We start from the raw sequence: 43920 nt of genomic DNA on the forward strand, positions 1-43920 counted from the left end.
GGGTTGACCGCGGGCTGCTCGGGTCTGCGCTGGATCGTCGACCCGCTCGACGGCACGCTGAACTTCAGTCACGGTCTGAGCCGCTACGCCGTGAGCATCGCCGTCGCGGCGGACCGGGGCGACATCGGCGGGACCGACGGGCGCGGCACGGGTGCCGACGGCCGGGTGGTGGCCGCGACGATCCTTCAACCGGCCACCGGTGCCTGCCTGATACTCGGCGGCGACGAGGTGCGCGACGGCCGGGACGCCCCGGTGACGGTGGACCGGACGGCGTCGCCGGGGCACGCGCTCGTCGCGTTCGCGGTGCCCAACACGCCCGGTCCGCGCCGTCAGGCGTACCGGTTGTTGAGCCTGGTCGCGCCCCACATCGCCGACCTGCGCAACTCGGGCTCGACCGTCTGCGACCTGGCCGCCGTGGCGACCGGCGAACTGGACGCCTTCGTCAGTTTCGACCCCGCGCCGTGGGACATCGCCGCCGGCACCGCCCTGATCGAGGCGACCGGCGGCACGAGTCGACGCTGGCGCCGGGCCGGTCGCCGCGTCTTCGCCACCGGTGCACCGGCGGTGGTGGCGGCGCTTGCGGAGTGGCTCGGCCCGACCGGAGACGACCGTCCCGACGAGGAGGAGTGGCGAGATGACCAGCAGTCCTGAGTTCCGACTCGCGTTGGTGGGTGCCGGCCGGATGGGTCGGCACCACCTGCGCGCGCTGACCGGCAACCCGACGGTGGCGGTCACCGCGGTGGTCGATCCGGTGCCGGCGGCCCGGGCGGCGGTCGCCGACGCCGGGCTGCCGGCGTACCCCTCGGTCGAGGATCTGCTCGCCGAGACCACGCCCGACGGTCTGCTGGTGACGGCGCCGACCGGCCGGCACGGCGCGCTGATCGCCACCGCCGCCAAGGCCGGACTGCCGGTGCTGTGCGAGAAACCGGCCGGACTGACCGCCGACGACGCGCGGGAGGCGGGCCGGGTGGCGACCGCTGCCGGTATCCCGTTCCAGGTGGCCTACTGGCGCCGTTTCGTGCCCGCGCTGCGCGAGTTGCGGGACCGGATCGCCGCAGGTGAGCTGGGCGAGATCCTCTTCGTGGCGGCGTTGCAGTGGGACGGTGAACCGCCGGGGGCGGCCTTCCGCACCGGCAGCGGCGGCATCTTCGTCGACATGGGGGTGCACGAGTTCGACCAGATCCAGTGGTTGACCGGGCAGCGGGTGGTCCGGGTCTGCGGGCAGGCCGCCGGACCGGTCACCGACCCGGCGGTACGCGGGAGCGACGTGGACAGCGCCCAGGCGCTGCTGGGCCTCTCCGGCGGTGCCACCGCGCTCGTGTCGTTGGGACGGCATCACCGGGGCGGCGACATGGCGAGCGTGGAGGTCTTCGGCACCCGTGACCACGTACGCCTGACCTTTCTCGACCCGGCCGACGGGGACGCCACGATGTACGCCGCACTGGCCCGCCAGGCGGAGGACTTCGTGGACCTGGTGCGCACCGGACGCTCTACCGGGGCGGGGACGGCGGACGCGGCGGCGGTGCTCGACGCTGCGTACCAGGCCAGCGCGGCGACGTCCGTTTGCGGCGTGACAAAGCCCGATCGGTGACTGTTTTCATCATCTGCTGGCCGTGTTACTACTCCCTCCCGGCGGGGATTGCGAAATAGAGAAATCGCTCATCGGCGATATCCTGCAGGGGGAGAGAGAATTTATGCAATTCAATGTGCTCGGACCATTGACATTGGCTACCGAGGCTGGTCCGCTTCCGATCAACGGAGCAAAACCCCGCTCCCTGCTCTCCATCCTGCTGATGAACCCCGGCCGGATGGTAGCCACCGGTCGCCTCATCGACGGTATCTGGCCGACGTCCCCGCCCGCCTCCGCGCTGCACAACGTCCGCACGTACGTGCACCGGCTGCGGCAGCTCCTGCACCGGGTCGGGGACTCGGCCGACCGGCTGGTCCGCGACGGCACCGGCTACCACCTGCAGGTCGAGGAGGACGAACTCGACCTGCTGCGCTTTCAGCGATTCGTCGACCAGGGACACCGGGCGGCCCGGGAGGACCGCCTGGACAGCGCCGTCGACCTGCTCGGCAGAGCCCTCGACCAGTGGCACGGGCGACCGCTGGAGGATCTGCCGGACCTCGGCACCGACGTCGCCGCGTTCACCGTGGCACTCCAGGAACAACGCCGGGCGGCGGTGACCGAACTCATCGACGTACGGCTGCGACTCGGGCAGCCCGCAGCGGTCATCCCACAGTTGCGGCGGATGGTGGCCGAGGAGCCGCTCGACGAGCCCCGACAGGCCCAGCTCGTCGTCGCGCTCACGCTCGAAGGCCGCGTCGCCGAGGCGCTCGCCGCCTACCAGGAGGCGCGACGGGTGATCGTCGACGAGTTGGGTGTCGATCCGGGCGCCACCCTCCAGGGCGCCCTACAGGTCGCGCTCGACGCCGACTCGACCGAGGTCCGGCCGCCCGGCGGCTGGCCGGCGCTGGTCGGGGGCGGGACACCACCACCGCCGGCCGTCCCCGATCCGCCGGCCGGTCGACGGGCCCTGCCGATGAAGCCGCCCCGGCTGGTCGGCCGGGCCGCTGCGGCCCGCCAGTTGCGCGCCATCGCGGACACCGTCGGCACCGACGAGCACGCGGGCGTCGTGCTGGTCACCGGAGCGCCGGGCGTCGGCAAGTCCAGCTTCGCCGTGGCCAGTGGCTACGAGTTGGCCGACCTCTTCCCCGACGGGCAACTCTTCGTCAGCTTCGACCATGCCGCCGGTACGCCCCGGAGCACCGCCGACCTGATGCGGGAACTGCTCGTCGAACTCGGCGTCGCCCTGACCGACGTACCCGAGGACGTCCGCGAGCGCGCCGCGGTGCTGCGGTGCACGCTCGCCGATCGGCGCCTACTCCTGATCATCGACGACGTCGACTGCGCCCAGCAGGTCCGGCCCCTGCTCCCGGGCGCCGGCCGCAGTCTGGTGCTGATCACCAGTCGGCACCGCCTGCTCGACCTCGACGTGGGGTGGCGACTGAATCTCGGGTCACTGAGCCGGGGCGACGCGGTGCGGCTACTGGCGACCATCGCCGGTGAGCAGCGGGTACGCGAGCAGCCGGAGGTGTTCGGCCGGATCGCGGCGGCCTGCGACCAGTTGCCGTTGGCCTTGCGGATCGTGGGCAGCCGGATCGCCGCCCAGCCCGGCATCGCCCTGCCCAGCTTCGCCGAGCAGTTGGAACAGGAGGAGAACCGGCTGGAGGAACTCGCCGTCGGCGACATCTCGGTCCGGCACAGCCTCTCCGGCAGCTACCAGGCGCTCACCCCCCAGGCGCGGGCCGCGCTCAACGCACTGGCCATCAGCGACCTACTGATCACGCAGTCCAGTGCCGGCGACATCCTGCACCTGCCCGGACCGCAGGCCAACCGGGTGGTGGAGGACCTCGTCGCGCACAACCTGCTGGTGCCGGTCGACTCGGACGGCACCGGGCAGCGTTTCCACCTGCCCGTCCTATTGCGCATCTTCGCCCGGGAGTGCGCCACCCCGCGCGCTCAGCTCTCCCCGGTCGCCTGACCACTCGCCCGCCCGGTGCCCAGCGCATCGGCCAACATCTCGACGAACCGGGTCAGCACCTCGTCCTCCGGCAGGTGGTCGGGGTTGATCTCGGTGACCGTCAGCCCGGCGAAGCGCGGGCTGCGCACCAGCGTGGCGAGGGTGGTCGACGCCTCGGCCAGCGTGAGCCCGGTCGGTTCGGGCACGTCGGCCAGCGGGGTCTCGACGAAGTCGAGCACGTCGACGTCGAAGTGCACCACGAACGCCTCGGCGGCGGCCTCGGCGGCGGTGCACGCTCGCCGTGCCGCCGCGACCGGATCGGCGTGCACCTCGTCCGCCGGCACGTACGTGATGCCCAGCTCGGCCACCAGGTCGTACTCGTGGTCCCCCGGGGGTAGCGAGTCCCCGTACACGACCACCCGGTCGGGAGTCAGCAGCGGCACGGCACCACCGACGGCGGCGACCTCGGGCCGGGTGCCGGGCAACCCCAGCATGTGTGCCAGACCCATCGCGTCCATGTTCCCATTCGCCCTGGTCAACGGCGTGTACAGGTCCGGTCCGCCGTCCACGTAGACCAGCGCCACCGGTCGTCCCGCCCGGGCGTGCCCGGCCACCAGTCCCAGCGTCACCGTGCAGTCACCGCCGAGGACCAGCGGCAGTCGGGACCGGCGTACCGAGGTCTCGACCTGCTGCGCCACGTCCGTCGCGACCCGCGCCACCTCGGTCGCGTTCTGGCCGGTGCGACGTGCCGGGTCCGGTCGCCAGCGCGACGGCGGCACGTCACCGAGGTCGTCGACCTCGGCGGTACGTCGCAGCAACCGGACCAGGCCCGCGTCGCGCAGCGCGGCCGGTGCCTGCTCCACTCCGGGGGTGTGCGCCCCCGCGCTCGACGGTGCACCGATGACGTCCCACGTCGTGGTCATGACCTCATCATCACCCCGTCGGCGCGTCGACGCCGGGCACGACCGCGCTCGCGATAGCGCGGAACCGGCGATCCGGCAGGCCAGGACGGTGGTCCATGCCACCGACTTTCCCCTGCTTTAGTACATCTGGTGGCTCCCGTACGGACACCGACGCCGCTTATCCTCCCGAGGTCTAATCCCTCGGAGGCCGCGCACATGCAGCGAAGAAGAAGTACACGACTACTCACAATCCCGGGCGTACTGGTCACCGCCGCCGCGCTCACCCTCTCCAGTGGCACCGCCGCGTTCGCCGACCCGGTGCCCACGACGCCGTTCATCAGTGAGATCCACTACGACAACGTCGGCGCGGACGTCGGCGAGGCGATCGAGATCGAGGCGCCGGTCGGCTTCGACCTGAGCGGTTGGCAGATCGTCCTCTACAACGGCGCCAACGGTGCGCCGTACAACACCAGGACGCTCAGTGGGTCCGTCCCGGCGGCGGGTGTCGTCGTCGCGTCGTACCCGGCCGACGGCATCCAGAACGGCGCGCCCGACGGCGTCGCGCTGGTCAAGCCCGACGGCGGGGTGGCCGAGTTCCTCACCTACGAGGGCACCTTCACCGCGGTCGGCGGCCCGGCGAACGGCCGGACCGGCGTCGACATCGGCGTGGAGGAGACCGGTTCCACGCCGGTCGGCCACTCCCTCCAGAAGATCGACGGCACCTGGCGGCCCCCGGCCCCGAACAGCTTCGGGGTGCGCAACAGCGACTCCGGCCCGGGCCCCGATCCGGACCCGGATCCGCCGCTGGGCTGCACCATCACGGTCGACCGCACCATCGCCGAGGTCCAGGGCACCGGCAACGCGACTCCGCTGGCCGGCACCCGGGTCACCGTCGAGGGCATCGTCACCGCCGACCACCGCACTGGTGGCTACAACGGCGTGTACCTGCAGACGGCGGGCAGCGGCGGGGAGCGCACCGTCGCCGCCGGGACCGCCTCGGACGCGGTCTTCGTCTACCTGACCACGAACACCGCCAACCACCCGTCGGTCGCGATCGGCGACCGGGTCCGGGTCAGCGGCACCGCGAGCGAGTTCAACGGCCTCACCCAGCTCACCATCGGCGCCAAGAGCGATGTCCAGGTCTGCGAGCAGGGCGCACCGCTGCCCGCCCCGGTCCCGGTCGAGCTGCCGCTGAGCGACGACGCCCGCGAGTCGGTCGAGTCGATGCTGGTCGCCCCGGTCGGCTCGTACGCCGTCTCCGAGGTCTACAACACCAACCGGTTCGGCGAGGTCGTCCTCACCGCCGGTGACAAGCCCGCCGCCACCCCCACCGACAAGGCCCGCCCCGGCTCGGAGGCGGCCCGCCAGCTCGCCGCCGACAACAAGGCGCGCCGACTGCTGGTCGACGACGGCAAGACCACCAACCTGGCCAACGCCGGGCTGCTTCCGCCGTACGTCTCCCCGGCCGCCCCGCTGCGGGTCGGTGACTCGGTCGAGGCGTTCGGTCCGTCGGTGCTGTCGTACGCCTTCAACGAGTGGCGTCTGCAGCCGACCCGTCCGGTCGACGCCGACACCGTGCCGGCCGCCCGGACCACCTTCAAGTCCACCAACCCGCGTACCGCCGCTCCGGTCAACGTCGGCGGCGACCTGCGGGTGGCCAGCTTCAACGTGCTGAACTACTTCGTCCACTTCGGCGGAGACGCACGCGGTGCCGCGAACGAGGCGGCACTGGTCAAGCAGGAGGCGAAGATCGTCTCGGCGATCAGCGCGCTGGACGCCGACGTGGTCGCGTTGCAGGAGATCGAGAACTCGGTCCGGTTCAACGCCAACGACCCGCAGCAGGCGCTCAAGCGCCTGGTCGCCGCCCTGAACACCGAGGACGGCGCGGGCACCTGGGACTACGTCCGCACCCCGACGGAGCTGCCGGGCGCCGCCCAGCAGGACGTCATCACCACCGCGATCATCTTCAAGCCGGCCAAGACCCAGCCGAAGGGTCCGTCGCGTTCGGTGAACGACGAGTCGGTCTGGTTCAACGCCCGCGAGCCGCTGGCGCAGACCTTCACAGCCGGTCCGCTCGACTTCACCGTGGTCGTCAACCACTTCAAGTCCAAGAGCGGTGCCGGCAGCGGTGACAACGCCGACTCCGGGGACGGTCAGGGCGGCTGGAACGGTGACCGGGTCCGGCAGGCCACGGCACTGGCCACCTTCGTCGACCGGGTGAAGGCCGACAGCGGCACCGACAGCGTGCTGCTGCTGGGCGACTTCAACGCCTACACCCACGAGGACCCGATGCAGGTCCTCTACGACAAGCAGTACGCCAACCTCAACGACACCGGCAAGACGAGCTACGTCTTCGGTGGCGAGTCCGGCTCGCTGGACCACGCCCTGGCCTCGCCGTCGCTGGCGGACCGGGTCACCGGCGTGGACGTCTGGCAGACCAACGCGGTCGAGTCGTACGCCTTCCAGTACGACGGCCTGGCCTCGTTCTTCGCGCCGGACCCGTACCGGGCCAGCGACCACAACCCGCTGATCGTCGGGCTCAACACCGGGGCCAGCCCGGTGGACCTGCAACTGCTGACCATCAACGACTTCCACGGTCGGCTGGAGTCCCCGGCCACCGTGAACGGTCAGCCGGTCGGCGGTGCCGCCCAGCTCGCCGGTCTGGTCAACCAGCTGCGGGCGCAGAACCCGAACACCGCGTTCGTCTCCGCCGGTGACAACATCGGCGCGTCGACCTTCATCTCGGCGATCGACGACGACAACCCGACGATCGACTTCCTCAACCAGGCCGGTCTGACCGCCTCGGCGGTGGGCAACCACGAGTTCGACCAGGGCATGACCGACCTGACCGACCGGGTGATGGAGCGGGCCGACTTCCCGATCCTGGGCGCCAACGTGTACCGGGGCGACTCCCGGGCGCTGCCGGCGTACTCGGTCAGCACCATCGGCGGGGTCAAGGTCGGCTTCATCGGCGTGGTCACCGAGCAGACCGCGTCGCTGGTCAGCCCGGACGGCATCGCCGGCCTGACGTTCCGCGACCCGGCCGCCGAGGCCAACCTGGTCGCCGCCCAGCTCAAGGACGGCAACCCGGACAACGGCGAGGCGGACGTGGTGGTGCTGCTCACGCACGAGGGTGCCGCCACGGAGAACATCGACTCCCCCGAGGCCCTGGCGAACGACCCGGTCTTCGGCAAGTTCACCCGGGTCGACGCCACCATCGACGCCATCTTCAGCGGCCACACCCACCAGCCGTACGCCTTCGAGGTCCCGGTCCCGGGCACCGACAAGCTGCGTCCGGTGGTCCAGGCCGAGGACTACGGCAAGCGACTGGGCAAGGTCACGCTGACCTTCGACCCGCAGTCGAAGTCGGTCACCGCCGCTGACGCCTCGCTCGTCGACGTGCTCGGTGCGCCGCAGGACCCGGCGGTGGCCGACATCGTGGCCGCCGCGAAGGTCCGGGCGGAGGAGTTGGGTCAGCGCAAGCTCGGTGAGATCACCGCCGACATCCGGCGGGCCTACACCGGCGGCAACGAGGACCGGGGCAAGGAGTCGGCGCTGGGCAACTTCATCGCCGACGTGCAGCTCGCCGGCACCGCCGACGCCGGCCGGGGCGGGGCGCAGATCGCGTTCATGAACCCGGGTGGTCTGCGGGCCGACCTGCTGTACCGGACCGACGGCACGGTGAGCTACGCCGACGCCTTCTCGGTCCAGCCGTTCTCCAACGACGTGGTCACCAAGTCCTACACCGGCGCCGAGATCAAGCAGGTGCTGGAGCAGCAGTGGCAGCCGGCGGGCGCGTCCCGTCCGGTGCTGTGGCTGGGCGTGTCGAAGGGCTTCAGCTACACCTACGACCCGACCGCCGCGCAGGGCTCGCGGATCACCTCGATGCAGCTCAACGGCGCGCCGATCGACCCGGCCGCCACCTACCGGGTCACGGTGAACTCGTTCCTCGCCTCCGGTGGGGACAACTTCACCACCCTCGGTGGGGGCACCGACCGGGTCACCACCGGCGACAACGACCTCACCATGCTGACGAACTACCTCGCCGGCAACTCGCCGGTCACCGCGGACACCACGCCGCGCTCGACCGTCGGGCAGGGCGACCCGGAGTGGGACGTCACGGTGCAGGCCCGCACCCAGTGCGTCGGCACCAACGCGTACGTCTCGGTCAGCGCCCAGAACGCCGACGACGTCGCGCTCACCATCGAGCTGGTCACCCCGTACGGCTCGCGCACGGTCACCGATGTGGCTCCGGGCAAGGCCGCCTTCCAGGCGTTCAACACCCGGGCCAAGACGGTGGCGGCCGGTACGTCGACGGTCAAGGTCACCGGTACCGTCAACGGCCAGCCCGTCACCACTGAGGTCGAGGCACCGTTCCCCGCTCTCACCTGCGGTTAGTTCGCTCGCGGTGGCGGTGCCTGCGGGTGCCGCCACCGCACCATCCCCCGTTCGAAAGACATAAGCACCAAACGGAGCATCGAATGCACACAATGAACCACAAGCGCCTGATCGCGGCCGCTGCCGCCGGTGCGCTGCTGGCCGGGTCGGTGGCGCTGGCGTCGCCGGCCCTCGCCGAGCCGGTCGACAGCACCGACGTCCGCGTCACCGTCGACATCGAAGAGGTCAAGGAACCGGGCGTGCTCGCCCTCTCCGTCGCCGGCAACTCGGTGGCGCTGTCCGAGGACGGCTCGACCCTGCTGGTCCGTCAGTTCACCGGCACCCTGCCGACGGTCACCGTCACCGACACCCGGACCGCCGACGAGGTGCCCGAGGGCTCCGCCTGGGCGGTACTGGGCAGCGCGACCAACTTCGTCGGCAGCAGCGGCCAAGACCCGATCAGCGCCGGACACCTGGGCTGGAAGCCGCGCCTGATCGACGGCGGCGACAGCGGGCTGGTCAGCGAGGGCGAAGAGGTCGTCACCGTGCTGGACGAGCCGACCCAGCCGGGCAACAACGTCGGTCTCACCGACCAGGAGCTGCTGGTCTCCACGTTCGACTCGGGCGCGGTCGCCGGTGACGCGTACTCCGTCAACGCCGGCCTGTTCCTGCGTACCCCGGCCGACGTGGCCGCCGGGTCGTACACCTCGACGCTGACCCTCTCCCTGTTCGAGTAGTCCCCTGGTCGGGGAGCCGCCTCGGGCGGCTCCCCCGGCCGCACCCTACCGCCGAAGGATCCCGCCATGTTCCGAACCTCGCCGCCGCGAGCGCTGTCGCGGCTGCTCGCCGTGCTGGCCGTGGTGCTCGTCGCCACGCCGATCGCGCCGGCCGGTGCGATGGCGGAGCCGACCACCCCGACCGTCACCTGGGCGGTGCAGCCGGCCGACCGCAACGGCCCGGACGGGCGGCGGTGGATCGAGCACACCCTCGACCCCGGTCAGGTCATGACCGAGCACCTGGCGGTCCGCAACTTCAGCGACTCCTCCGTGGTCTTCTCCCTCAAGGCGGCCGACGGCTACCTCACCGACAAGGGCCGCTTCAACATGCTGCCCTCGAACGAGACGTCGGTGGACGGCGGCACCTGGATCGAGGTGCAGGAGCAGGTCACCGTCGGGGCCAAGCAGACGAAGGTGGTGCCGTTCACCATCACCGTGCCGGGCAACGCCACCCCGGGCGACCACCCGGCGGGTATCGCGGCGACCGTCACCAGCACCGGCGGCACGGTCGCCGTGGAGAGCCGGGTCGGCTTCCGGGTGATGATGCGCGCCAGCGGCACGGTCACCGCCGGCCTGGGTGTCGACGGGCTCACCGCCTCCTACACGCCCTCGTGGAACCCCTTCTCCGGCGGCACGGTCCAGGTCAGCTACACCGCCACCAACAACGGCAACGTCGCGGTGACCGGCGTCGGCGACGTGACCGTCCGCGAACTGTTCGGCCTGACCGGGCGGGAGACCCCGACCGAGGTCGACGAGATCCTGCCGGGTGGCCAGAAGTCGTTCGAGGCCCGGGTCGACGGGGTGTGGGGGTTGGGCCGGATGCGGACCACCGTCGACCTCACCCCCGCCGTGCTCGGCGGCGACGCGACCGACGCGGTGATCCGCCCCGCCTCGGCCAGCGTCACCACGTGGAGCGTCCCCTGGGCGCAGCTCGTGCTCCTGCTGGTCGTCGTCGCGCTCGTGGTCGTCGTGGTCATCGTCCGTCGGCGCCGTCGGCGGCGACTCGCGCAGATGCTCGCCAGCGCCCGCGAAGAGGGCCGGGCCGAGGGCCGCAAGGCCACCGTCGGCTGACCGGCCACCCGGCGTCCGCCTTGGCGGGGTGCCGGGTCAGCCGGTCGGCGGCGACTCCAGGTCGGTCGGCAGAAGCACCCGGAACTGCGTGTTCCCCGGCGTGCTCGTCACCCGGATGTCGCCGTGGTGCTTGTTGACCACGATCCGGTACGAGATGTCCAGCCCCAGCCCGGTGCCCTCGCCGACCGGCTTGGTGGTGAAGAACGGCTCGAAGATGCGCGGCCGGATCTCCGCCGCGATACCCGGTCCGGTGTCCACGATGTCGACGGCCAACTGGTCGTTGACCAGGGCGGTGCGGACGGTCAGCGTGCCGCTGTCGCGCATCGCGCCGAGGGCGTTGTCGATCAGGTTGCTCCACACCTGGTTCAGCTCGGCCGCGTACGCCGGGATGGCCGGCAGGCTCCGGTCGTACTCCCGGACCACCCGCACCCCGGCCGGGACCTTCGCCTTGAACATCACCAGCGTGGCGTCGAGCAGTTCGTGCACGTCCACCACCTGGTACGGCGCCCGGTCGAGCTGGGAGTACTGCTTGGCTGCGCCGACCAGCGTGGAGATCCGGATGGCCGCGTCGGCGATCTCCGCCATCAGCAGCTCGGTCTCCACCGCGTAGGTCAGCCAGCGCACCGCCGCCTCGACGTCCTCCGGCCCCACCGCCGTGCGGACCCGCTCCAGCCAGTCGACGTCCAGCCCGGCGCTGACCAGCGTCTCCGCCAACTGCCAGCCGGAGGTGAAGCCCTGCTCGTCGAACCAGTCGGTCAGCGCGTCCTCGGCGTCGCTGGCGGCCAGGGCGGAGAGCGGCGCGGCCTTCGCCACCCGTTCGACCGCCTCCTCCTGGAGGCCGACGAGGGCGTGCAGCCGTCGGCCGTCGATCCGACCGTCGGCGATCAACGCCAGTTTGTGCCGCATCGCGGCGATCCGCTCGCGCAGGCTCGATGTGGCGCGCACCGCCGCGCTCGCCGGATTGTTCAGCTCGTGGGTCAGCCCCGCCGACAGCGAACCGAGGGCCAGCAGCCGCTCCCGCTCACCGACCAGCGTCTGGGTGTCCCGCATGCCGATGAACATGCCGTCCAGCAGGTGCATCGCCATCGGGAACCAGGACCGCACCGCATGCGCGAACTGCTCCGCCGGGAGCACGAAGAACTCCGCGTCGGTCAGCGCCCACATGCTGTTGCGATACTGCCGGGCGTCGCCCACGTACGCCTGGGTGGCACCGCCGTACGCGCCGCGCTGCGAGGTGCGGCTGATCTCCACCTCGTCGCCGTGCACGGTGCGGCATAGCCGGACCGTGCCGTCGAGCAGGACGAAGAAGCATTCCGCCGGGTCGCTCTCGCCGTAGACCAGCTCACCGCCGGCCCGCCGCTCGACCCGCCCCTGACTGGCCAGGAACGCCAGCTGTTCGGCGTCCAGCGACTCGAACAGGAACAGTGTCCGCAGCTCGTCCTCGGTCAACCGCTGCGGCTCCGCGCCGGCTGTCGGTCCGTCGGTGGTCATTGCGCCTCCAGGTAACGGTGCACCAGGGATACCGCCATCGCGCCCTCGCCGACCGCCGAGGCCACCCGCTTCACCGACGCCGCGCGGACGTCACCGGCGGCGAAGACGCCCGGCAGGCTCGCCTCCAGGTGGTACGGGTCGCGGGGCAGCGACCAGCCGGGTGGCCGGCGTCCGCCGGTGACCAGGTCGGGCCCGGTGACCACGAAGCCCCGCTGGTCGCGGACCACCGTGCCGTCCAGCCAGCCGGTACGCGGTTCCGCGCCGATGAAGACGAACAGCCAGGAGGTGTCCACGTCCCGCTGCTCGCCGGTGCGGGTGTCGCGCAACGTCAGTCGTTGCAGGTGTTCGTCCCCTGCGGCGGCGGCCACCTCGGTGTGCGGGTGCACGATCACCTGCTCGATGCGGCCGAGTTGCTCGATCAGGTACTGCGACATCGAGGCGGTCAGGTCGGCGCCCCGGATCAGCAGGTGCACCCGCTGCGCGTACCGAGAGAAATAGACCGCCGCCTGCCCTGCGGAGTTGGCCCCGCCGACGATGTAGACGTCCGCGCCGACGCAGCTCGGTGCCTCGCTGGCGGCCGAGCCGTAGAAGACCCCCCGGCCGGTGAAGTCGTCCAGGCCGGGTGCCGCCAGCATCCGGTACGACACGCCCGTGGCCAGCACCACCGAGTGCGCGGCCAGGCACTGACCGTCACTGAACCGCAGCACCCGCGCCGAGCCTGCCTCGTCCAGTCCGACCACCTCGCGGGTGCTGAGCAGCTCGGCACCGAACTTGAGCGCCTGCCGACGGGCCCGGTCGGTGAGCTGCGCACCGGAGACGCCGTCGGGAAAGCCGAGGTAGTTCTCGATCCGGCTGCTCTGCCCGGCCTGCCCACCGGTGGCCAGCCTCTCCACCAGCACCGTCCGCAGCCCCTCGGACGCGCCGTACACCGCCGCGCCCAGCCCGGCCGGGCCGCCGCCGACCACGATCAGGTCGTAGAAGTCCGCCGTCGGGGTGACGTTCAGACCGATCAGCCCGGCCAACTCCGCCTCCGCCGGAGCCACCAGCGTCTTGCCGTCGCCGGTGACCACCAGCGGCACGTCGGCCTCGGTCACCCCCGCCGCCGCGAGCAGCCGCGCCCCCTCGGGGTCGTCGACCAGCAGCCAGCGGTACGGCACCAGGTTGCGGGCGAGGAAGTCACGGATCGCGAAGGACTCGGCAGACCACCGGTGCCCGACCACCCGGATCTCGGTCGCCGCCGCGATTGGGCTGGCCGACCAGGCGTCCAGGAGCGAGTCGACCACCGGATAGAGCTTTTCCTCCGGCGGGTGCCAGGGCTTGAGCAGGTAGTGGTCGAGGTCGACCAGGTTGATCGCGTCGATCGCCGCGCCGGTGTCGGCGTACGCGGTCAGCAGTACCCGGCGGGCTGCCGGGAACAGGTCCATCGCCGCTTCCAGGAACTCGATCCCGGTCATCTCCGGCATCCGGTAGTCGGCCAACAGCAACGCTACCTGTTCACCGCGCAGTTTGATCTCCCGCAGCGCCTCCAGCGCCTCCGGGCCGGCGTTGGCGCGCACCACCCGGTACCGGTCGCCGTAGCGACGCCGCAGATCCCGGGCGACGGCCCGCGAGACCGCCGGGTCGTCGTCGACGGAGAGAATCACCGGGTTCGCCATGGGCCAATGAAAGCACGGCGGTGTTCCACCTCGGTTGCCCGCGAAACGACCACTGACGGTGGACGCTCAGGCGTCGAGCGTCCCGTCCGTGACGCCCTGGACGCAGGGCAGGGGCTGTGGACCTGCCCCCGTGTTGCTGGCACGAGGAAGGTGCTACCGGAGTACGCTGACGGTATGACCACGGTGAAGAAGCTGTCGATCTCCGTCCCTCAGGATGTGGCAGAGACGTTGGAGCAGCAGGGCCCGGGCAAGGCGAGCGCCTACGTGACCGGGGCCGTGCGCGCCCAGAGGGCGTGGGAGCAGTTCCGTGACGAGCAGGTTCGCCGTGGGGTGGCGCTGACCTCGGAGGGCATGGCCGCCGCCCGCGCGCGCCGGTACGCGGTGCAGGCCGAGTGGCCTGCGGAGCGATTCGCGGCGGTCCGCGAGCGGGTCCGTCAGCACATGGAGCAGGATCAGGCCGGCGGGGACCAGTCGGCGTCGGCCGCGTGATCCCTGAGGACGACCTGCCCCCGGTCACGCTCGTGCTGGACCGCTCGGCGCTGCTGGCGTACGTAGCAGGGTCGATCCACGTTGTGGAGCCAGTGGGCGAGGTCATCACCGACCGGCAGCGTTTCGGTGTCACCGCCGTCACCGCCGCTGAGGCATTGAGGCTGGCGACCGTCTCGAAGGACCGGACAGACCTCCACACACTGCTGGCGATGGATGCCTGCGCGGTGCTGCCCACGTGGGGCGAGGACTGGTGGGAGCTGTCGTACTGGCTGGGGGTGACCAGTCGGGTCGACCTGGCAACGACGGTGCTGGCGTCGCTGGAGCACGGGGCGCAGATCCTGACCGGGGAGGGGCATCGCTACGGCGAGGGCCTGCCGATCAACCACATGCCGGATCAGTGACCGGGGCGCCAGCCCCGAGGCCAGCGTCACAGGCCACATTGATCTCCCGCAGCGCCTCCGGGCCGGTGTTCGCGCGCGCCACCCGATACCGGTCGCCGTAACGACGCCGCAGGTCCCGGACGACGGCCCGCGACACCGCCGGGTCGTCGTCGACGGAGAGAATCACCGGGTTCGCCATGGGCCAATGAAAGCACGGCGGTGTCGCACCTCGGTTGCCCGCGAAAAGCCCGCTTCGGCCGCGATCTCGGACTACCCCGGCCTCGGTCGACGTCAGTCCTCGTCGGTCGGGCTGGGGCGATTCTCGGCGATCCAGGCCCGGACGGCCTTGCCATCCCAGACGCGGCCCATCTTCAACGTCACGACCGGATCAGGGAATCCCTTACGGCCCACGATGATCGTGGCGCGCTGCTTGCTGATCCCACCAAGCAGATCACGGATCTCATCCAGCCCGAGCAGCTCCACAAACTGACGCTATGGCCTATAGGAGTTACACAAGGGGGAAGGGGGTGCAACATTGCCCTTGGGGGTTGTCTTTGTACAACCCCCGTGATGCCATGGATGCATGACACGATTCGTCTCGTTCAAGGAGTATCTGGCCGGCGTTGCTCTGACCCTCGCGCGAAGGCACAGACCGGCGTGGAACCACATCCTCAAACGAGTGACCTGTCGGTGCGGACGGGATCTCCCTTGCCGGGTGCGGCACCGGGTGCCGATCAACCGGGGCCACTGGCCAGGGGAAGCCTCGTGACGATGCACGGGCCGGTTCTGCCGATCTGGACCTGCGCGGGCTGCGGTGCCCCCTGGCCCTGCCGGACGCGCCGTCAGGAGTTGCAAGCCGAGTACGCCAACGCCCCGGTGTCCCTGGCGCTCTACCTGGGCTCGTGCATGCTGGCGGCCAGTCGGGACATGGGATGGGCTCCGGCCGGGCTGCTGCACCGAAGGTTCCTCGGGTGGCTGTCGTGACCACACCCTGCCCCGGCGATCTGCTCCGCGTCGGACGTGAGGCCAGCGTGCAGTTCCGACAGCCGATTCTGTTCCGCGTGATCCGGGTCCTGAACTGGACCACGTACGACGGATGGATCTGGTTGGAGGGGTACCAGCTCAACGGGCGAGGAGATGCGGTCGACCGCCGTGCCATCTTCGTCCAACCGGCCGGACTCCGGACCGCACCGGCACCCGTGGCGGTCCGGCGATCGGGGCGGAAGAGAGTTTCCTCCAAGCGCTGCGGCACGGCTCGCGCAGGGACAGCGGACCCGGGAACGCCGCCGTAGGCTTCCGCCATGCTGGCGTACCGGTCGGTGGACATGGGGTGGGGTCGGCTGGCGTACCGCAGCATCGAGGGCGGGCCGGGCACGGAGGCCGCGCCGCCGATGGTGCTGGTGCACGGCGGCGGGGGCGACGGGACCACCTGGGACGCGCTGGCACCGACGTTCGCCCGGCACCGCAGCGTCCACCTGCCCGATCTGCGGGGGATGGGACGCAGCGACCGGGTCGGGCCGTATTCGCTCACCGTGCTGCGTGATGACCTGCTGGCGTTTCTCGACCGGCTGGCCCTGGATCGGGTGGTCCTGGTCGGGCATTCGCTGGGTGCCGCCGTGGCACTGCTGGCCGCCGAGCGGGCACCGGAGCGGGTGCTCGCCCTGGTGCTTGAGGAGTGCCCGCCGCCGGTGCCGCTCGGGATCATCGTTCCCACCGACCTGCCGGACAGCGCGCCGCACTACGACCGGGAGGTACGTCCGTCGGTGCTGGCGGAGTTGAACGCTCCCGACCCGGCCCGCTGGTCGGCGTTGGCCCGCCTTCCGGTGCCCACGCTGGTGCTGGCCGGTGGGCCGGGCAGCCACCTGCCCCAGGAGCCGATGGCCCGGATGGCCGACAGCCTCCCCGCCGGCAGTCTGGTCACCATTCCGACCGGCCACCACGTACACGCGCAGGCACCCGACGCCTTCGTCACCGCCGTCGAGTCCTTCCTCGCCGACCCGCCCACGGCCTGACGCCGCCCCGTCCACGGCCCGCGCCGAGCCGTCAGGCGCGTAGTCCCCGGAGCAGGATCTCGACGTACCGGTCGCGGTCGGTGTCGCCGCTGACCGTGACCGCGTGCTGGAGGCCGCAGAACAGCGCCCGCAGGTCGTCGGCGGTGATCTCCGGGCGGATTGCACCGGCGGCGCGGGCGCGGTGCAGAAGTCGGTCCACCGCTACGGTCAGCGCCCGGCCCAGTTCCCTGGTCTCCGGGCGGGCGGGCTCCGGCTCGGCCAGGACGGCGGCGAGCGCCGGGTCACCGAGCTGGTGATCGAGTGCGACCCGGAGTAGCCGGGCCATCTCGGCGGCGATGTCCGGGCCGGCGGCGGCCTGTTCGGCCGCGTCGACGAGTTGGGTGAACCGGTCGGCGGCCAACGCCTCCAGCAGGGCCAGTCGGCTGGGGAAGTGCCGATAGACGGTGCCGACGCCGACCCCGGCCGCCTTGGCGATCGCGTTCATCGGCAACTCCACGTCACCGGCGGCCAGCCGTTCCCGGGCTGCGCGCAGCATCCGGGCACGTACCCGGGCCGAGTCCGCACGCAGGGGCTCGGCATTCGTCGGCGGGTCGGTGGACACAGCACGAGGATAATCCATCCGCACACCAGCGGATTACTTATCCGCTCCGTGCTACGGTCGACACCACCGCAGCGGATAGTTCATCCGCTGCGATCGACCGGAGGTGCCTCATGCCCGTTTCCTGGACGTTCGACGACATCCCCGACCAGCGCGGCCGTACGGCGGTCGTCACCGGGGCCAGCAGCGGTCTCGGCCTGGTCGCCGCCGGGCAGCTCGCCGCCCGGGGCGCGACGGTCGTCATGGCCGTACGCGACCCCGCCAAGGCCGATCAGGCCCGCGCCGGCATCGCCGGTGACCTGGTGGTACGCCGACTCGACCTGGCCGACCTCGACTCGGTCCGCGAGTTCGCCGCCGAGCTACGTGCCGAGGGCCGACAGGTCGACCTGCTGCTCAACAACGCCGGGATCGCCAAGTCGGGACACGAGCGGTCCGCCCAGGGGTACGAGAGCGTGTTCGCCACCAACCACCTGGGCCACTTCGCCCTGACCGGCCTGCTGCTCGACCTCTTCCGGCCGGATCGGGACCCGAGGGTGGTCACCGTGGGCTCCGGCTTCTATCGACTGCTGCGCGGCGGGCCCGACCTGGACGACCTGACCGGAGGATCGGCCGCCGCCGAGCCTGTGCCGTACATCCGGTCGAAGCAGGCCAACGCCCTGTTCGGCGTCGAACTCGACCGTCGACTGCGCCGCGCGGGGAGCCCGGTACGCAGCCTCCTCGCCCACCCCGGCATGGCCCGCACTCCGATGAACCGGCGGTACGACAACGCCGGGGAATGGGCGGTGACCCGGATCGGCGGTCTGCTGCTGGCCCGCAGCTCCGAGAGCGGCACTGTCCCGCTCCTCTACGCCGCCACCGCCCCGACCGCCGAGACCGGCGTCTTCCACGGCCCGCCGCTGTTCCGGTGGGGCAACCGGGTGCACGCCCGCCCGGTCGTCGCCCCCGCCGACGACCGGGCCCTGGCCGCACGGCTCTGGCAGGTCTCCGAGGAGGCGACCGGCGTGCGCTACCTCGACGACGTGTCGGCGTCCGCCGCCTAGCCGATGTCCTCGCCGTAGACGTGGTTCACCGTCATCGTCATGAGCACCCTGCGGTCGGCGACCATCACCGCCCGGTACTCGTCCCAGTCCGGATGCTCCCCGGCAGCAAGCCGGTAGTAGTCCACCAGGGCGTCGACCTCGGGTCCGTACGGGTCGTCGCCCGGTCCGGTCAGCGTCACCGTGCCGTCGGCGGTGGCCCAGGACAGGCCGTCGGCGCTGGTCACCTCCAGGGCGGCGCGCGGGTCCCGGCGCAGGTTCACCGTCTTGGCCCGCCCGTCGGTCATCGACACGTACAGGACGCCGGCGGACCGGTCGAAGTAGGGCATGACCGGGGAGAGTTGGGGGCGACCGTCCGCCCTGATCGTGGCCAGCACCCCGAGCCGACTCTCCGCCAGCAGGGCGCGCGGGTCGTAGGCCGCCGCCACGGCGGGGACCGGCGTGCCGGACTGTTCGTCGCGGTCGTGCATCGTCTGCTCCTTCGCAGTGGAATCCGATCCAGGTGGGTATCGTCGACCTTCACATCGATATCAAGGTCAAGGAGATTCGGCGTGCTGATCGGGGAACTCAGTCGGCGCACCGGAGTCAACCCGCACCAACTGCGCTACTACGAGAGTCAGGGACTGCTGGAGCCGGCCCGGGGCCACAACGGCTACCGGGAGTACGCCGACGAGGCGGTCACCACCGTGACCCAGATCAGGCGGCTGCTCGCCGCCGGGCTGTCCACCGACGACATCGCCTACCTGCTGCCCTGCGCCACCGGCGAGGGTCCTGACCTCGAACCCTGTCCCGAGTTGCTGGACGCGCTGCGCACGCGCCTTCGCGGTCTGGACGAGCGGATCGACGCGCTTACCCGCTCCCGCCAGGCCCTGCACACCTATCTGGTCGCCACCGAGCAGCGGTGACGCACCCGGTCAGGACGACGGGTCGGAGGTCTTCTCCAGGGCGGCGCGGAACACCACCGTGACGCTGAACGTGGTGCCGTCGACCTGGTACGCGTAGCACCCCGGCCCACCGACCATGGTGGTCGCGGGCAGGTCGTTCTCCGGACGGACCAGCAGGGCGTGGTGTCCGCCGTCGCGCGGATCTCCGAGGTAGGAGAACTCCGCACCGGCCGGGCCCGGCCCGTCGATCCGGGCCGCCCGCACCAGCACCGGCCCGGCATAGCCGGAGCCGATCCAGCGGACCTTCTTCGTGTACGTGCCGTCCTGTTGCCGGTCCATGGCGCGCAACTCCAGTACGCCGTTCCGGAAGTAGTCGGCGACCGGATAGAGCGGCCCGGGGCCGAGCACCCGGCTGGCCTGGTCGGGGTGGGGCCAGGGCTGTGGCTCGGTGACCGGGCAGGCGTCCCCGGGTGCCACGGTGGGCAGCCGCAGCGGCGGAGCGGCGAAATCCGTCGGGGTCGCCGTGGTGCCGACCTGCCCCGACGGGGCGCCCGACGGGCTCGGACTCGTCGTCCCGTCGCAGGCCGTCACCGTCGACAGTAGCGCGGCAACCAACACCCAGCCCATTCTCACCACCACCGCATTATCGACCGGGTGCGATGGACGCGCAGCCCCGCTCAGCCGAGGCGGGCGATCAGCCGCTCCCCTTCGGGCCAGGGGCCGAACCCGGCCGCACTGTCGAGGTGTCCGACCTCACCCGCGTCGACCAGTTCCGCGCCCCAGTCCTCGGCGTACTCGGTGAACTGGGCGAAGGTGGTGTACGGGTCGGTCCGGCTGGCGACCAGGACGGTCGGGAACGGCAACGGGGTGCGGGGCACGATCCAGGGCAGGTCCCCCGGCTCGTCCGGCTCGTACCCGTCGATGACCGGCGGGGTGACCAGCAGCGCGCCGACGATCGGTCCGGGGTGCCCGGCCGCCCACACGACGGTGCTGACGCATCCGGCGCTGTGCGCGACGAGCACGGCCGGCTCGGTCGAGGCGTGCACGGCCTCGTGCAGCGCCGCCACCCGGTCCCGCAGGACCAGCGGCGGGCCGGGCGGCTCGGGTGCCCATCGGTAGTCCGGGTGCCGGCCGGCGAGCCAGTTCATCCAGTGCTCGGGTCGCGGCGTTCCTCGTCCGGGCACGAGCAGGTGTCGGGTCACCCGGCCGACGGTAATCGCACGCACCCGTCCCGTCAGTCCTGTTTCGACGGACGGTCAGGCGGCTAACGCCGAGACGAACGGCGAAGACCGAGACAGACGCTCAGGCGGCGAGGGCCGAGACGGCTGCGGCCACGTAGAGGCATCCGCCGAGGCAGACCGCCGCACCGGCGATCGCCGGCATCCAGGCCGCCAAACCGGCCACCAGCGCACCTCGGCCGGCTCGCCCCGCGAGCAGCGCCTGCCCCCGGATGGTGAGTACGCCGACGCCGGTGAGGGTCAGCGCCATCCCGACGCCGAACCCGAGCACGATCACCACCGCGCCCACGGAGCGGCCGGTCAGCAGGCCGCTGACCAGGATCAGGAAGGCCGACGGCGAGGGCAGCAGCCCACCGGAGAGCCCGAGCGCGATCAGCCCGCGCCGGGACCACGGGTCGACCGGGACGTCGTGGTGATGGTGGTGGCCGTCGTCGCCGTGGTGGTGGTGATGGTGGTGGCCCCGCTTGGTGAGGTGACGTCGGATCAGGTGCGCGCCGACACCGATCACCACGATCCCGGCCACCACCTGGAGCACGGCGGTGATCGTCCTGGTGCCGAGGTCGGCCACGCCGCTCAACCCGGTCCAGACCAGCGCCAGCACCAGGACGGAGAAGGTGTGCATCACCGCGACGATGACGCCGAGCCGAAGCGCGTCCCGGTAGCGGCCGTGCGTACCGACCAGGTACGCGGCGGTGATGCTCTTGCCGTGTCCGGGTGCCACCGCGTGCGCGGCGCCGACACCGACCGCCACGACCAGGGCGACCCAGAACAGGGCCGCGTTGTCGAACAGGGCGATCAGGCGCTCGTCGAGCCCGTTGAGGTCGTTCATGCCGTACTCCGGTTACGTCGTCGGGTCAGGGCAACGAGCAGCGCACCGAGCCCACCGGCGGCGACCACGCCGACGGCCAGCGCGGCGGCCGGGGCGGATCCGCCGCCCGAGCGGGTGAAGTCGACGCGGTGGGTGCCGACCGCGCCGGTGAACAGTGCCTCGGCCGGTGTCGCCGACTCTGCGCGCAGCACCGTGCGGTACGCCTGGTTGAGGTCGGTGAGCGCGGTCACCGTGATGTCGAGCGCGGTGATCGGGGCCGGACACTCGAAGCGCAGCCGGGCTCCCTGGGCGAGCAGGGCGTCCAGCGGCTGGAGTTCCCCACGGCAGGGTCGGCCCTGCTGGCTGACGGTGATCCGCTCGCGCAGGTAGTCCTGGACGGCGGTGGAGTCGCGGAGCTTCTGCTCGCCGGTCACCTGGGTGGCGACCGGGCCGGTGCTGGGGTCCTCGAACGCGCCGAGCGACTGGCCGAGCGCGACCCAGTCGTCCTCGGCGGGTTGCCAGGACAGGTCGACCCGGGAACCGTCCACGGCGACCTGGGCCGTCGTGGGCGGCCCGAAGGGATGGGCGGCGGCGGGCACGCCGCCACCGGTGGTGACGGCCAGGGCCGCCGTGCCGGCGAGCAGCGCGCCCGTGATGTTGCGGTGATTCATGGTTCTCTCCGGAACGCGCCGGGCCGTGGGGGTCCGACCGCGCGTCCCCCACGGCCCACGGCGGTCATTCGAACAGGGACAGGGTCAACGTCGAGGTGTACGCACCGGCGGCGACATCCGCCGGCGTGCGCAGGAACAGGTCCGCGTCGACCGAGTACGCCCCACCAGCGACGGCTCCGGAGTCGAACGTCGAGACCAGCAGCTCCTGGTCGGTGAGGCCGACGTTGTTGCCCGGCTGCGTCGGCTCGTCCAGGACGGTCACGACCTCTTCGCCCTCGCTGACCAGGCCGGTGTCCCCACCGTCGACCAGCCGCGGCTTCCAGCCCAGGTGCCCGGCACCGATCGGCTCCTGACCATCGGCCCCGGTGAAGTCCGTGGCGCTGCCCAGCACCGCCCACGCCGCGCCCGAGGGCACCTCGTCGGCGGTCCGGGTGTCGGTCACCGTCACCGTCGGCAGACCACCGACGAACTGACGCACCAGCAGCGTCGACCCGTCCTCGGTCAACGCCACCGAGTCGCCCGCGATCGACATGGCCAGCACGCCCGGCTCGACGATCTCCTCGATGTCGACCGTCACCGACACGTCGCCGCTGGTGCCGGGCTCGGCCAGCGCCGGTGACGCGAGCGCCACCGACCCGGCCAGCAGCGTGCCGGCGGCGACCGCCGCGAGCAGCCGCTCACGATTCCATGTGTTCATCCGTTACTCCGTCGATCTGTTGCGGAACTGATGGCTTCGCCGGACGGTTTCGTCCAGGCGGGAGACGGTGGCGACGCCGGGGAGGACGCCGCCACCGCAGGGGAACTAGTCGCAGCTCGCCGCGTCGAACGGCACCTCGACCCGCATCGTGACCGGGTCGCCGCCGACCGTTCCGGTGACCTTCACCGTGGCGGTGCCGGCCGGTACGGACCTGGCCCGGCTGGTGAACGCCTGGCTGGCGGACTTGCCGGGGGCGACGTCGGAGACCTTCCGCGAGCCGTACGGCGTCACCAGCTCGACGTCCAGCGGACCGGCGTCGGTGTTGCGGGCGGTGACCGAGACGTGCGCGGTGGTGCCGACGCAGTGGGCGCGGGCCTGCACGTCGACCTTCCAACCGGTCACCGCGATGGCCGGGCTGGTGATCTTCTGGTTCTTGCTGGTCAGAAACACCTCGTACGCGCTGCCCGCGTTGGCGCTGGCCGGCACGGTCAGCGGGTAGCTGATCCGGCCCAGCTCGTCGGCGGTCACGGTGGCGATGCGGTCCTCGTCCCGGCCGGTGTCACCGGTGCTGCCGGCCGGGCGCAGGTGGACGGCGACCTTCTCGGCCGGGTCGTAGCCGTACGCGGAGACGGCGACCGTGCCCTTCACGTCGACCGTGGTCTTGTCGACCGAGACCTGCTGGCCGACCGTGTTCTGCGGGGTACGTAGCTCGTTGACGGTCCGGTCACCCTGGTCGTTCTTGCGGATCAGGAACCCGTCGTGGTGCTGCCCGTTGGCATAGCGCGACTCGTAGCGCAGCGTGCCCTGCTCGACATCGATGAGCTGGTAGAGCTGGGTGTTCTGGCTGGTGCTGGTCACCTCGGCACCGTTGCCGGTCCAGTTCTGCCCGTTGTTGAGCTGGTACATCTTGCCGCCGGAGACGGACACCGCGTAGACCGTGCCGTCGTGCACGGCGGCGGAGCGGCGGTTCGTGGCCACGTTGCCCCGGCCGTACGAGTGGTCGTGGCCCTGGAGCACCAGGTCGACGCCGTACTTCTCGAACAGCGGACCCCACTGGTTGCGGACCTGGGCGTTGTTGCGGCTGCCGGTGGTCGAGTAGACGGGGTGGTGGAAGGTCACCACCGTCCACTTGTTCGGGTTGTCCTTGAGAACCCCCTCCAGCCAGGCGGTCTGCGCGGCCATCAGGGTGGCGTTGCTCTGGTGGTTGGAGTCCAGGGCGATGAAGCGCACGCCCTGGTAGTCGAGGGAGTAGACGGTCTGCTTGAGCTCCGGGTTGCCCGGCCCGTTGTCCGGGTACGGGAACTGCGGTCGCCAGAACTGCGACAGGCCGCCGCTGTACTCGTGGTTACCCGGGACCGAGATGTTGTTGATCTGGCCGTCGATGAAGCCGCTGGCCTTGTACCACTGGCCCCACTGCTCCTCGCTGTTGGCGTGGTCGATGAGGTCACCGGCGTTGACGATCGCCTTGGCCTTCGGCCGGTCGGCGAACGCCTGCCGGAAGACCCGGGGCACGGCCGAGTCGATGTAGTTCTGGGCGTCGCCGTAGTAGATGAACGAGAACGGCGCGAAGTCGGCGGCGGCGGTGGTGAAGTCGATCCACTCGCTCCAGTTGCTGCCGTCGCCGACCCGGTAGGTGTACCGGGTGTTCGGCGTGAGGCCGGTGAACTCGACGGTGTGGTAGGTCGAGGCGTACCCGAGCGAGGTGTTGACCGCCGTGCTGGACAGCGCGGAGAGGCGGGTCACCGCGCCGGTGGGCGGTACGACGTCACCCAGGGCGCGGGGTGCTTCGAGGATCTCGGCGCGGGCCCACTCGGCCGGCGCCTCGGCCCGCCAAGTGACGCGCTGTGAGGTGGACGGTGTGGTGGTCGGCGTCAGGATGATGCGGTCGGGTACGGGCGAGGGCTTATGGATCTCGGCGGCGGGATGCTTGGCCGGCGGGGCGTCGCCGAAGGCGGCGGGGCTGATCGCCACACCACCGACGATCAGGGCAGCGGCACCGATCGCCACGATCTTGGTCCGGCGCGCACCGATGCGCCAGGGAGCCTTCTGGTCGGTCAAGACTCTGGTCACCCTTCAATGAGGAGGCGGACGGCGGCACCGGTGGTCGATCACCTGCCGGCACGCGCCGTCGTCATTCGCGCAGTCGTGCCCGACCGGACGGCAACAAGATCCTTTCGAGCGAGTGAACAGTCGCCCGTGATCCCGCCCTGACCAGCAACTGTTGGCCTGTCGGTCATCCGGTCGACACCGACGTACCGCCTGCGTTCAGGTCTTCTTCGTACGCTCGGCGGCGTTATGACCGATCAGCACACCGCCCCGCCGCCCCACCCCGACCGCACCGGCCGTCGACTGCGTGCCGGCGGCGCCCTGCTCTGCACTGCGGTCCTGCTCGGGGCCCTGGTCGGCAGTTCCGCCCCGGCCGCCGTGGTGGTCAAGGACGAACACTTCATCAGCGCGCAGACGCCGGGCGTCCTCGACATCGAGGGTGGCGAGTGCTTCGACGATCCGGTGCACCTGCCGGAGGCCGGCGGGGCGGTCGTCCGTTACCGGCCGTGCGCGCTGACGGCGGACAACCAGACGTACGGGTTCGTGCACGCCGACGACGACGCGGACTGGGCGCCGGCCGCGTTGGGCGAGTTCGCCTGGAGTGCCTGCCGGGACCTGTTCACCCGCACCTGGCCCGACGGGCAGGACCGGGACCTGCGCTTCTATCCGGTCCTGCCGACCGAGGAGACCTGGGCGGCCGGTGATCGAGACGTGATGTGCGTGGCCTACCGGCCCGGCGGCCGGTTGTCCGGCTCGATGCTGCCCATGTGGTGAGCGGAGACCGAGTCGAGCACCGCGTCCAGCGGGCGTGGCATCCGGTCGAGGTCGAGCGCCTGCACCATGAGCCGGGCGTACGCCTCCTTGCGGCCGGACCGGGTGCCGACGAACCGGTGCAGTTGGGCGGTCAACTCCCGTCCCTGCTGCGCCGGCTGTCGCTGGAACAGCCGGAAGGAACGCAGGTCCCCGACCGCGTCCAGGAACTCCTGCACCCCGTCGGTGCCGACGGCCCGGATCAACTCGTCCTCCAGATCCCGTACGCAGACGTGGAACCCGAGTTCGGCGATCCGGGCGGTGGAGGCGGCGGTGGCGATCCCGGCCCGGTCGAGCCCGCGCTGGACGAAGCCCTCCTCGGCAACGTCGTAGAGCCCGGCCAGCGGTAGGCCGCGCCCCTGCGGGCCGAGCAGGACCAGGTGGTGCCCGATGTTGGTGATACCACCCATCGGCAGCACTCGTACGCCCTCGGCGGCCAGGTCCCGACCGCGCCGGAGGGCGAGCGCCTGCACCGCCGCCTGGTCGCTGGCCCCCTCGACCAGGAGCACGGCGCGGGCGTCACCCAGGGCGTCGATCGGGATCCGCACCCCTCACCTCCTGGCCGGTCAGCACCATCATGCCGACCTGCCCCCGGGTGTCCCAGCGAGTTACCGCGGCGGCCGAGCGGTCAGGAGGCGAGTCGCCCGGTGGACGGGGTCGGCTCGGCGAGCCGGGTCGCCAGGTCGTCCAGCGAGAGCCCGAGCACCCGGGCCAGGGCGGCGACGGTGAAGTAGGCGGGCGAGGCGATCGCCCCGCGTTCGATCTTGCGCAGCGTGTCCAGCGAGATGCCGGCCTGGAGGGCGACGGCGGCGGCACTCCGACCGCCGCGCGCCTGCTGGAGCAGGCGCCCCAACGCCAGGCCGCGCGCCCGCTCGTCCTCGGTCATCGGGGTACGCACCATGGGCCTATAGTAATCCTGGTATTAAAATACCAGGGCCGGAGTGCACACCGCCCCGCCGGCACGAACGACGAAGAGGTAGAGATGGTCGAGTTGAAGACGCCGGACGAGATCGCCGTGATGCGCGAGGCCGGGCGGGTGGTGGCGACGGCGCTCGCCGCGACCCAGACGGCGGCCACGGTCGGCACGTCCCTGCGGGAGTTGGACGAGATCGCCGCCACGGTGATCAGCGAGTCCGGCGCGAAGCCCTCTTTCCTGCACTACCACCCCCGGTCGGCACCCAGCCCCTACCCGGCGGTCATCTGCACCTCGGTCAACGACGCCGTGGTGCACGGCATCCCCACGTCGTACCGGCTCGCCGAGGGGGACGTGCTGAGCGTCGACTGCGGCGCGTACATCGACGGGCTGCACGGCGACTCGGCGGTGACCTTCATCGTCGGCGCCGCCGACCCGGACGACCAGACGCTGGTCGACGAGACCCGCCGCGCCCTGCACGCCGGCATCGCCGCCGCCACGCCCGGCGCCCGGATGGGCGACATCGCCCACGCCATCGGCACCATCGGCCGGTCGCGGGGATTCGGCCTGATGGAGAACCACGGCGGCCACGGGATCGGCCGCGCCATGCACGAGGACCCGTTCGTGCCCAACGAGGGCAAGCCCGGCCGGGGTCTGCGGCTCAGGCCGGGGCTGGTCCTCGCGCTCGAACCGATGTTCCTCGCCGGTGGTGACGACAGGTACCGGGTGGACCGGGACGGCTGGACGCTGCGGTCCGCCGACGGCAGCCGGGCCGCGCACTGGGAGCACACCATCGCGATCACCGAGGACGGGCCGGTGATCCTCACCGCTCGCTGAGACCGGCACCCGCAGACACGTCAGGCGCTCGCCGCCTCCCCGGCGGCGAGGAACCTGGCCCGGTCGGCCTCGGTGTCGATGTCACCGCCGTCGGCCACGTCGGCGACCGGTACGACCCGGATCTGCTCGGCACGTTCGCGCAGGTAGGGACGGGCGCCCACGTCACCGACAGCCGAGGCGGCGACACCCGCCCAGTGCGCCCGGCCGAGCAGGACCGGGTGACCGCGACCGGTGTGGTAGCCCGCCATCGCGAGCACCTGCGGGGCGGCGAGACCGACGAGCCGGCGCACCGCCTCGGGGGTGACGCCCGGCATGTCGACCAGGAGCACCAGCGCGGCCACCGCCGAGGTAGGCGCCAGCGCGGCGAGACCGGCGCGCAGGGACGACCCCATCCCGCCGGCCCACTCCGGATTGACGGCCACCGTTGCTGCGGCCAGATCGGCGCGGGCGGCGACCGACTCCGCGTCGGCACCGAGCACCACGGTCACCGAATCGCAGCCACCGGCCGCCAGGGTGGCCACCGCACGTTCCACGAGCAGCCGGCCGTTCACCTCCACCAGCGCCTTGGGCCGCCCGTACCGGCGGCCCGCGCCGGCCGCGAGCACCAGCCCGGCGACCGGCGAGCCGGACCCGGCACGTGTCGAATCCACCCCTGGACGTTAACACCGGGCAGCCGAGAACTCAGCGCCACCATTGCACGGTGGACCGATTTTGAATAGTGCCGGCGACAGCCGCCGCAGCTCGATCGACCACCGCGAACCTCAAAGTTTCCTCAAACACGCTGGTCGACACCGATGCACATTAACCAACGCCTTTAGTTTTGCCTCATCCGATCGACGGATTCACGCCACCGAACGCCTGCCAGCAGGCGATACGTGGCCGCAGAGGACAGCGAAAATGAGGTGGGAGCCGCCCGAAAAACACCCGGATCGACGCACCGCGCAGCCGAATTCATACAGATGTAGGAGGTCTGATGCACCGTCGCCTTTTGGTGTCGACAACTGTCGCAACAATGTGTGCCGTAACCCTGTTTGCGCCGTCCTCGTCAGCGGAGAACGTGAACGCGAACTGCGGCAATCTTCCCGGCAACCGATCCGCCTCCGGGTGGACCGACTACGCACAACTCGGCAAGCAGCTCGCCCAGATCGAGGCGACCAGCAACGGCCGGGTCGCCGTGGACGTCATCGGCCAGTCCCACCGGGGCCGGGACATCTACACCGCCCGCGTCGGCACCGGTGACCGCGTACTGCTGATCACGAGCGAGATCCACGGCAACGAGAAGACCGGCACCGAGGCGCTGCTGCAGATGCTCAAGACCCTCGGGTCCAGCGGGAGCCCGCAGGCCAAGGCGATCCGGGACAACCTGACCATCGTCGCCGTTCCGAAGTTCAACCCCGACGGTGCGGAGCTGAACCGTCGGCAGAACGACTTCCCGTGGAACGAGGTGGTCGAGAAGTTCCCGCAGTTGGCCGGCACCAACGCGCCGTACTACTACAGCAACGGTGCGCAGGGCTTCGACGTCAACCGGGACTTCAGCGCGGACCTGACCGCCGAGCCCTCGCCCGCGACGCGGCCGTCCAACGAGACGCTGCCCGGCATGTACCTGACCAACGAGTCCCGGGCACTGCGTGACCTCTACGTCAACCTGCGCGACGAGTTCGGCAAGGTCCACGCCTACGTGGACCTACACCACATGGGCCCGTGCAACGAGAACATCGGGACCGACCAGTACGTCACGGTGGCGCTGGACTTCCCGCCGCTCGGCTCGGAGGCCGCCGGCAACCCGAGGTACGCCGACTGGCCGCTGCTCGACCAGGACGCCTCCCGCCGGCACACGCTGGCCGCTGCGCTCGGCATGATGCAGCACGCGGGCAACGGCTCCGGCACCGGCTCGCCGTTCTTCGGTGGGGTCAGCCAGTACGTCCACTACCAGGTCGCGGACGGCTACAGCTTCGACCGTGACTACGCCGGGCAGGCCCGGTCGGCGTTCGCCCTCATCGGCAGCGCGAGCGTCCTGTTCGAGGTACGCGGCCAGTCCCACGCCTGGGGCCAGAAGCAGAAGGGTCAGCTGACCAAGGCCGTCGAGGCCGGCATCTTCGGCATCGCCGAGCGGATGGCGGACCGGTCGGTCGACAACCTGAACGGTGACGACTTCTACGAGCTGCCGAAGTACTGGTAGGCAGCACCACAGGTGACCGGGCGCATCCGGTCACCGAGCGGGCCCCCTTCCCCGGGCGGGAAGGGGGCCCGTCGTCGTCGTGACGGTGGCCGGATCAGCCGATCGCGTACGCCCGGATGATCGTCACGTCGGTGTAGCCGCCGACGGTGTCGGTGACCCGCGCCCGCAACGAGACCGCGCCGGACGTCGGGTTGCCCACCTGGGCGGTCCACACGCCGTTGATCTTCTTGACCGACACCGAACGCCAGGTCTTGCCGCCGTCGAAGGACGCCTTGGCGGTGACCGTCTTCACCTTCGGGTTCTTGCCCAGCTTGGCGTCCGGACCGGCCTTGGGCCGGCTCAGCTTCAACTGGACGTTCGTGCTGCCGCCGGCCTTGGCCCGGTTGTGCAGGTCGAGGCCGGCGGGCAGCATGGTGAGCGCGTACACGGGCGCGGTCACCGAGGTGTTCGGCTTCGCCTTGAACCGGTACGTGACGCTGGTCTTCGGCGACAGCATCCCGGCCGGGAAGGTGATCTCCGGGTAGTACCGGCTCGCGTCGTTGGTGAGCGTGTACCAGCCACTCTTCTTGACCTTGTACTCCAGGCTGGTCATTTCCGACTCCCAGCCCCTGTCCTTCTTGGTCTTGACCGTCTTGCCACCGAACTTCAGCGTCGCCGTCGCCTTGTCGCCGCCCTCGACGCTGTCCCGGGGGAAGCCGGGGTCGGCGAACATGTCGTTCAGCACGTACGACAGCCAGCCGTAGTTGACCTGCGGCAGCCGGGTGGACGGTCCCCAGGCGGACCGGAAGAACCGCAGCGTGTACGACTTGCCCGCGCTGACCGTACGAGGGACGAAGTAGTGCCCGACGACCGGTGCCGATCCGTCCTTGGCTTCGGTGTAGGCGTGTACCCCGACGTCCCACTTGCCCGCCGAGAGGCGGATCTTCGTCCGGTACGGCTGATCGGTGCTGACCAGGCCGGCGTACATGTTGCTGCCGCAGGAACGGTCGATCGGCTGCACCCCCAGGCTGCTGTAGTTCCCCGCCGACGGGCCGCGTCGGGTCTCCACGTCCACCGTGGCGAGCGAGGACTGCTTGAAGGTCCGGGTCGGGGTGCTCGGGACACTGGTCGTGGTGTACATGACCGCGTAGTCAGGGGACGCTCCGGCGTGGTCGACCCAGGACCGCATCGCGGCGAAGGCCAGCCGTTTCGAGGAGTTCGGGACGACGTACAGCCCACCGCCGGGGTCCCACCCGTCGACCGAGTAGGTCGCGGACGCGGAGCGGGTGCAGATCTGCCCGTTGGTCAGGATCTCCCGCCCGGCCGTGTCGATCGCCGGGCTGAGGCCGAGCGAGACCCGCTTGCCCTTGCGGGCGTCCACCGTGGTCTTGCTGGCGCCGGAGACCTTGACCGTGCGGGCACCGAGGGTCGAGGTCTCCCCGGTGCGGATCGAGGCGAGCACCGCGTAGGTGCCCTTCGGCAGCTTCTTGGCCTTGTTGGACTTGACCGAACGGCGCTCGTTGGTGGCGAGGTTGACCACGGTCGTGGTGACGGTGACCTTCTTGCCGTTGCGGTCCAGCGTGGTGACGGTCAGCGTGTTGGTCGCCGCGACCGCAGGCGCGCCGGCACCGAGCAGCAGCGCCGGCACCAGTGCCGACGCGACGGCGGCCCGGGCCAGGACGCGGGCACGCGAGGACGATCCGGGGCCGGAGGCGGCCCCGATGCGAGATGAGAACAATCCAGGAACTCCCGTGAGTGGAAGCCGATCCCGCAGTACGACAAGGCGGGAAAGCTGATGCTAGATGACATCCGCCGCCCGTACCGTCCCGTCCACAGTCGCGTCAGGGCAGGCCGATCAGGTCGGCCATCCGGCGCATCTGGTGGTCGAAGTACTCGTCCCGTGCGGTGATCAGGCCGTCGAGCTGGCCGAAGAGTTCGAAGCTGACGGTGCCGAAGCAGTGGATCCAGCCGACGGAGCCTCGGGCCAGCAGGGTCTCGGGCAGTCCGGGGAAGAGGTGATCCCGCACGGCGGCGAGGTCGGCGTGCACCGGACCGGGCAGATCGTCCGGGCCGGGATCGGCCAGGACGCCGGTGGCGAAGCCGTCGAGCAGGATCCGGATCAGGGTGGTCGGGGTCCGGGACGCCGCCACGGTGGTCTCCTGCGGTGCGGCGTACCCGGGCACCGGACTACCGAACAGCAGGGCGTACTCGGCCGGGTGGGCCAGCGCCCAGCGGCGTACCGCGTGAGACACGGCGAGCCACCGGCCGCGCAGGTCGGTGCGGTCGGTGACCTCGGCGTCGGCCGCCTCGGCCGCGTCACCGAGGGCCTGGTAGCCGTCCAGGATCAGCGCGGTGAGCAGCTCGTCCCGGCTCGGGAAGTAGCGGTAGATCGCCGAGGAGACCATCCCCATGTCCCGGGCGACGGCACGCAGCGACAGGTTCGCCCCCTCCGCGGCGAGGTGGCGGCGGGCGATCGCCTTGATCTCGTTGATCATCTCGGCTCGGGCCCTGGCCCGGATGGCAGCGGCAGGCATACCGGAGAGTGTCGCACACATTCGAGAGCACTGCTCTTGACGAAAGGCGCCCTCGTGCATGAGCATTGGTCTCAACAGAGAGCACTGCTCTCAAACGAGGGGAGACTTCGATGGCCGTTCACCTGATCGTCGGCGCCGGCATGGTCGGCTCGACCACCGCGCGACTGCTCGCCACGCGTGGTGAGCAGGTCCGGATCGTCAGCCGGTCCGGGCGGGGCCCGATCCACGCCCGGGTCGAGCGAATCGTCGCCGACGCCACCGACGCCGACCGGCTCAGCGAGCTCGCGCAGGGCGTCACCGCCGTCTACAACTGCCTCAATCCCGCCTACCACCGCTGGCTCACCGACTGGCCGCCGATGGCCGACGCGCTGCTCACCGCCGCCGAGCGGTCCGGCGCGCCGCTGGTGATCGCCGGCTGCCTCTACGGGTACGGCGAGGTCAGCGGGCCGATGACCGAGCAGACCCCGCTCGCCGCCACGCACCCCAAGCTGCGGATGCGCGCCGACATGTGGCGCGACGCCCTCGCCGCCCAGCGTTCCGGTCGCCTCCGCGCGGTCACCGAGGTACGCGCCAGCGACTACCTCCAGGCACAGTCGATCCTCACCCTCTTCCTCGGTCAACCCCTGCTCGCCGGACGGCGCGCCGTCGTCCCCGCCCCGCTCGACGTACCGCACACCTGGACCTCGATCAACGACGTGGCGGCCATGCTGGTCACCGCCGCCACCGACGAGCGGGCCTGGAACCGTCCCTGGCACGTGCCGAGTGCGGCGCCGATGACGATCCGGCAGCTCGCCACCCGCTTCACCGAGCTGGCCGGAGTGCCCGCGCCGAGGCTCACCAGCGTTCCCGCGCCGGTCTTCCGGGCCGCCGGCCTGTTCGCCCCGATGCTGCGCGAGTTCCGGACCACGGCGTACCAGTTCACGCGGCCGTTCGTGCTCGACTCCTCAGCCGCCACCGCCGCGTTCGGCCTGCGCCCCCAGCCGATCGACGAGGGGCTGCGCGAGGCGATCGCGTTGCTGCGTGACGCACCGAGCAAGAGCGCCGCTGCCCCCCTCGCCGCTGCCTGACGACGACACCGGAGGTTCACCATGTCCACTCTCACCATCGCGCCCACCGTCGTCCTCGACAGCCGCAGCCGCAGCGTCCCCGGTCAGGTCGACAACCGCCTCGCGTACGCCGGCTTCGCCCTCGCCTACCTGCTCGGGCACGGTGCCGCCGCCGTGTCGTCCGGCAGCGACCCGCTGGTCGAACTACCCGGCTGGTTACCGATGGCCCTGCTCGCCACCGGTCTGGTGGGCGGCTCGGTCGCCGCCACCGTGGCCGCCGCCCGGGCCCAGCGAGGTGTCACCGGTCCCGAGGCCCTCACCGGCAGGCTGCTCGGTGCCGCCTGGGTCGTCGGTTTCACCGCGCTGTTCCTCGCCATCACCGGTCTGACCAGCGCCTTCGACCGGCCCGAGTTGCCGACCGTCCTCTGGCCCACCGGCTCGGCGTTCGTGGTCGGGCTGATCTACCTGGCCGAGGGAGCCGCCCGCCGTAACCTGCTGCACTATCTGCTCGGGAGCTGGCTCGCGTTGGTGGGCACGGCGGCGCTCTTCCTCGGTACGCCGGGCCCGTTCTGGGTCCTCGCCGTCGCCGGTGGTGGTGCGTACGTGCTCGCCACCGTCCTGGAGGGCCGTCGACTCGCCGCGCACCGATAGCTTGACCCCGCACACGGGAAACGGTGGTCCGAGGACCACCGTTTCTCGTTGCCGCCTACGTGGCCGAGGCCCTACCAAGGTTCACGAGACCGGCACCGTCTGCCGGGTCTCCGCGTCGCGGTCGACGCGCCTGCGGGCCCGCACGCTCTCGGTCTTGAATCGCAGGGCGGGACGTTCCACCAGGTGCCAGGAGGGTACGGCGAACACCAGGGTGCCGAGCAGGCTCAGCACGATGTAGCCGAACATCCCGAACTCGGCACCACCCACCAGGGCGAGGACCTGCTGCACCGGGAAGCCGTAGATGTAGAGGCCGTAGGTGTAGTCGTGCCGTCGGCTGACCCTGGACAGTCGCTTCGGCAGCGCCACTGCGGCGTACAGCACCAGGTAGGCGAAGGCCGGCAGGCCGACCGCGAAGAAGCCCCCCTTGAGCATCGAGCCGGTCAGCACGACACCGGCCACCAGCGCCCACACGCCGTTGACCGGGATGCGGTGCGCGTACAGACGGGCGGCCGTGCCGAGCAGGAACAGGAAGCCGAGCATCAGCGTCCAGTCGGCGGCGAAGGCACCGAGCAGCGGGAACGGCCCGATCGCGCCGTGCTGCGGCGGGCGTGAGGTGATGGTCGGCGCGTTGAGGAAGTCCCACAGGACCAGCGCGTAGCAGACGACCGTCAACAGCAGGACGGCACGCGGCGACCGGCGTAGCACTGCGGTCATCATCAGCAGGGCCACCACGCCGTAGAAGGCCAGGTCGTACCGGAGGGTCCAGAGCGAACCGTCGAACGCGCTCGGACCGCCGCCGAGCCGCCCGTACGGCGTGTCGGCCAGCAGGCCGGAGATCGGAAACTGCTCCATCGACGCGAGGACGTTCGTGGTGACGTAGTCGAACGGTCCCTCCGGGTGTCCCCAGAAGCCGTCGAGGTTGCCATTCTCGTAGAGGGCCACCAGCGGCGCGATGACGAAGGCCGTGACCAGCAGGCAGACCCACAGGCCGGGAAACACCCGCAGCAGGCGGGCGCGGATGTACTGCGGCAGGGACGAGCGCAACGCGCTGTCGGTGATGAGGAACCCGGAGATCAGGAAGAAGCCGTAGAGGGAGATCGTGCCGATGTCGCTCTGGCCCGCGAAGAGGCCCGTCCCGAGATTGCCCACACCGAATCCGATCGGCCCGGCATGGGCGATGATCACGCCGCACGCCATCGCCAGGCGCAGCGCGCCGAACGCGTTGTGCCGGGCCGAGTATCTGTCCTGCAGCGTCGGCGAGCGCCCTTCGTTGAACCACGCCTGCACGTGACGACTCCTTTGCGGATCAGATCCGAACGGAGGTCGAGTCGTCGTGCCGACCGCCGCAAGTGACCCATGCAGTATCGACATTTTTACGGCATTCATCACGACTTTGGCGATTTGTCCACTCTGCACGGGATGGCCAGGCGGCAGCGGACCCCACGACGGCCGCCAGCGGCGGCCGTGGCCGACTCGCACCACGACCGCCGCTGGGCAGATGTCCGAGCAGACCGTCGACAACCGTCCACAGTGCACCGACCCGGGCCGATGAACCGGCGCAGGCGCGGGTCACCTCTGGGCGGAGCCCCGAACGCGGCGTGGCGACCTCTGCGGCGCGTACCCGGATGCTGTCCGGAATCGGCCGGCTCGTGTCGTCTCCTCGGGTCACGAGGAGACGGCGAGATCGGAGGGTCGTCCTGTTGCACCCGGCCGGGTGCCGACCAGGTTCAGGACCGCCCGCGACGTTCGACTTCTCGTACGCGGGTCAGCATCACACCGCCGATACGGACAAGTAGGTCGAAATGCCCCAAGTAACCCGGAAGGCTGAATCCGCCATGCCGTCTCACGACAGGTGCCGCGCGGTGTGCCGGAGCAGGAAGTCGTCAAGTCGGGGCGCGAGACGGCGCGCGTACGTCGCGGTCAGATGGTGCGCGTCCCGATAGACGAGCACCCCGTCGACCACTGCGGGACAGCGCTCGCCCGGACAGATCGCGTCGTTGAGGTCGGCCAGATGCACCTGCGCCACGGCGGCCGCCGCCCGCTCCTGCGGTACGCCCCAGACGAGCGCGGGCTGGCGCGGCTGGGCGCAGGCGCTGAGCCGTTCCCGGTTGGCGGAGACGCACTCGGCCATGTCCACCCGGAACGCCGGAGTGGCTCGGATGACCACCAGCGGCACCCCCGCCCCGGTCAACTCGGACCAGGTCCGGGCGAGCGCCTCCGTCTGCGCGTCGGCCGTCGACGGGCCGGGTGCCGGAGTAGCGCCATCCACCAGCGGGATCTGGGTCACGCTGGAGGCGATCAGCAGCCGAGGTCGTCGCTCGCCGGTGAGCGCCGTCCGCAGTTCGCGGTTCCATTCCGTACAGCTCTCGTCGACCCGTCCGCCGACGACCGTCGGGGCGGTCATGAGCGAACAGGCGGTCTTGATGTAGGTGACCAGCCGCCAGCCACGTTCCGTCGCGACCTGCTGCAACGCCGGCACCCAGTGCGCCGCGTGCGAGTCGCCGGCAAGCGCGACCTCCACCAGCGAGTCACGGTCGCCGTAGACGCAGGTGCGCAGGCTCGACTCCTGCGCCTGCGTGATGCAGTCGTCCCGATAGACGTCGGGCAGGTCGTCGCGGGCGTGGAGCGGGTCGGGCGTGATCCGGGCGAACCGGTCCACCAGCGCCGGATCGCCGCCGGGCGACGCCAGGCCGGCACCGGCGAGCTGCGTGGGGCCCGGTGCGGCCGGTGGCCGTACCGCGAGGCTCAGGCCGACACCGGCCAGGACGGTCAGGCTGGTGGCGACCAGTCCCATCCGCAGGGTGCGGGCCGGGGAGAACTGCGCGTACCGGAACGGGTTCTCCACCAGGTAGTGGGTCAGCACCGCCGGGACCGCAGAGCAGAGGATCATCGCCAGGCCGGCGCCGGTCCCCAACGGGCCCCAGCGCGCCTCGGCGACGACCAGCAACGGCCAGTGCCAGAGATACCAGGAGTACGAGACGACTCCGACCGCCCGCATCGACCGCCTCTCCAGCAGCAGCGCGGGCCCGTACCGCCCGGCCCCGGGACCGGCCGCGATGATCGCCACCGCACCGAGGGTGGGCAGCAGCGCGAGGTGTCCCGGATAGGCCGCATCCGGCCCGATCAGCACCGCGCCGACGGCGATCATGGCCATGCCCGCCCAGCCGAGCGTGACCGCGGCCGGTCGGGGCAGCCGGGAGAGGTGGCCGCTCAGGATCGCCAGCGCACCGCCCAACGCCAGTTCCCACATCCGGGTGGTGGTGACGAGGTACGCCCGCGCCGGCTCGGTCTGGCTCAGGTGCACCGACCAGGCGAGCGACGGTAGGCCGACCAGGGCGATCGCGACGAGCACCGGCGCGGACGTCCGGTCGACGAAGAACCGTCGGCGGTGCCGACCACGGACGTCCACCGGCGATCGCGCCTCGACCGACTGCGCCCGTCGGCGACCGAGCGCCACGGCGGTCAGCAGGAGCAGCGGCCAGACCAGATAGAACTGCTCCTCGACAGCGAGCGACCAGAAGTGCTGGAGGATGCTCGGCGCCTCCTCCGACCGCAGGTAGTCGGTCGACTGCTCGACCAGCCGCCAGTTCATCGCGTAGGCCGCGCTGGCCAGGGCGTCCCGAGCGGTCTCGGACCACCGGATCGGCGGCAGGAAGAGGTACGTGAGCAGCATGCTCGCCACGACGACGACGCTGGCGGCGGGCAACAGTCGCTTGGCGCGCCGGACGTAGAACGCGGTGATGGAGATTCGGCCGGTCCGGCGCATCTCGTCGACGAGCAGGCCGGTGATCAGGAAGCCGGAGATCACGAAGAAGACGTCGACGGCGACGAAGAATCCCGGCAGCGCTGCCACTCCGGCATGCCCGACCAGCACCAGCACGAGCGCGAGACCGCGCAGCCCTTCGACGTCATCGCGGAACCGGCCCGTCAGGATCGTCCCGGCTCGTTCCCCTGTCCGTGTCATCTCCACCCCTCTCGGGGCGGAGCATAGAGGCAATAATGGGGCTTTTGACCGTTTTCAGGTACCCCTTCGACCCACATGCCCCACCAGTGGTTCCGCGTGGTGTCATGTGGTGTCAATTAGGCTTGGCCTGACACCACTCTGGCGCTATGGTGGTGTCATGAACCTGGAGCGATACGTCACGGAGCTGCGCGCACAGCTCGCGGCAACGGCGGAGACCGGCGATCCCGAGACACGAGCCGTTGCCGAACGGCTCAGTCTCACGCTCGATGCCGCGACCCGGTTGATGGTGCTCGAAGTGCTCAGCGACGCGGCGAGCGAGATCACCAGGGAGATCGCTCCGGGCTCGGTCGACGTGGTGTTCCGGGGACGCGATCCGCACCTGGTCGTGACTCCTCCGCCCGGCTCGGCGGAGGAGCACACCCCGGCCCCGGAGGATCCGCCCGCTCCCACACCGGATCCGCTCGACGACACCGTCACGTCCCGCACCACGCTCCGACTGCCCGACCGGCTGAAGGCCCGCGTCGAGCAGGCCGCGGCCGAGGAAGGGCTCTCGGTCAACTCCTGGCTCGTCCGGGCGATCGGCACCGCGCTCGAACCGAAGACCCGCCGTGCCGCGAAACGCGACACGCGAGGTGGCTCACGCTTCACCGGTTGGGCCCGCTAAGCCCCGCCGCACCCACTCTTCCTGTCGTCCCGCCGTCGGCGGGACCGATCCGGCGCGCCCTGTGGAGGTAGCACCATGCCCACCTACGACACCACCGGCCCGATCGACCTGGACGCCACACTCGGCGTCGGTCTGGTCGAACTGATCGCCTCGGACCGAGACGACGTCACCGTCGAGGTCGTACCCAGCCGGCCCGGCCGATCCGGCGACGTCTCGCTGGCCCGGGACGCCACGGTCTCGTTCGACGGTGGCCGGCTCCGGATCACCGTGCCGCGCCGGCTCAACCTCTTCGGTCAGAGCGACTCGGTGGACGTCCGGTGCGAGCTGCCCACCGGATCACGGGTGGCGGTCGAGAACGCCTACGGATCGGTCACCCTGCGCGGCAGGTTCGGCGACTCCCGCGTCATCGCGAAGTACGGCAACGTCAACGCCGACACCGTCGACGACCTCGTGCTCGAATCCCCGCACGGCACCATCGACGTCGCCCAGGTCACCGGCCGACTCGACGGCACGGTCGGCCACGGACTGGTGAACGTCCGGCGAGTCGGGGGCGAGGTCCGGCTGCGCGGCTCGCACGGCCCGATCGAGCTCGGCACCACCGGCGGATCGGTCACCGTGGCCACCTCCGGTGCGCTGACCATCGGCCGTGCCCTCGGCGACGTGACCGCGCGCAGTGCCCACGGCCCGGTCCGGATCCGCGAGGTGAGCGGCGGAAGCATCCGGATCGAGAACGGACACGCGGACGTGGAGGTCGGCGTACCGGCCGGGCTCGCCGCCTGGATCGACGCCTTCTCCGCGCACGGCCGCGTACGCAACGAACTCACCCCTGACGCCGACGCCGCGAACACCGGACGGCACGTGGAGTTGCGCCTGCGTGCCGACTACGCCGACGTCGTCATCCGCCGCGCCACCGACTCACCGGAACGGGAGGCCACCGCATGAGCAGCGCCATCACCGCCGTCGGGCTCCGTAAGACCTACGGCGACCGGACCGTCCTGGACGGCATCGACCTCACCGTCGAGGCCGGCACCGTGTTCGCCCTGCTGGGTCCGAACGGTGCCGGCAAGACCACCACCGTGCACATCCTCTCGACCCTCGTCGCCCCGGACGCCGGGACGGTCACCGTCGCCGGACACGACCTGGTAGGCGACCCCGACGGCGTACGCGCGGCGATCGGGCTGACCGGCCAGTTCGCCGCCGTGGACGGGCTGCTGACCGGGGAGGAGAACCTCCGGCTGATGGCGAGACTGCGGCACCTGGGCGCTCGCGCCGGCCGCCGTCGCGTGGACGAGTTGCTGGCCCGGTTCGATCTCGTCGAGGCCGCCCGGAAGCCTCTGCACACCTACTCGGGAGGCATGAAGCGACGGCTGGACCTGGCGATGACCCTGGTCGGCAGCCCAAAGGTGATCTTCCTCGACGAGCCGACGACCGGGCTCGACCCGCGCAGCCGGCAGACCATGTGGGAGATCGTCCGTGAACTGCTCGCCGACGGGGTGACCATCCTGCTCACCACCCAGTACCTCGAAGAGGCCGACCGGGTCGCCGATCGGGTCGCCGTCCTGCACGGCGGCCGGATGGTCGGCGAGGGCTCCCCGGCCGAGCTCAAGTCCCGCGTCGGCACCGAGGTCCTCGTGGTGCACGGGCCGGACGGCAAGGTCGTCCGGGAGATCCCCACCGACGGCACTGCCGACGGTCTCCGCCGGGCTCTGGCCGACATCGACGACGTCCGCTCCGGGAACGTCAGCGTGCGCGCCCCCAGCCTCGATGACGTGTTCTTCGCACTGACCACGACTCCGGCCGCCTCGACGAGGGAGCACCGATGAGCACCAGGACCACCGTCGCCGACTCGGTGACCATGCTCCACCGCAACCTGCTGCACATGATCCGCTATCCCGGGCTCACCGGGTTCGTCATCGGCATCCCGGTCGTCCTGCTGCTGTTGTTCGTCTACGTCCTCGGCAACACCCTCGGCGCCGGCCTACCGGCCGGCGGGACCGGCGGCGCGACCCGGACCTACCTCGCCTACGTCGTACCCGGCATCCTGCTCATCGGGGTCGCCGGCATCGCCTCCGGGGCCTCCATCGGCATCGCCCAGGACATGACCGAAGGCATCGTCGCCCGGTTCCGGTCCATGGCGATCTCGCGCGCCGCCGTACTCACCGGACACGTGCTCGGCAACACCGTGCAGGGCGTCCTCTGCCTCGCCGTGGTCCTCGGCGTCGCCGTGCTGATGGGCCTGCGGCCGACCGCCGGTCCCCTGGACTGGCTCGTCCTCACCGCGTTCCTCGCCCTGGTCTGCTTCGCGGTCTCCTGGGTGGCCATCGCCATGGGGATGAGCGCGAGCACGGTGGAGACCGCGAGCAACACCCCGATGATCTTCACCTTGCTGCCCTTCCTCGGCAGCGGCTTCGTCCCCACCGACTCCATGCCGGCGGGGGTGCGATGGTTCGCCGACTGGCAACCGTTCACGGCCTTCATCGAGACCACTCGCGCGTTGCTCGCCGGGGCGGATCCGGGGCGGGACGCCTGGCTGGCCCTCGTCTGGTGCGCCGTCATGATCGTCGTCGGCTACGCCTGGGCCCGCACCCTCTACCTGCGCAAGTCCGTCCGCTGATCGACACGGGCGGACCCGAGGATCTGGAACGCATGCCGTCGGGGCATGCGTTCCGGCCGTGGCGGACCGGCTGAGGGCGGCAGCTCACTGCCGTTCGGTGACGACCTCCTTGGAGCCCGGCACCACGTTGCGGGTGGCGCGCAGGCTGGTGATCGTCACGACCGTCAGCACACCGATGATGACCAGCAGGGACGCCAGCGTCGGGATCTCCGGCACACCCTCCCAGACGCCGTGCGCCCAGTGCAGGCCGAGCTTGACGCCGATGAAGGCCAGGATCACGGCCAGGCCGTAGCTGAGGTGGACCAGGCGGCTGAGTGCGGCGTGCAGCACGAAGTAGAGCGCCCGCAGGCCCAGCAGCGCGAAGGCGTTGGTGGCGAAGACCAGGTAGGGATCCTCGGTGATGCCGTAGACCGCCGGCACCGAGTCCACCGCGAAGACCGCATCCGTGGCGAAGACGGCCACCACCACCAGCGCCAGCGGAGTGAGAGCGCGGCGGCCGTCGACCCGCACGGTCATCTTGGTGCCGTGGTACTCGCGCACTACGGGCATGAACTTGCGCAGCAGTCGCACCGAGCGCATGTTGCCGATGTCGACCGACTGCTCGTGCCCGGTGAACGCGTCCCGCAGCAGCTTCGCGGCGGTGAACAACAGGATCAACGCGAAGATCAGGAACGCGAAGTCCAGCGTCTGCAACGCCGCCGCGCCCAACGCGATGAAGACGCTCCGCAGCACCAGCGCCCCGGCGATGCCGAACAGCAGCACCCGCTGCGCCAACTCGGTCGGCACCGCGAACGCCGCCAGCAGCAGCATGAAGACGAAGAGGTTGTCCACCGACAGCGACTTCTCGACCAGATAGCCGGTGAGGAAGTGGACGCCCTGCTCGGAGCCGAACTCGGACCACACCCAGGCACCGAAGATCAGCGGCAGCGCGATGTAGAAGGCCGACCAGCCCAACGCTTCCTTGAGCGACACCCGGTGCGGGCGATGGGTGACCGCGAAGTCGAGCACCAGCAGGGCCAGCACCCCGACGATGGTTACCGTCCAGAGCAACGGCGTGCCCACGGAGTGAAGTTCACCGGCTGAGTAAGACAATTCGGGCATGGGCCTTCCTCGAACACCGTGCATGTTCGAGGTCTCCTTCACCCACCGTTCGTGGGCAACCACCCGAGGCACACCCGGGGTGCGCCGTACTGACCGGTATGGTTCGTGGGAAGTACTCCCCTCGTACCGCCAAGGTTAGGACAGGCCGACCCCGGCCGCCAGGCGTCGGCGCGCGGCGCGTCGGCATGACGGCACCCCGCCCGCTCCACACGAGGTGGGCGACACCGGCCGGGGCGCGACCGTGGTGGAGATCACCGAGGGCGTCATCCCACGTCACCGACAGCGATCGCCCACCGGGGCGAACACGAACGCCGACGTCTTTCCACGCCGAGGCCGCACATCCGGCCGCCGATCGGTATGGCCTGGGCCACGCCGGGCGGATTGTCGGCGTACCCGGCATGCGTGCCGGGTAGCTACGGAACTTTGCACCGACCAGCGCCACCTGCGGAGGTGATCGGATGACCGGGACGTTGCAGCAGCTCGTCGACCGCAACGACCTCGAGATGATCCGTGGGTGGTTGGACAGCAGACCGCCGTACGAGATCGCCGACGAACTCGCCCGACTCGACGCGGTCGCCGCCGGGGTGCCGTTCCGGCTGCTCGACAAGGACCCGGCACTCGCCGTCTTCGAGGAACTGGACCCGGTGGACCAGCAGCGCATCCTGGTGGGGCTGCGCGACCAGGCGTTCCACGAGTTGGTCGAGGAGATGGACCCGGACGACCGGGCCCGCATGCTCACCGAGGCGCCGGCCAAGGTCGCCCGGCGCGTCCTGGCCGGGCTGTCGCCGCGCGAGCGACAGATGACCGCCGAGCTGCTCGGCTATCCGCCCGGCTCGGTCGGGCAGATCATGACGCCGGAGGCGGTCGCGCTGCCCCGGCAGGTGACTGCCGCCCAGGCGCTCGACGTGGTGCGGCGCAAGGGCGCCGAGGCAGAGACCGTGTACGTGTTGCCGGTGGTCGACCCGGGCCGCCGCCTGGTCGGCGTGGTGGAGTTGCGGGACCTGGTGCTGAGCGCCGCCGACGTGCCGGTAGCCGATCTGGTCGACACCCACGTCTTCCGGGCCCGCGCCACCGACCCCGCCGAGGAGGCCGCCCGCCTGATGCGGGAGACCAACACCATCGCCCTGCCGGTGGTGGACAGCGAGGACCGACTCGTCGGCCTGCTCACCATCGACGACGCGATGGAGATCATCGAGGCGGCGGACACCGAGGACGTGGCCCGTCAGGCCGGTACCGCGCCCTGGCCCGGTCACTACATGGCGGTGAGCGTATGGCGGTTGGCCCGCTCCCGGGCGCCCTGGTTGCTGCTGCTCATCGTCGCCTCGGTGCTCACCGTCAACGTGCTCCAGGCGTTCGAGGCCACGCTGTCGCAGGTGACCGCGCTGGCCCTGTTCATCCCGCTGCTCGTGGGCACCGGCGGGAACGCGGGTGCACAGGCCACCACCTCCGCCGTACGCGCTCTCGCGCTGGGCGAGTTGCGCGGCTCGGACCTGCCGGCGGTGATCTGGCGGGAGTCCCGGGTCGGTCTGCTGCTCGGCGCGTTGCTGGCAGCGGTCGGCCTGGTCGTCGGCGTGGTCGTGGTCGGCGGTGAGATCGCCCTGGTCGTCGGCGTCTCGCTGGTGATCATCTGCGCCTGGGCCGCCACCGTCGGCGCCACCATGCCGGTGCTGGCCAAGCGGCTCCGTATCGACCCGGCGGTCGTCTCCGCGCCGATGGTGACCACGCTCGTCGACGCCACCGGACTGATCATCTATTTCGGCGTCGCGCACGTCGTGCTGACGTTCTGACCTGACCCTGATCGCGCCGGCAGCCGTGCACCCGACGGGCCGGTCGTAGGCCCGTCGGGTGCGTGGTGGTGGCTCAGCGTTGCAGGGTGATCAGCGTTGCAGGGTGAGTAGTCCGGGGCGGTAGGGCAGGAGGCCGTAGTCGCCGCCGGAGTTGGGTGAGCGGCCTTGGTAGAGGAACTGGAGGT

At 71.0% G+C, this 43920-nt stretch carries 44 protein-coding genes (1 of these 44 cut by a window edge); 23 read left to right on the forward strand and 21 right to left on the reverse strand.

Translation table 11 applies throughout. The annotated features are described in order from the left end of the window. The 3 genes from ACZ31C_RS30835 to ACZ31C_RS30845 all read left to right on the forward strand — a co-directional run. Positions 1–651, forward strand: the 3' portion of a protein-coding gene (locus ACZ31C_RS30835) for an inositol monophosphatase family protein (protein WP_465798277.1). The gene continues 225 nt to the left of window position 1, outside the view; 651 of the gene's 876 nt are visible here — the last part of the coding sequence; its start codon lies off the left edge, out of view; it ends in the stop codon at positions 649–651. After that, complete coding sequence (locus ACZ31C_RS30840; protein WP_465798278.1) at positions 635–1591, forward strand: Gfo/Idh/MocA family protein; 957 nt, start codon at positions 635–637, stop codon at positions 1589–1591. The genes ACZ31C_RS30835 and ACZ31C_RS30840 overlap by 17 nt, the downstream gene beginning before the upstream one ends. Before the next feature lie 103 nt (positions 1592–1694). Further along, on the forward strand, positions 1695–3545 hold the full coding sequence (locus ACZ31C_RS30845) for an AfsR/SARP family transcriptional regulator (RefSeq protein ID WP_465798279.1): 1851 nt from the start codon (positions 1695–1697) through the stop codon (positions 3543–3545). Here the strand turns inward: ACZ31C_RS30845 and ACZ31C_RS30850 are convergent. After that, a complete protein-coding gene (locus tag ACZ31C_RS30850) occupies positions 3524–4447 on the reverse strand; it encodes an arginase family protein (protein WP_465798280.1) in 924 nt (307 codons plus the stop codon). The two genes, ACZ31C_RS30845 and ACZ31C_RS30850, sit on opposite strands and share 22 nt — an antisense overlap. 195 nt (positions 4448–4642) lie before the next feature. On the opposite strand from ACZ31C_RS30850, the gene ACZ31C_RS30855 reads away from it, so the two are divergent. The 3 genes from ACZ31C_RS30855 (at position 4643) to ACZ31C_RS30865 (ending at position 10650) form a co-directional block, all read left to right on the forward strand. After that, entirely contained in the window at positions 4643–8824 is a 4182-nt protein-coding gene (locus tag ACZ31C_RS30855; RefSeq protein WP_465798281.1) for an ExeM/NucH family extracellular endonuclease, read from the forward strand. 83 nt (positions 8825–8907) lie between these two features. After that, positions 8908–9540 carry a hypothetical protein gene (locus ACZ31C_RS30860; RefSeq protein WP_465798282.1) on the forward strand — a complete coding sequence of 211 codons (633 nt, stop codon included), beginning with the start codon at positions 8908–8910 and terminating at the stop codon, positions 9538–9540. Between the two features lie 66 nt (positions 9541–9606). After that, positions 9607–10650: a hypothetical protein gene (locus ACZ31C_RS30865; protein ID WP_465798283.1), complete on the forward strand. Its 1044-nt coding sequence runs from the start codon at positions 9607–9609 to the stop codon at positions 10648–10650. A gap of 36 nt (positions 10651–10686) precedes the next feature. On the opposite strand, the gene ACZ31C_RS30870 is transcribed toward ACZ31C_RS30865, so the two are convergent. After that, on the reverse strand, positions 10687–12141 hold the full coding sequence (locus ACZ31C_RS30870; protein WP_465798284.1) for an ATP-binding protein: 1455 nt from the start codon (positions 12139–12141) through the stop codon (positions 10687–10689). Further along, positions 12138–13796, reverse strand: a complete 1659-nt coding sequence (locus ACZ31C_RS30875) for an NAD(P)/FAD-dependent oxidoreductase (RefSeq protein ID WP_465798285.1) — start codon at positions 13794–13796, stop codon at positions 12138–12140. The genes ACZ31C_RS30870 and ACZ31C_RS30875 overlap by 4 nt, the downstream gene beginning before the upstream one ends. 174 nt (positions 13797–13970) lie before the next feature. Between ACZ31C_RS30875 and ACZ31C_RS30880 the strand changes: the two genes are divergently transcribed. After that, a complete protein-coding gene (locus tag ACZ31C_RS30880) occupies positions 13971–14285 on the forward strand; it encodes a hypothetical protein (RefSeq protein WP_465798286.1) in 315 nt (104 codons plus the stop codon). Beyond that, on the forward strand, positions 14285–14686 hold the full coding sequence (locus ACZ31C_RS30885; RefSeq protein WP_465798319.1) for a hypothetical protein: 402 nt from the start codon (positions 14285–14287) through the stop codon (positions 14684–14686). Before ACZ31C_RS30880 ends, ACZ31C_RS30885 begins: the two co-directional genes overlap by 1 nt. Here ACZ31C_RS30885 and ACZ31C_RS30890 read toward each other — a convergent pair. Together ACZ31C_RS30890 and ACZ31C_RS30895 are read right to left on the reverse strand one after the other, a co-directional pair. Then, a complete protein-coding gene (locus ACZ31C_RS30890; RefSeq protein ID WP_465798287.1) occupies positions 14664–14864 on the reverse strand; it encodes a hypothetical protein in 201 nt (66 codons plus the stop codon). The two genes, ACZ31C_RS30885 and ACZ31C_RS30890, sit on opposite strands and share 23 nt — an antisense overlap. 92 nt (positions 14865–14956) lie before the next feature. Next, entirely contained in the window at positions 14957–15148 is a 192-nt protein-coding gene (locus tag ACZ31C_RS30895) for a hypothetical protein (protein WP_465798288.1), read from the reverse strand. 288 nt (positions 15149–15436) lie between these two features. Between ACZ31C_RS30895 and ACZ31C_RS30900 the strand changes: the two genes are divergently transcribed. From ACZ31C_RS30900 to ACZ31C_RS30910, 3 genes are read left to right on the forward strand one after another with little or no spacing between them, the layout of a single operon-like run. Beyond that, positions 15437–15649, forward strand: coding sequence for a hypothetical protein (locus ACZ31C_RS30900; RefSeq protein ID WP_465798289.1), 213 nt, complete (start codon positions 15437–15439; stop codon positions 15647–15649). Beyond that, complete coding sequence (locus ACZ31C_RS30905; protein WP_465798290.1) at positions 15598–15957, forward strand: hypothetical protein; 360 nt, start codon at positions 15598–15600, stop codon at positions 15955–15957. Before ACZ31C_RS30900 ends, ACZ31C_RS30905 begins: the two co-directional genes overlap by 52 nt. Before the next feature lie 9 nt (positions 15958–15966). Continuing rightward, on the forward strand, positions 15967–16677 hold the full coding sequence (locus ACZ31C_RS30910; protein WP_465798291.1) for an alpha/beta fold hydrolase: 711 nt from the start codon (positions 15967–15969) through the stop codon (positions 16675–16677). 31 nt (positions 16678–16708) lie between these two features. On the opposite strand, the gene ACZ31C_RS30915 is transcribed toward ACZ31C_RS30910, so the two are convergent. Then, complete coding sequence (locus ACZ31C_RS30915) at positions 16709–17278, reverse strand: TetR/AcrR family transcriptional regulator (RefSeq protein ID WP_465798292.1); 570 nt, start codon at positions 17276–17278, stop codon at positions 16709–16711. 110 nt (positions 17279–17388) lie between these two features. Here ACZ31C_RS30915 and ACZ31C_RS30920 point away from each other — a divergent pair, with 110 nt between their 5' ends. Then, positions 17389–18315: an SDR family NAD(P)-dependent oxidoreductase gene (locus ACZ31C_RS30920; protein WP_465798293.1), complete on the forward strand. Its 927-nt coding sequence runs from the start codon at positions 17389–17391 to the stop codon at positions 18313–18315. Here ACZ31C_RS30920 and ACZ31C_RS30925 read toward each other — a convergent pair. Further along, positions 18312–18782 carry a PPOX class F420-dependent oxidoreductase gene (locus tag ACZ31C_RS30925; RefSeq protein ID WP_465798294.1) on the reverse strand — a complete coding sequence of 157 codons (471 nt, stop codon included), beginning with the start codon at positions 18780–18782 and terminating at the stop codon, positions 18312–18314. The genes ACZ31C_RS30920 and ACZ31C_RS30925 overlap by 4 nt on opposite strands. Positions 18783–18863: 81 nt before the next feature. Between ACZ31C_RS30925 and ACZ31C_RS30930 the strand changes: the two genes are divergently transcribed. Beyond that, positions 18864–19217: a MerR family transcriptional regulator gene (locus tag ACZ31C_RS30930; protein ID WP_465798295.1), complete on the forward strand. Its 354-nt coding sequence runs from the start codon at positions 18864–18866 to the stop codon at positions 19215–19217. A 9-nt stretch (positions 19218–19226) separates the two neighbouring features. Here the strand turns inward: ACZ31C_RS30930 and ACZ31C_RS30935 are convergent, their stop codons facing one another. The 6 genes from ACZ31C_RS30935 to ACZ31C_RS30960 form a co-directional block, all read right to left on the reverse strand. Next, the gene (locus ACZ31C_RS30935; protein ID WP_465798296.1) at positions 19227–19832 is read right to left on the reverse strand and encodes a hypothetical protein; all 606 of its coding nucleotides are present in this window, start codon (positions 19830–19832) and stop codon (positions 19227–19229) included. 41 nt (positions 19833–19873) lie between these two features. Beyond that, a complete protein-coding gene (locus ACZ31C_RS30940) occupies positions 19874–20398 on the reverse strand; it encodes an RBBP9/YdeN family alpha/beta hydrolase (protein WP_465798297.1) in 525 nt (174 codons plus the stop codon). Positions 20399–20498: 100 nt separating this feature from the next. Beyond that, positions 20499–21263, reverse strand: a complete 765-nt coding sequence (locus ACZ31C_RS30945) for an urease accessory protein UreH domain-containing protein (RefSeq protein WP_465798298.1) — start codon at positions 21261–21263, stop codon at positions 20499–20501. Next, positions 21260–21913: a hypothetical protein gene (locus ACZ31C_RS30950; protein ID WP_465798299.1), complete on the reverse strand. Its 654-nt coding sequence runs from the start codon at positions 21911–21913 to the stop codon at positions 21260–21262. Before ACZ31C_RS30950 ends, ACZ31C_RS30945 begins: the two co-directional genes overlap by 4 nt. Before the next feature lie 64 nt (positions 21914–21977). Next, on the reverse strand, positions 21978–22610 hold the full coding sequence (locus tag ACZ31C_RS30955; protein ID WP_465798300.1) for a hypothetical protein: 633 nt from the start codon (positions 22608–22610) through the stop codon (positions 21978–21980). A gap of 105 nt (positions 22611–22715) precedes the next feature. Continuing rightward, positions 22716–24680 (reverse strand): purple acid phosphatase family protein, encoded by a 1965-nt coding sequence (locus tag ACZ31C_RS30960; protein WP_465798301.1) that lies wholly within the window; start codon positions 24678–24680, stop codon positions 22716–22718. A gap of 225 nt (positions 24681–24905) precedes the next feature. Between ACZ31C_RS30960 and ACZ31C_RS30965 the strand changes: the two genes are divergently transcribed. Beyond that, complete coding sequence (locus ACZ31C_RS30965; RefSeq protein ID WP_465798302.1) at positions 24906–25430, forward strand: hypothetical protein; 525 nt, start codon at positions 24906–24908, stop codon at positions 25428–25430. Here ACZ31C_RS30965 and ACZ31C_RS30970 read toward each other — a convergent pair. Together ACZ31C_RS30970 and ACZ31C_RS30975 are read right to left on the reverse strand one after the other, a co-directional pair. After that, a complete protein-coding gene (locus ACZ31C_RS30970) occupies positions 25382–26014 on the reverse strand; it encodes a TOPRIM nucleotidyl transferase/hydrolase domain-containing protein (protein WP_465798303.1) in 633 nt (210 codons plus the stop codon). The two genes, ACZ31C_RS30965 and ACZ31C_RS30970, sit on opposite strands and share 49 nt — an antisense overlap. An 80-nt stretch (positions 26015–26094) precedes the next feature. Continuing rightward, positions 26095–26367 (reverse strand): helix-turn-helix domain-containing protein, encoded by a 273-nt coding sequence (locus ACZ31C_RS30975; protein ID WP_350699075.1) that lies wholly within the window; start codon positions 26365–26367, stop codon positions 26095–26097. 81 nt (positions 26368–26448) lie between these two features. Between ACZ31C_RS30975 and map the strand changes: the two genes are divergently transcribed. Further along, on the forward strand, positions 26449–27216 hold the full coding sequence (gene map, locus ACZ31C_RS30980; protein ID WP_465798304.1) for a type I methionyl aminopeptidase: 768 nt from the start codon (positions 26449–26451) through the stop codon (positions 27214–27216). A 20-nt stretch (positions 27217–27236) separates the two neighbouring features. Here map and ACZ31C_RS30985 read toward each other — a convergent pair whose 3' ends face one another. Then, positions 27237–27866, reverse strand: coding sequence for a nucleotidyltransferase family protein (locus ACZ31C_RS30985; RefSeq protein WP_465798305.1), 630 nt, complete (start codon positions 27864–27866; stop codon positions 27237–27239). A gap of 407 nt (positions 27867–28273) precedes the next feature. Here ACZ31C_RS30985 and ACZ31C_RS30990 point away from each other — a divergent pair, with 407 nt between their 5' ends. After that, entirely contained in the window at positions 28274–29395 is a 1122-nt protein-coding gene (locus ACZ31C_RS30990) for a M14 family zinc carboxypeptidase (RefSeq protein WP_465798306.1), read from the forward strand. Between the two features lie 94 nt (positions 29396–29489). Here ACZ31C_RS30990 and ACZ31C_RS30995 read toward each other — a convergent pair whose 3' ends face one another. Both ACZ31C_RS30995 and ACZ31C_RS31000 read right to left on the reverse strand, forming a co-directional pair. Further along, complete coding sequence (locus ACZ31C_RS30995; RefSeq protein ID WP_465798307.1) at positions 29490–31112, reverse strand: hypothetical protein; 1623 nt, start codon at positions 31110–31112, stop codon at positions 29490–29492. A 103-nt stretch (positions 31113–31215) separates the two neighbouring features. After that, positions 31216–31908, reverse strand: coding sequence for a TetR/AcrR family transcriptional regulator (locus tag ACZ31C_RS31000; RefSeq protein ID WP_465798308.1), 693 nt, complete (start codon positions 31906–31908; stop codon positions 31216–31218). Positions 31909–32018: 110 nt separating this feature from the next. On the opposite strand from ACZ31C_RS31000, the gene ACZ31C_RS31005 reads away from it, so the two are divergent. Then, positions 32019–32975, forward strand: coding sequence for an NAD-dependent epimerase/dehydratase family protein (locus ACZ31C_RS31005; RefSeq protein ID WP_465798309.1), 957 nt, complete (start codon positions 32019–32021; stop codon positions 32973–32975). Between the two features lie 21 nt (positions 32976–32996). Continuing rightward, a complete protein-coding gene (locus tag ACZ31C_RS31010) occupies positions 32997–33605 on the forward strand; it encodes an ABC transporter permease (RefSeq protein WP_465798310.1) in 609 nt (202 codons plus the stop codon). An 81-nt stretch (positions 33606–33686) separates the two neighbouring features. On the opposite strand, the gene ACZ31C_RS31015 is transcribed toward ACZ31C_RS31010, so the two are convergent. Continuing rightward, positions 33687–34892, reverse strand: coding sequence for an acyltransferase family protein (locus ACZ31C_RS31015; RefSeq protein WP_465798311.1), 1206 nt, complete (start codon positions 34890–34892; stop codon positions 33687–33689). Positions 34893–35448: 556 nt separating this feature from the next. Continuing rightward, positions 35449–37569 (reverse strand): acyltransferase family protein, encoded by a 2121-nt coding sequence (locus ACZ31C_RS31020; RefSeq protein WP_465798312.1) that lies wholly within the window; start codon positions 37567–37569, stop codon positions 35449–35451. Positions 37570–37726: 157 nt separating this feature from the next. Between ACZ31C_RS31020 and ACZ31C_RS31025 the strand changes: the two genes are divergently transcribed. The 4 genes from ACZ31C_RS31025 (at position 37727) to ACZ31C_RS31040 (ending at position 40847) form a co-directional block, all read left to right on the forward strand. Further along, positions 37727–38233 carry a toxin-antitoxin system HicB family antitoxin gene (locus ACZ31C_RS31025; RefSeq protein ID WP_465798313.1) on the forward strand — a complete coding sequence of 169 codons (507 nt, stop codon included), beginning with the start codon at positions 37727–37729 and terminating at the stop codon, positions 38231–38233. 75 nt (positions 38234–38308) lie between these two features. After that, positions 38309–39175, forward strand: a complete 867-nt coding sequence (locus tag ACZ31C_RS31030) for a DUF4097 family beta strand repeat-containing protein (protein ID WP_465798314.1) — start codon at positions 38309–38311, stop codon at positions 39173–39175. Beyond that, positions 39172–40056: an ABC transporter ATP-binding protein gene (locus ACZ31C_RS31035; RefSeq protein WP_465798315.1), complete on the forward strand. Its 885-nt coding sequence runs from the start codon at positions 39172–39174 to the stop codon at positions 40054–40056. Before ACZ31C_RS31030 ends, ACZ31C_RS31035 begins: the two co-directional genes overlap by 4 nt. Next, positions 40053–40847, forward strand: a complete 795-nt coding sequence (locus ACZ31C_RS31040) for an ABC transporter permease (RefSeq protein ID WP_465798316.1) — start codon at positions 40053–40055, stop codon at positions 40845–40847. Before ACZ31C_RS31035 ends, ACZ31C_RS31040 begins: the two co-directional genes overlap by 4 nt. An 84-nt stretch (positions 40848–40931) precedes the next feature. On the opposite strand, the gene ACZ31C_RS31045 is transcribed toward ACZ31C_RS31040, so the two are convergent. Then, positions 40932–41948 carry a TerC/Alx family metal homeostasis membrane protein gene (locus tag ACZ31C_RS31045; protein ID WP_465798317.1) on the reverse strand — a complete coding sequence of 339 codons (1017 nt, stop codon included), beginning with the start codon at positions 41946–41948 and terminating at the stop codon, positions 40932–40934. A gap of 458 nt (positions 41949–42406) precedes the next feature. Here ACZ31C_RS31045 and mgtE point away from each other — a divergent pair, with 458 nt between their 5' ends. Then, positions 42407–43735, forward strand: a complete 1329-nt coding sequence (gene mgtE, locus ACZ31C_RS31050; RefSeq protein ID WP_396748958.1) for a magnesium transporter — start codon at positions 42407–42409, stop codon at positions 43733–43735. Positions 43736–43920: the final 185 nt, after the last annotated feature.

The sequence above is a fragment of the Micromonospora sp. NPDC023869 genome (assembly GCF_055559695.1).

Excerpts from the sequence above, each read along its gene's own strand:
- ACZ31C_RS30840 (WP_465798278.1), top strand. The coding sequence starts at position 635 with ATGACCAGCAGTCCTGAGTTCCGACTCGCGTTGGTGGGTGCCGGCCGG.
- ACZ31C_RS30875 (WP_465798285.1), bottom strand. The coding sequence starts at position 13,796 with ATGGCGAACCCGGTGATTCTCTCCGTCGACGACGACCCGGCGGTCTCG.
- ACZ31C_RS30945 (WP_465798298.1), bottom strand. The coding sequence starts at position 21,263 with ATGAACGACCTCAACGGGCTCGACGAGCGCCTGATCGCCCTGTTCGAC.
- ACZ31C_RS30860 (WP_465798282.1), top strand. The coding sequence starts at position 8,908 with ATGCACACAATGAACCACAAGCGCCTGATCGCGGCCGCTGCCGCCGGT.
- ACZ31C_RS31035 (WP_465798315.1), top strand. The coding sequence starts at position 39,172 with ATGAGCAGCGCCATCACCGCCGTCGGGCTCCGTAAGACCTACGGCGAC.
- ACZ31C_RS31000 (WP_465798308.1), bottom strand. The coding sequence starts at position 31,908 with ATGCCTGCCGCTGCCATCCGGGCCAGGGCCCGAGCCGAGATGATCAAC.
- ACZ31C_RS31045 (WP_465798317.1), bottom strand. The coding sequence starts at position 41,948 with ATGCCCGAATTGTCTTACTCAGCCGGTGAACTTCACTCCGTGGGCACG.
- ACZ31C_RS30905 (WP_465798290.1), top strand. The coding sequence starts at position 15,598 with ATGGGCTCCGGCCGGGCTGCTGCACCGAAGGTTCCTCGGGTGGCTGTC.
- ACZ31C_RS30850 (WP_465798280.1), bottom strand. The coding sequence starts at position 4,447 with ATGACCACGACGTGGGACGTCATCGGTGCACCGTCGAGCGCGGGGGCG.
- ACZ31C_RS31005 (WP_465798309.1), top strand. The coding sequence starts at position 32,019 with ATGGCCGTTCACCTGATCGTCGGCGCCGGCATGGTCGGCTCGACCACC.
- ACZ31C_RS30920 (WP_465798293.1), top strand. The coding sequence starts at position 17,389 with ATGCCCGTTTCCTGGACGTTCGACGACATCCCCGACCAGCGCGGCCGT.
- ACZ31C_RS30845 (WP_465798279.1), top strand. The coding sequence starts at position 1,695 with ATGCAATTCAATGTGCTCGGACCATTGACATTGGCTACCGAGGCTGGT.
- ACZ31C_RS30855 (WP_465798281.1), top strand. The coding sequence starts at position 4,643 with ATGCAGCGAAGAAGAAGTACACGACTACTCACAATCCCGGGCGTACTG.
- ACZ31C_RS30870 (WP_465798284.1), bottom strand. The coding sequence starts at position 12,141 with ATGACCACCGACGGACCGACAGCCGGCGCGGAGCCGCAGCGGTTGACC.
- ACZ31C_RS30865 (WP_465798283.1), top strand. The coding sequence starts at position 9,607 with ATGTTCCGAACCTCGCCGCCGCGAGCGCTGTCGCGGCTGCTCGCCGTG.
- ACZ31C_RS30965 (WP_465798302.1), top strand. The coding sequence starts at position 24,906 with ATGACCGATCAGCACACCGCCCCGCCGCCCCACCCCGACCGCACCGGC.
- ACZ31C_RS31040 (WP_465798316.1), top strand. The coding sequence starts at position 40,053 with ATGAGCACCAGGACCACCGTCGCCGACTCGGTGACCATGCTCCACCGC.
- ACZ31C_RS31025 (WP_465798313.1), top strand. The coding sequence starts at position 37,727 with ATGAACCTGGAGCGATACGTCACGGAGCTGCGCGCACAGCTCGCGGCA.
- ACZ31C_RS31020 (WP_465798312.1), bottom strand. The coding sequence starts at position 37,569 with ATGACACGGACAGGGGAACGAGCCGGGACGATCCTGACGGGCCGGTTC.
- ACZ31C_RS31030 (WP_465798314.1), top strand. The coding sequence starts at position 38,309 with ATGCCCACCTACGACACCACCGGCCCGATCGACCTGGACGCCACACTC.
- ACZ31C_RS31010 (WP_465798310.1), top strand. The coding sequence starts at position 32,997 with ATGTCCACTCTCACCATCGCGCCCACCGTCGTCCTCGACAGCCGCAGC.
- ACZ31C_RS30890 (WP_465798287.1), bottom strand. The coding sequence starts at position 14,864 with ATGGCGAACCCGGTGATTCTCTCCGTCGACGACGACCCGGCGGTGTCG.
- mgtE (WP_396748958.1), top strand. The coding sequence starts at position 42,407 with ATGACCGGGACGTTGCAGCAGCTCGTCGACCGCAACGACCTCGAGATG.
- map (WP_465798304.1), top strand. The coding sequence starts at position 26,449 with ATGGTCGAGTTGAAGACGCCGGACGAGATCGCCGTGATGCGCGAGGCC.
- ACZ31C_RS30925 (WP_465798294.1), bottom strand. The coding sequence starts at position 18,782 with ATGCACGACCGCGACGAACAGTCCGGCACGCCGGTCCCCGCCGTGGCG.
- ACZ31C_RS30955 (WP_465798300.1), bottom strand. The coding sequence starts at position 22,610 with ATGAACACATGGAATCGTGAGCGGCTGCTCGCGGCGGTCGCCGCCGGC.
- ACZ31C_RS30880 (WP_465798286.1), top strand. The coding sequence starts at position 13,971 with ATGACCACGGTGAAGAAGCTGTCGATCTCCGTCCCTCAGGATGTGGCA.
- ACZ31C_RS30910 (WP_465798291.1), top strand. The coding sequence starts at position 15,967 with ATGCTGGCGTACCGGTCGGTGGACATGGGGTGGGGTCGGCTGGCGTAC.
- ACZ31C_RS30950 (WP_465798299.1), bottom strand. The coding sequence starts at position 21,913 with ATGAATCACCGCAACATCACGGGCGCGCTGCTCGCCGGCACGGCGGCC.
- ACZ31C_RS30975 (WP_350699075.1), bottom strand. The coding sequence starts at position 26,367 with ATGGTGCGTACCCCGATGACCGAGGACGAGCGGGCGCGCGGCCTGGCG.
- ACZ31C_RS30900 (WP_465798289.1), top strand. The coding sequence starts at position 15,437 with ATGCACGGGCCGGTTCTGCCGATCTGGACCTGCGCGGGCTGCGGTGCC.